This is a genomic window from Amycolatopsis halotolerans, from assembly GCF_042647905.1.
In the GTDB taxonomy this organism is placed as follows: Bacteria; Actinomycetota; Actinomycetes; order Mycobacteriales; family Pseudonocardiaceae; genus Amycolatopsis; species Amycolatopsis halotolerans.
The window spans coordinates 1-50,415 of the sequence record NZ_JBHRWI010000017.1 but is presented as its reverse complement, the minus strand read 5'-3'; the positions used below and the strand labels follow the sequence as shown (position 1 = coordinate 50,415).

The 50,415-nt window shown below is 68.7% G+C and carries 48 protein-coding genes; 17 read left to right on the top strand and 31 right to left on the bottom strand.

Annotated elements, in window-relative coordinates:
• Positions 1 to 68: 68 nt before the first annotated feature.
• The 3 genes from ACFORO_RS14010 to ACFORO_RS14000 all read right to left on the bottom strand — a co-directional run bounded on the left by ACFORO_RS14010 (position 69) and on the right by ACFORO_RS14000 (position 4,183).
• A complete protein-coding gene (locus tag ACFORO_RS14010) occupies positions 69 to 842 on the bottom strand; it encodes an ATP-binding cassette domain-containing protein (protein WP_354743452.1) in 774 nt (257 codons plus the stop codon).
• Between the two features lie 96 nt (positions 843 to 938).
• The gene (locus tag ACFORO_RS14005; protein WP_354743454.1) at positions 939 to 2,075 is read right to left on the bottom strand and encodes a sugar ABC transporter substrate-binding protein; all 1,137 of its coding nucleotides are present in this window, start codon (positions 2,073 to 2,075) and stop codon (positions 939 to 941) included.
• Between the two features lie 350 nt (positions 2,076 to 2,425).
• Positions 2,426 to 4,183: a DEAD/DEAH box helicase gene (locus ACFORO_RS14000; protein WP_377871357.1), complete on the bottom strand. Its 1,758-nt coding sequence runs from the start codon at positions 4,181 to 4,183 to the stop codon at positions 2,426 to 2,428.
• A 215-nt stretch (positions 4,184 to 4,398) separates the two neighbouring features.
• Here ACFORO_RS14000 and ACFORO_RS13995 point away from each other — a divergent pair, with 215 nt between their 5' ends.
• The gene (locus ACFORO_RS13995; RefSeq protein WP_377871356.1) at positions 4,399 to 5,610 is read left to right on the top strand and encodes a YihY/virulence factor BrkB family protein; all 1,212 of its coding nucleotides are present in this window, start codon (positions 4,399 to 4,401) and stop codon (positions 5,608 to 5,610) included.
• An 11-nt stretch (positions 5,611 to 5,621) separates the two neighbouring features.
• Here the strand turns inward: ACFORO_RS13995 and ACFORO_RS13990 are convergent, their stop codons facing one another.
• The gene (locus tag ACFORO_RS13990; RefSeq protein WP_377871355.1) at positions 5,622 to 6,470 is read right to left on the bottom strand and encodes a hypothetical protein; all 849 of its coding nucleotides are present in this window, start codon (positions 6,468 to 6,470) and stop codon (positions 5,622 to 5,624) included.
• A 126-nt stretch (positions 6,471 to 6,596) separates the two neighbouring features.
• Positions 6,597 to 6,839 (bottom strand): DUF3039 domain-containing protein, encoded by a 243-nt coding sequence (locus ACFORO_RS13985; protein ID WP_162834726.1) that lies wholly within the window; start codon positions 6,837 to 6,839, stop codon positions 6,597 to 6,599.
• An 84-nt stretch (positions 6,840 to 6,923) separates the two neighbouring features.
• On the opposite strand from ACFORO_RS13985, the gene ACFORO_RS13980 reads away from it, so the two are divergent.
• The 3 genes from ACFORO_RS13980 to ACFORO_RS13970 are packed head-to-tail and all read left to right on the top strand — an operon-like array spanning position 6,924 to position 9,370.
• Positions 6,924 to 7,580, top strand: coding sequence for an HD domain-containing protein (locus ACFORO_RS13980; RefSeq protein WP_377871354.1), 657 nt, complete (start codon positions 6,924 to 6,926; stop codon positions 7,578 to 7,580).
• A 9-nt stretch (positions 7,581 to 7,589) separates the two neighbouring features.
• Complete coding sequence (locus tag ACFORO_RS13975) at positions 7,590 to 8,504, top strand: pseudouridine-5'-phosphate glycosidase (protein WP_377871353.1); 915 nt, start codon at positions 7,590 to 7,592, stop codon at positions 8,502 to 8,504.
• A complete protein-coding gene (locus tag ACFORO_RS13970) occupies positions 8,501 to 9,370 on the top strand; it encodes a carbohydrate kinase family protein (RefSeq protein WP_377871352.1) in 870 nt (289 codons plus the stop codon). The genes ACFORO_RS13975 and ACFORO_RS13970 overlap by 4 nt, the downstream gene beginning before the upstream one ends.
• Before the next feature lie 314 nt (positions 9,371 to 9,684).
• Here ACFORO_RS13970 and ACFORO_RS13965 read toward each other — a convergent pair whose 3' ends face one another.
• Complete coding sequence (locus tag ACFORO_RS13965; protein ID WP_377871361.1) at positions 9,685 to 10,029, bottom strand: DUF3099 domain-containing protein; 345 nt, start codon at positions 10,027 to 10,029, stop codon at positions 9,685 to 9,687.
• A gap of 8 nt (positions 10,030 to 10,037) precedes the next feature.
• Positions 10,038 to 11,330 (bottom strand): amidohydrolase, encoded by a 1,293-nt coding sequence (locus ACFORO_RS13960; RefSeq protein WP_377871351.1) that lies wholly within the window; start codon positions 11,328 to 11,330, stop codon positions 10,038 to 10,040.
• Between the two features lie 19 nt (positions 11,331 to 11,349).
• Between ACFORO_RS13960 and ACFORO_RS13955 the strand changes: the two genes are divergently transcribed.
• The 4 genes from ACFORO_RS13955 (at position 11,350) to ACFORO_RS13940 (ending at position 17,474) form a co-directional block, all read left to right on the top strand.
• Positions 11,350 to 12,855 carry a DUF7782 domain-containing protein gene (locus ACFORO_RS13955; protein WP_377871349.1) on the top strand — a complete coding sequence of 502 codons (1,506 nt, stop codon included), beginning with the start codon at positions 11,350 to 11,352 and terminating at the stop codon, positions 12,853 to 12,855.
• The gene (gene dtd / locus ACFORO_RS13950; protein WP_354743468.1) at positions 12,852 to 13,277 is read left to right on the top strand and encodes a D-aminoacyl-tRNA deacylase; all 426 of its coding nucleotides are present in this window, start codon (positions 12,852 to 12,854) and stop codon (positions 13,275 to 13,277) included. The genes ACFORO_RS13955 and dtd overlap by 4 nt, the downstream gene beginning before the upstream one ends.
• 277 nt (positions 13,278 to 13,554) lie before the next feature.
• Entirely contained in the window at positions 13,555 to 14,586 is a 1,032-nt protein-coding gene (locus ACFORO_RS13945) for a sigma-70 family RNA polymerase sigma factor (protein ID WP_354743470.1), read from the top strand.
• Positions 14,587 to 15,812: 1,226 nt separating this feature from the next.
• A complete protein-coding gene (locus tag ACFORO_RS13940) occupies positions 15,813 to 17,474 on the top strand; it encodes a fumarate hydratase (protein ID WP_377871348.1) in 1,662 nt (553 codons plus the stop codon).
• An 18-nt stretch (positions 17,475 to 17,492) separates the two neighbouring features.
• On the opposite strand, the gene ACFORO_RS13935 is transcribed toward ACFORO_RS13940, so the two are convergent.
• The 11 genes from ACFORO_RS13935 to ACFORO_RS13885 form a co-directional block, all read right to left on the bottom strand.
• Positions 17,493 to 17,930: an SRPBCC family protein gene (locus tag ACFORO_RS13935; protein ID WP_354743474.1), complete on the bottom strand. Its 438-nt coding sequence runs from the start codon at positions 17,928 to 17,930 to the stop codon at positions 17,493 to 17,495.
• 558 nt (positions 17,931 to 18,488) lie between these two features.
• Positions 18,489 to 18,995: a hypothetical protein gene (locus ACFORO_RS13930; RefSeq protein ID WP_354750973.1), complete on the bottom strand. Its 507-nt coding sequence runs from the start codon at positions 18,993 to 18,995 to the stop codon at positions 18,489 to 18,491.
• Positions 18,996 to 19,039: 44 nt separating this feature from the next.
• A complete protein-coding gene (locus ACFORO_RS13925; RefSeq protein WP_377871347.1) occupies positions 19,040 to 19,537 on the bottom strand; it encodes a hypothetical protein in 498 nt (165 codons plus the stop codon).
• Between the two features lie 75 nt (positions 19,538 to 19,612).
• Positions 19,613 to 20,410, bottom strand: a complete 798-nt coding sequence (locus ACFORO_RS13920) for an ABC transporter permease (RefSeq protein ID WP_377871346.1) — start codon at positions 20,408 to 20,410, stop codon at positions 19,613 to 19,615.
• Complete coding sequence (locus ACFORO_RS13915; protein WP_377871345.1) at positions 20,388 to 21,251, bottom strand: 2-aminoethylphosphonate ABC transporter permease subunit; 864 nt, start codon at positions 21,249 to 21,251, stop codon at positions 20,388 to 20,390. The genes ACFORO_RS13920 and ACFORO_RS13915 overlap by 23 nt, the downstream gene beginning before the upstream one ends.
• Entirely contained in the window at positions 21,248 to 22,315 is a 1,068-nt protein-coding gene (locus tag ACFORO_RS13910; RefSeq protein WP_377871344.1) for an ABC transporter ATP-binding protein, read from the bottom strand. Before ACFORO_RS13910 ends, ACFORO_RS13915 begins: the two co-directional genes overlap by 4 nt.
• Positions 22,312 to 23,346 carry a 2-aminoethylphosphonate ABC transporter substrate-binding protein gene (locus ACFORO_RS13905; RefSeq protein ID WP_377871342.1) on the bottom strand — a complete coding sequence of 345 codons (1,035 nt, stop codon included), beginning with the start codon at positions 23,344 to 23,346 and terminating at the stop codon, positions 22,312 to 22,314. Before ACFORO_RS13905 ends, ACFORO_RS13910 begins: the two co-directional genes overlap by 4 nt.
• Positions 23,343 to 24,035: a phosphonatase-like hydrolase gene (locus ACFORO_RS13900; protein WP_377871360.1), complete on the bottom strand. Its 693-nt coding sequence runs from the start codon at positions 24,033 to 24,035 to the stop codon at positions 23,343 to 23,345. Before ACFORO_RS13900 ends, ACFORO_RS13905 begins: the two co-directional genes overlap by 4 nt.
• A complete protein-coding gene (locus ACFORO_RS13895) occupies positions 24,029 to 25,147 on the bottom strand; it encodes a TIGR03364 family FAD-dependent oxidoreductase (protein ID WP_377871341.1) in 1,119 nt (372 codons plus the stop codon). The genes ACFORO_RS13900 and ACFORO_RS13895 overlap by 7 nt, the downstream gene beginning before the upstream one ends.
• 105 nt (positions 25,148 to 25,252) lie before the next feature.
• Positions 25,253 to 25,633, bottom strand: coding sequence for a DoxX family protein (locus ACFORO_RS13890; RefSeq protein WP_377871339.1), 381 nt, complete (start codon positions 25,631 to 25,633; stop codon positions 25,253 to 25,255).
• Between the two features lie 55 nt (positions 25,634 to 25,688).
• Complete coding sequence (locus tag ACFORO_RS13885) at positions 25,689 to 26,465, bottom strand: GntR family transcriptional regulator (RefSeq protein WP_354750966.1); 777 nt, start codon at positions 26,463 to 26,465, stop codon at positions 25,689 to 25,691.
• Positions 26,466 to 26,541: 76 nt separating this feature from the next.
• Here ACFORO_RS13885 and ACFORO_RS13880 point away from each other — a divergent pair, with 76 nt between their 5' ends.
• Both ACFORO_RS13880 and ACFORO_RS13875 read left to right on the top strand, forming a co-directional pair.
• The gene (locus ACFORO_RS13880) at positions 26,542 to 27,759 is read left to right on the top strand and encodes an APC family permease (RefSeq protein ID WP_377871337.1); all 1,218 of its coding nucleotides are present in this window, start codon (positions 26,542 to 26,544) and stop codon (positions 27,757 to 27,759) included.
• Between the two features lie 294 nt (positions 27,760 to 28,053).
• On the top strand, positions 28,054 to 28,863 hold the full coding sequence (locus ACFORO_RS13875) for a S1 family peptidase (protein WP_377871336.1): 810 nt from the start codon (positions 28,054 to 28,056) through the stop codon (positions 28,861 to 28,863).
• Between the two features lie 323 nt (positions 28,864 to 29,186).
• On the opposite strand, the gene ACFORO_RS13870 is transcribed toward ACFORO_RS13875, so the two are convergent.
• Positions 29,187 to 29,648: a MarR family winged helix-turn-helix transcriptional regulator gene (locus tag ACFORO_RS13870; protein ID WP_377871335.1), complete on the bottom strand. Its 462-nt coding sequence runs from the start codon at positions 29,646 to 29,648 to the stop codon at positions 29,187 to 29,189.
• A 61-nt stretch (positions 29,649 to 29,709) separates the two neighbouring features.
• On the opposite strand from ACFORO_RS13870, the gene ACFORO_RS13865 reads away from it, so the two are divergent.
• Complete coding sequence (locus ACFORO_RS13865; protein ID WP_377871334.1) at positions 29,710 to 30,603, top strand: alpha/beta hydrolase; 894 nt, start codon at positions 29,710 to 29,712, stop codon at positions 30,601 to 30,603.
• 3 nt (positions 30,604 to 30,606) lie between these two features.
• Here the strand turns inward: ACFORO_RS13865 and ACFORO_RS13860 are convergent, their stop codons facing one another.
• Complete coding sequence (locus ACFORO_RS13860; protein ID WP_377896562.1) at positions 30,607 to 31,713, bottom strand: NAD(P)H-dependent flavin oxidoreductase; 1,107 nt, start codon at positions 31,711 to 31,713, stop codon at positions 30,607 to 30,609.
• Between the two features lie 8 nt (positions 31,714 to 31,721).
• Positions 31,722 to 33,317 (bottom strand): acyl-CoA synthetase, encoded by a 1,596-nt coding sequence (locus ACFORO_RS13855; RefSeq protein WP_377871331.1) that lies wholly within the window; start codon positions 33,315 to 33,317, stop codon positions 31,722 to 31,724.
• A 65-nt stretch (positions 33,318 to 33,382) separates the two neighbouring features.
• On the opposite strand from ACFORO_RS13855, the gene ACFORO_RS13850 reads away from it, so the two are divergent.
• On the top strand, positions 33,383 to 34,171 hold the full coding sequence (locus tag ACFORO_RS13850) for a crotonase/enoyl-CoA hydratase family protein (RefSeq protein WP_354750960.1): 789 nt from the start codon (positions 33,383 to 33,385) through the stop codon (positions 34,169 to 34,171).
• 230 nt (positions 34,172 to 34,401) lie between these two features.
• Here ACFORO_RS13850 and ACFORO_RS13845 read toward each other — a convergent pair whose 3' ends face one another.
• A complete protein-coding gene (locus ACFORO_RS13845) occupies positions 34,402 to 35,931 on the bottom strand; it encodes an acyl-CoA synthetase (protein ID WP_377871330.1) in 1,530 nt (509 codons plus the stop codon).
• Between the two features lie 79 nt (positions 35,932 to 36,010).
• On the opposite strand from ACFORO_RS13845, the gene ACFORO_RS13840 reads away from it, so the two are divergent.
• The 3 genes from ACFORO_RS13840 to ACFORO_RS13830 are packed head-to-tail and all read left to right on the top strand — an operon-like array spanning position 36,011 to position 39,210.
• Complete coding sequence (locus ACFORO_RS13840) at positions 36,011 to 36,994, top strand: Zn-ribbon domain-containing OB-fold protein (RefSeq protein ID WP_377871329.1); 984 nt, start codon at positions 36,011 to 36,013, stop codon at positions 36,992 to 36,994.
• A 6-nt stretch (positions 36,995 to 37,000) separates the two neighbouring features.
• Positions 37,001 to 38,053 (top strand): thiolase domain-containing protein, encoded by a 1,053-nt coding sequence (locus ACFORO_RS13835; protein WP_377871328.1) that lies wholly within the window; start codon positions 37,001 to 37,003, stop codon positions 38,051 to 38,053.
• A complete protein-coding gene (locus ACFORO_RS13830; RefSeq protein WP_354750931.1) occupies positions 38,050 to 39,210 on the top strand; it encodes a thiolase domain-containing protein in 1,161 nt (386 codons plus the stop codon). The genes ACFORO_RS13835 and ACFORO_RS13830 overlap by 4 nt, the downstream gene beginning before the upstream one ends.
• Here the strand turns inward: ACFORO_RS13830 and ACFORO_RS13825 are convergent.
• The 3 genes from ACFORO_RS13825 to ACFORO_RS13815 form a co-directional block, all read right to left on the bottom strand.
• Entirely contained in the window at positions 39,207 to 40,235 is a 1,029-nt protein-coding gene (locus ACFORO_RS13825; protein WP_354750932.1) for a YhjD/YihY/BrkB family envelope integrity protein, read from the bottom strand. The two genes, ACFORO_RS13830 and ACFORO_RS13825, sit on opposite strands and share 4 nt — an antisense overlap.
• Before the next feature lie 43 nt (positions 40,236 to 40,278).
• On the bottom strand, positions 40,279 to 41,064 hold the full coding sequence (locus ACFORO_RS13820; RefSeq protein ID WP_377871327.1) for a transglutaminase-like domain-containing protein: 786 nt from the start codon (positions 41,062 to 41,064) through the stop codon (positions 40,279 to 40,281).
• An 84-nt stretch (positions 41,065 to 41,148) separates the two neighbouring features.
• On the bottom strand, positions 41,149 to 42,375 hold the full coding sequence (locus ACFORO_RS13815) for a cytochrome P450 (RefSeq protein ID WP_377871326.1): 1,227 nt from the start codon (positions 42,373 to 42,375) through the stop codon (positions 41,149 to 41,151).
• 203 nt (positions 42,376 to 42,578) lie between these two features.
• On the opposite strand from ACFORO_RS13815, the gene ACFORO_RS13810 reads away from it, so the two are divergent.
• Positions 42,579 to 43,760, top strand: a complete 1,182-nt coding sequence (locus ACFORO_RS13810; protein WP_377871359.1) for a steroid 3-ketoacyl-CoA thiolase — start codon at positions 42,579 to 42,581, stop codon at positions 43,758 to 43,760.
• Between the two features lie 187 nt (positions 43,761 to 43,947).
• Here the strand turns inward: ACFORO_RS13810 and ACFORO_RS13805 are convergent, their stop codons facing one another.
• Positions 43,948 to 44,325, bottom strand: coding sequence for a VOC family protein (locus ACFORO_RS13805; RefSeq protein WP_377871324.1), 378 nt, complete (start codon positions 44,323 to 44,325; stop codon positions 43,948 to 43,950).
• Between the two features lie 311 nt (positions 44,326 to 44,636).
• Complete coding sequence (locus ACFORO_RS13800) at positions 44,637 to 45,119, bottom strand: pyridoxamine 5'-phosphate oxidase family protein (RefSeq protein ID WP_377871323.1); 483 nt, start codon at positions 45,117 to 45,119, stop codon at positions 44,637 to 44,639.
• Positions 45,120 to 45,201: 82 nt separating this feature from the next.
• Between ACFORO_RS13800 and ACFORO_RS13795 the strand changes: the two genes are divergently transcribed.
• Positions 45,202 to 46,017, top strand: coding sequence for an alpha/beta hydrolase (locus tag ACFORO_RS13795; RefSeq protein ID WP_377871322.1), 816 nt, complete (start codon positions 45,202 to 45,204; stop codon positions 46,015 to 46,017).
• A gap of 129 nt (positions 46,018 to 46,146) precedes the next feature.
• On the opposite strand, the gene ACFORO_RS13790 is transcribed toward ACFORO_RS13795, so the two are convergent.
• From ACFORO_RS13790 to ACFORO_RS13775, 4 genes are read right to left on the bottom strand one after another with little or no spacing between them, the layout of a single operon-like run.
• The gene (locus tag ACFORO_RS13790) at positions 46,147 to 47,307 is read right to left on the bottom strand and encodes a low temperature requirement protein A (RefSeq protein WP_377871358.1); all 1,161 of its coding nucleotides are present in this window, start codon (positions 47,305 to 47,307) and stop codon (positions 46,147 to 46,149) included.
• Positions 47,308 to 47,348: 41 nt separating this feature from the next.
• On the bottom strand, positions 47,349 to 48,551 hold the full coding sequence (locus tag ACFORO_RS13785; RefSeq protein WP_377871321.1) for a metal-dependent hydrolase family protein: 1,203 nt from the start codon (positions 48,549 to 48,551) through the stop codon (positions 47,349 to 47,351).
• On the bottom strand, positions 48,548 to 49,981 hold the full coding sequence (locus tag ACFORO_RS13780) for a sodium:solute symporter family protein (protein WP_377871320.1): 1,434 nt from the start codon (positions 49,979 to 49,981) through the stop codon (positions 48,548 to 48,550). Before ACFORO_RS13780 ends, ACFORO_RS13785 begins: the two co-directional genes overlap by 4 nt.
• A 2-nt stretch (positions 49,982 to 49,983) precedes the next feature.
• Positions 49,984 to 50,181: a hypothetical protein gene (locus ACFORO_RS13775; protein ID WP_377871319.1), complete on the bottom strand. Its 198-nt coding sequence runs from the start codon at positions 50,179 to 50,181 to the stop codon at positions 49,984 to 49,986.
• Positions 50,182 to 50,415 lie beyond the last annotated feature (234 nt).

Below are 50,415 nucleotides of genomic sequence, written 5' to 3'. Positions count from 1 at the left end.
ACCACGCTTCACCCCCGATCCCGGCGGCAGCATGACTTGACAAACCCCATTGGGAAGTTCTTTCTCGCTCACAGCGCGACAGCTTCGGGACGGGCCAGGCCGAGGTCGCCCGATCGGCCCGCGGTGATGAGTTCGACGACCTGGCTGTGCGTCACGTCCTTCGTCTGGACGTCCGCGACGAGCCTGCCGAGGTAGAGCACCGCGATCCGGTCCGCGACCTCGAACACGTCGGCCATGTTGTGGCTGATCAGCACCACGCCGAGGCCCTGTTCGGCCAGCCTGCGGACCAGGTCGAGCACCTGCTTGGTCTGCGCGACGCCGAGCGCGGCGGTCGGCTCGTCGAGGATGACCACTTTGCTGTTCCACAGCACGGATTTCGCGATCGCGACCGTCTGGCGCTGGCCTCCGGACAGCGAGGAAACCGAGGTGCGGACCGATTTCACCGTGCGCACGCCCAGCGACGCCAGCGTCTCGCGCGCGGCCTTCTCCATGCTGGCCTCGTCGAGCAGCCAGCTGCTGCCGCGCTCGCGGCCGAGGAACATGTTCTGCACGATGTCGAGGTTGTCGGCCAGCGCGAGGTCCTGGTACACGACCTCGATGCCGAGTCCGGCGGCGTCCTTCGGGCCGCGGATGTGCGCGTCCGCGCCGTTGAACCGCACCGATCCGGTGTCGTACGGGTGGATGCCCGCGATGCATTTGACCAAAGTGGACTTGCCGGCCCCGTTGTCGCCGACGAGCGCGGTCACTTCGCCCGCCCGCACGGCGAAGTCCACGTCGTGCAGGACGTGAACCGGGCCGAAGCTCTTGTTCAGGCCGGTGATGTCGAGAATGGGCTCGCTCATGGGATTCGCTTGTCTCTCGCGTGGATGCCGGGCCGGAACGCGTGTCGGGGGAACGCGTCCCGGCCCGGCTGCTCTTGGCGGGGAGTTACTGCGGCGTCAGGAGATGCCGTTTTCGGTGCACTTGGCGGCGAGGTCGCCGGTGCAGATGTCGGACGCCTTGACGTAGCCCTGCTGGACGACGGTCTTGATGTCCTTGATCGTGATCAGCTGCGGCTGCAGCAGCACCGACTTCAGGTCGCGGTTGTTCTTCGGGTCGTGCAGCTTGCCGGTGGCGATCGCGTCCGCCGCGGCCGTGTCGCCCTTGGCCAGCGCGGCCGCGAGCTTCGCGGTGTTCTCGGCCTCTTCCTTGATCGGCTTGAAGATCGTCAGCGTCTGGTCGCCGCGCAGGATCGCCTGCAGGCCGGCCGGGGTCGAGTCCTGGCCGGTGACCGGGACCTTCCCGTTGAGCCCGTTCTTCTTCAGCACGGTGATGATCGCGCCGGCCAGCTCGTCGTTCGCCGCGACGACGCCGTCGACCTTGCCGTTGACGCGGGTGAAGATCTGCTCGAAGGTCGTGCCGCCGACCTGGGCGTCCCAGTTGTCGATGGCCTGCTTCTGCACGAGGTTCAGCGCCTTGGAGTCGTACAGCGGCTTGAGGACCTTGTCGTGGCCGTTGCCGAACAGGGTCGCGTTGTTGTCCGTCGGCGCGCCCTCGATCTGGACGACGTTGGCTCCCGGCTTGCTCTTCAGCGCGTCGGCCAGGCCCTGCGCCTGGATCTCGCCGACCTTCTCGTTGTCGAACGAGACGTAGTAGCCGGCCGAACCGCCGAGGCTCGGGCGGTCGTAGTCGATGACCGGGATGCCCGCGTTCTTGGCCTTGGCCTCGATCGCCGCGCCGACCGAAGGGTCGGACGGGGCGATGATCAGCACCTTGACGCCCGAGCTGATGAAGCCGTCGGCGAGGGTGGAGAACTTCTGGTTGTCGCCCTGGGCGTTCTGGATGTCGGCGCTGAAGCCCTGCGCGGAGAGCGCGGCCTGCAGCATCGGCTTGTCGAAGGCTTCCCAGCGGGCCGAGGTGGCGGTCTCCGGCAGGATCACGCCGACCTTGCCGCTGGCGCCGCCGCCCGCCGGGGCGGAGGCGGAGCTCTTGCTGTCCCCCGAGTTGCCGGAGCCCGCGCTGTTCGCGCCGCACGCCGAAAGCGCCAGGCCGGCGCTCACCGTCGCGGCGATGAGGGTAAGGGTTCTGCTGCGCATCCTCGTTCCTTCTCCGATCATGCTCGCGGGGTGATCGGAGAGGGTCCCCGGTGCACCGTCGCAGATATGTTGTGGCCGACAACATATGCCGCCGAGCGGCTCTGGGGAAGATGCCGGGATCGAGTAACCGACACCAAATGGACACAGTTCGGCAACACGGCCCTCATCTGACGGCTCGTCTGACGGAGTGACCCCGGCCACGTACCGAGCGTAACGAGAACTTGTCCGGTGTTGTCCGGTCGAGAGGGCAGGAGTGCCCGATCGGGCGCCCGGGCCGAACCGGACACCCGGTTCTACCAGGTCAAGGAGCGTGCCCCAGGGACGGGAACACGCGCGGGACTCCCGCCGGACTACCAGGAGCGCAGCGTGACGATCCGCTCTTCGAGCTGCTCCACCGTCGCCATCGCGGTGGGCGGACCGCCGCACTGGCGGCGCAGCTCGTTGTGGATCGCGCCGTGCGGCTTCTTCGTGCGGTGGTGGTACACGCCGACGAGCGCGTTGAGTTCCTTGCGCAGCGCGCCGAGCCGTTCGCTCACCGACTGCGACCGGACCGGCGGCGCGGCCGGTTCCTCGGTCTTCGGCTTGCGCCGCTTCTCGTCGGAGACCTGCTCTTCCTGCCGCTTGCGCAGCAGCGCGCGGACCTGGTCCGGCTCCAGCAGGCCGGGAAGGCCGAGGTACTCCTGCTCCTCGTCGGAGCCGGAGAAGACTGCGGTGCCGAACGAGTTGCCGTCGTAGATGACCTGGTCGAGCTCGGCCGAGGCGTGCAGCGAGGTGAACGCCTTCTCCTCCTCGCCCGGTTCGTCCTCGGTGCGGTTGGCCTGGGCGAGCAGTTCGTCGTCCCAGCCTTCCTTCTCCCGGTGCGGCTTGCCGAGCACGTGGTCGCGCTGCGCTTCCAGCTCGCTGGCCAGCTCCAGCAGCACCGGGACGCTCGGCAGGAAGATGCTCGCCGTCTCGCCCTTTTTCCGGGCCCGCACGTAACGGCCGATGGCCTGCGCGAAGAACAGCGGGGTGGACGCGCTGGTCGCGTACACGCCGACGGCCAGCCGCGGGACGTCGACGCCCTCGGACACCATCCGGACCGCGACGATCCAGCGTTCCCTGGTTTCGGAGAACTCCTTGATCCGCCCGGACGCCTTCGGGTCGTCGGACAGCACCAGCGTCGGCGTCTCGCCGCAGATCCGTTCCAGGATCTTGGCGTAGGCGCGCGCGGTTTCCTGGTCGGTGGCGATCACCAGGCCGCCCGCGTCCGGGATGCCTTGGCGCACCTGGCTGAGCCGCGTGTCGGCGGCCTGCAGGACCGCCGGGATCCACTCGCCCGACGGGTCGAGCGCCGTGCGCCAAGCGCGCGCGTTCTGCTCCGCGGTGAGCGGCTCGCCCAGCCGCGCGGTGAACTCCTCGCCCGCGCTCGTGCGCCACGACGCCTCACCCGAGTAGGCGAGGAAGACGACCGGCCGGACCACGCCGTCGGCGAGCGCGTCGGAGTAGCCGTAGGAATGGTCGGCCTTGCTGCGCTGGAACCCGCCGCCGTCCGGTTCGTAGGCGACGAACGGGATCGGCGAGTCGTCGCTGCGGAACGGCGTCCCGGTGAGCGCGAGGCGGCGGACCGCGGGCGTGAACGCCTCGCTGGTCGCGTCGCCCCAGGACTTCGCGTCGCCCGCGTGGTGGATCTCGTCGAGGATCACCAGGGTCTTGCGGTTCTCGGTGCGCACCCGGTGCAGCGTGGGGTGCGCGGCGACCTGCGCGTAGGTGACCGCGACGCCGCGGTAGTCCGACGACGTGACGCCGGTGGTGTTGCGGAAGTTCGAGTCGATCGGGATGCCCGCCGCCGCGGCCGCGGACGCCCACTGGTGCTTCAGGTGCTCGGTGGGGGTGACGATCGTGACGGCCTCGACGGTGCGGTCCGAAAGCAGTTCGGCGGCGATCCGGAGGCCGAAGACGGTCTTGCCCGCGCCCGGCGTCGCGACCGCGAGGAAGTCCTTCGGCCGGCTCGACAGGTACTTCGTGAGCGCTCGGCGCTGCCAGGCGCGCAGCGGGCGCGCGGTGGAGTCCTTCTCTGCGGGCGGCGCCCCGAGGACCGGCTGGGTCGTCTCGGACAAAACTCGGTTCACCCCCTCCTCGGGCCGCTCGGCGCGGCCGTGACGTGCGAAAACCCCCACTGTGGCACCGGCTTCGCCGCCGGGCGCCGCGATGAGGGCACGTCGGCCAGCTTACCTTCCGCGCCCGCGGGCGCCGGGCACCGCCACGGGTGGTGTCCTCCGACACGCCCCCTCTCGGCGGGGGTGACGAGCCAAAACCGCGCGCATGGACCATGCTGGGACACACCATGGGCGAGGTGACACCGGACGCCGGCGAGGCAGAGCCGAAGAAGAGCGTGCCGGAGAAGACCGTGCGCAGGGGGCCGTGGCGGCTGCTCACCCGCACGCTCGCGAAAGCGTGGGAGGGCAACATCTTCTCCGAGGCCGCCGAGGCGGCCTTCTGGCAGACGCTGTCGCTTCCGCCGCTGCTGCTCGGGCTGCTCGGCAGCGTCGGGTTCATCGGCGAGTGGTTCGGCCAGAACGTGGTCACCGCGGTGCACGACCGGATCATCACCTTCAGCCACACCATCTTCAGCGCGAACGCGGTGCAGGAGATCATCGAACCGACGGTGAACAGCATCCTCACCGTCGGCAAGGGCGAGATCGTGTCCGTGGGCTTCGTCATCTCGCTGTGGGCGGGCTCGTCGGCGATGTCGTCGTTCGTGGACGCGATCACCGTCGCGCACGACCAGTACGGCGTCCGCAACGAGGTGTGGCAGCGGATTTTCGCGCTGCTGCTGTACCTGTGCGCGCTGATCGGGCTCGTGGTCGGGCTGCCGCTGCTGGCGATCGGGCCGGACCTGCTGCCGGAGTTCTTCCCGGTCGACTGGCGTCCGACGGTCTCCTCCTGGGTCGGCACGCTCTACTACCCGGTGCTGGGCGTGATGATCGCGCTCGCGCTGACGACGCTGTACAAGCTCGCGCTCCCTCGCCGGCTGCCCTGGCACCGAGGACTGCCGGGCGCGATGCTGGCCGGCGTGGTCTTCCTGGTGTCGAGCATCGGGCTGCGGATCTACCTGAACTGGATCACCAAAACCGGCTACACCTACGGCGCGCTGGCCGCGCCGATCGCGTTCCTGCTGCTGATGTTCTTCATCGGCCTCGCCGTGGTCGGCGGCGCGTACTTCAACAGCGCGATCCAGGAGCTGTGGCCCGCGAAGGCGACCCGGCGGCAGCGGCGCAAGTGGCGGCGGCTGGAGATGGAGCGCGCGACCGAGCGGATGCGGGCCGAGGAGGGCCGCAAGCTGTGGGACCGTACGACGATGCCGTTGCGGCGGCCGAAACGGCACCCTGAAGACGACACTGCCGACGCCGAGTCCGAGGCGCCGAACGGCACCGAGGTGAAGCACGCCGAATCGGAGACCGTGCAGCTCGCGAGGCCCGAGCGGGCCGACGAGCGAGCCGGTTCCGAGCCGTCTCCCGGCCCGGAACCGCGCCAGCACCGCCCGCAGCAGGGCTGAGCGCGGGGGCGTCAGCCCTGGCGGAACCGCCACGTCTTGCTGTCGAACGCGATGCAGACGCTCGGCGACATCACGACCACGCGCAGGGTGCCGTCGCGCTCGTCGTAGTCGATGCCCTCGACCTCGAAGTTGCCGCCGCAGCCGCTTTCCAGCGGAAGCTGGCCGAGCGAGGTGACGTGCCCGGTGACGTCGGCGCCGGAGACCGGACCGGAGAGATCGACCTGCAGCAAGGGTTTGGTGGTGCCGAAGAGGCTGCCGTCCGGGTCGTCGGAGGAGCACATCATCCGGGTCGCGGACACGAAGTCGCAGCCCTGGACGTCGCGCACCGGGTGGTCGAGCCGGACCGCCGAGGCGTACGGCAGGTTCTGGCCGGGATCGGTGGCCGCGACGCCGGGCATCGGGTAGACGAGCAGGCGGTCCATCGTGCCCCACTCGCCGGACACCAGCCAGCGCGCGTCGGGCGACACCGCGGCGAACGAATTGTTGTTGGCCTCCCACGATTCCAGCGCGTGCTGGTAATCGGCGCGGGAACCGTCCGGGGCCTCGACGCGGAAGAGCTTCGCGCCGCGGTCGTCACGCTGATAGGGCTCGACGTACCAGCCCTTCGCGGACCCCGGGTCGCCGATGTGGTTCCAGCCCTTCGCGGCCAGACCCGGGTCGACCGTGCCGATGCCGGTGTAGCGGATGCTCGTGCCCGAAGGGCGCTCGACAGTGGCGAGGCCCTGGCTTTCATCAAGCGGACGGGCGCGATCTGAGCCGACAGTGGTCCACCCGGTCACCGCATTCGCGGCACCCGCCGCGACGGCGCTGAAGGCGGACAGCAAGACGACGAGGGAAAGCACGATCCCGGTTGCGCGCATGCGGGGACACTCCTGCGGGGAGGCGACTGGCCGGACTGCAGGTCTACCAGTTCCTCCCCGGGTGCACAGCCACCGAGTGAAGGATTTTCACCTTTGTTCCCGCGCACCGGGACGCGCGGGAAACGATCAGTCGTCGCCGCCGGGACGGAGGCCCTCGTAGATCTTCTTGCACTTGGGGCAGACCGGGGACCCCGGCTTGGGCGACTTCGTGACCGGGAAGACCTCTCCGCAGAGCGCCACGACGTGCGTGCCCATGACCGCGCTCTCGGCGATCTTGTTCTTGCGCACGTAGTGGAACATCTTCGGGGTGTCGTCGTCGGTCGACTCGGTGCTGTCGGTCTCCGGCTTGGTCAGCGTTTCGGTGCTCACCCCACCATCATGCCTCAGCGCCGCGCCCGCGGTCATGCCCGGCTAGGCTCGTCTGACCTGCCAAGGGACCCCTCAGGAGCCCGGATGCCGCACGAGTCCGCACCCCGGTGGCACAGCGCGCTCGCCCGCCTCGGCGGCGACCACCACGTCGGCCACGACGCCTGGGCCGACCTCGAAACGCGCTACACCGAGTCCCACCGCCGCTACCACGACCTAGCCCACGCCACCGCCGTCGCGCACGACGCGGAGCAGCTAGCGGCCGACCTGCCCTTCCATGAACGCGCCGTCGTCGTCCTCGCCGCGTGGGCGCACGACGTGGTCTACGACGCCGTACCCGGTCAAGACGAACAGCGCAGCGCCGAATGGCTGCGTCACTGGCTTACTCGCGCAGGGGTTGCCGACACGCACATCGACCAGGCCGAAGCACTCGTACTCGCCACAGCCGCCCACGAAGCACCCGAAGGCGACTTCGCCGCAGCAGCCCTCCTCGACGCCGACCTAGCCATCCTCGGCGCACCGCCTACCGCGTACGCCGTGTACGTCGACAACGTGCGCCAGGAGTACGCGCGCTACCCCGACGACGCCTGGGCGACCGGCCGCGCCGCGGTCCTCGAAAGCCTCCTCGACCGGCCCGCGCTGTACCTCACCGAAGCCGCCCGCTCACGCTGGGAATCCGCCGCGCGGCGAAATCTGCGGGCAGAGCTGACCCGATGCCGCAGCGCACGCGGCGATCACAGATGATGTCCGGTCGTGACCACCCAGACCACTCCCCTGTTCGTCCACGAGGAAGTCGCCTCGGCGTTGCGCGACGGTCACCCCGTCGTCGCCCTTGAGAGCACGATCCTCTCGCACGGCCTCCCGTACGGACGGAACCTCGACGTCGGCCGCCGAATCGAGCAAACCGTGCGCGACGGAGGCGCCATTCCGGCCACCATCGCCGTGCTGGACGGACGGCCGGTCATCGGCCTCTCCGCTGCCGAACTGGAGCGCGTCTGCGCCCCGGACGCCGAACTGGACAAACTGTCCCTGCGCGACCTGGGCCCAGCGGTCGGCCTGGGCCGCTCCGGCGCGACGACGGTCGCCGGCACCTCCGCCCTCGCCGCAGCAGCCGGAATCGGCGTCTTCGCGACCGGCGGCCTAGGCGGCGTGCACCTGGGCGCGGCACAGAGCTGGGACGTCTCCGCAGACCTCGGCGTCCTCGCCAAGGTGCCCACCGTGGTCGTGTGCTCCGGCGTGAAGTCGGTCCTGGACATCCCCGCCACCCTTGAGGTCCTGGAAACGAACTCGGTCCCCGTCCTCGGCTACCGCACCGACGACTTCCCCGCCTTCTACCTCCGCTCCTCAGGCCACCCCGTCGGCTGGCGCGTAGAGGACGCGAAACAAGCCGCCGCGGTAATCTCCGCCCACCGCCGCTACGCGAATTCCGGCGTACTGCTGACAAACCCGATCCCCGCGGAGTCCGAAATGGACCGTGCCCTGCACGACCGCCTCTTGCGAGAGGGTTTGGCAAAACTGGCCGACGCCGACGTACACGGCGCAGACGTGACTCCCGTGCTGCTGGAGCACTTCCACACCGCCAGCGAAGGGGTCAGCATCGACGCGAACGAAGCGCTGGTGCTCTCCAACGCCAAACTGGCGACCGAAGTAGCGGTGGCCCTGTCGTGACCGGAATCGTAGTAGTAGGCGACGCAGGCCTGGACGTAGTAGCCCGACACGACCAGCCCCTCCCCCACGGCGGCGACGCAAGAGCGGCAATCCGCTTCACCGGCGGCGGAGCGGGAGCGAACACCGCCCTGTGGCTGCGTTCCCTGGGCGCGGAAACCACCCTGGTAGCCCGAATCGGCGACGATTCCGGCGGCCGCCTGATCAAGGCGGAGCTGGAAGCCGCCGGAGTCCGCTGCGCCTTCGCCACGGACCCCGAAGCCCCGACCTGCTGCGTAGTCGTGCTGGTCGACGGCGAAGGCCAACGCAGCATGCTCGCCGACCGAGGCGCGAACAAACGCTTCGCCCCCGAAGACGTCACGCCCGAGTCGCTGACCGGCTCCACCCACCTGCACCTGTCTGGCTACGTCCTGCTGGACCCGTCCTCCCGCCCCGCAGGCCTAGCCGCACTGGCCGCCGCGAAGAAAGCGGGCCTGACCACTTCCGTGGACCCCCAAGCAGCCGCCCACATCCACGACCCCGCAGCCTTCCTGGACGACGTACGCGGCACCGACCTCCTCATGCCGAACACCGAGGAACTAGTCGCCCTGACCGGCTCCGCAGACCCGTCCTCCGCCACCGAACTGCTAGCCGCGGTCGGCGCAGTAGTAGTCACCGCAGGCCTGGACGGCGCGAGCTGGATCGACGCAACCGGCGTCGCCTCAGTCCCCGCAGTAGAAACAACCTGCGTGGATTCGACCGGCGCGGGCGACGCCTTCGACGCAGGCGTCCTCACCACCTGGCTGGCCGGAAAGTCCACAGTGGACGTCCTGCGCGCAGGCACCCGACTAGGCGCACTGGCAGTAAGCCGAATCGGCCCCCAACCCTGACGCGCATTCCGTGAGGGGAACCCTCACGGACTCTGATTCCCTCAGGGTTCCCCTCACGACCCACCCCCCGCCACCGCAACGCCCCAATGTGGCGTTCGGTGCATCCCGCGCACCCAATGTGGCATTCGGTGCGTCACATGCACCCAACGCCACATTGGGGCGCTAGCCCCCGCCACCACCCAAACCGCAGCCGACGCACCCAACGAGCGAGGCACCCACACCGCCCCCGCACCCCGGTACGAAGCCGAAATGCACAATCAAACTTCGGGGTGCCCCACGCAACGATGGGCGCAATGTCGCCCCCAGGCGACGAGCTACCCGTCAATCACCCGATGCTTCCGCCCCTCGATCTGCCGAGCATCCCGCGCATACCGATTGACCTTCTCCGATTTCCGCGGCGGCCGATCATTGGCGATCAGCACGGCAATCCAAGGCAACGGAATAGAAATCACCAAAAACAAAATCGCCAGCCACCACGTGTGATAAGTCAACCCGGCCAGCACAAGACAAGGAATACGACACACCATCATAATGACGTACTTCCGCTTCCGCGCCGCCAGTTGATCATCCAGCGACGGCTCGGCCTCGGTGATCAGCACAGGCTCGGGGCGGGGATCCGGTCCGTGGGGTGCGTTCACAGCACCACCTCCGTGTTCCATCGTCTCACTCACCGCCCTTCCGCGACACCCGGGCGAGCGAACCGGGACAAAGCAGCGACGACCAGCGTCTCCACCCCGGTCCGCAACGTCGGATGCAACACCGGCGCGAACTTGGACGAGTGATTCGAGGGCACGTCAGTCTCAAACCGCCCTTCCGTCATCGCGGTGATCACCTGCTGCGCGTCAAACCCGCCGACCAGCCAAAACACCGACGGAACCCCAGCCGCCCGGCCGAACTCGCTGAAGTCCTCACTGCCGGTGACCAACGGCGCGGGCATCGTCGCCTCAGCACCGAAGTGCCCCTGAAACACCTCAGTCAGCTCGTCCGACGCGGCAGCGTCGTTCGCCGTGACCGGATAAGACGCAACGACCTCCACGGTCGGCGGCTGAGGCGCCCCCGCGGCCGCGGCCTCCCCGTTCACAATCCGCTCGATCGCCTTACGCAGCCGCAGCAACACAGCGTCGTCAAAGGCGCGAGTATTGACCTCCAGCACGGCATGGTCAGCAATCACATTCGCTGCAGTCCCGACATGCATCGAGCCAACGGTCACCACCGCAGGCTCAGTCGCCGCGATCTCCCGCGACACGATCGTCTGCAGCTTCAGCACCACAGACGCCGCCAGCACCGCCGGGTCAACCGTGGTTTCCGGCCGCGACCCATGCCCGCCGCGACCGTGCAGGGTGATTCGCAGGTTCTCCGTCGCAGCCATGATCACCCCGGGACGAGTCAGCACCCACCCGGCCGGACCAGGCACGATGTGCTGCCCGAAGACCACGTCAGGACGGCCGACCCGCTCGAAAAGACCATCCTGGACCATCCCGGCCGCACCGTCCCCAACCTCCTCACCAGGCTGGAACACCGCGAGCAACGTGCCGGACCACTCGTCCCGCGAAGCCGCGAGGACATGCGCGGCGCCCGAGAGCCACGTCGCGTGCATGTCGTGTCCGCAGGCATGCATCAGCGGCACGTCGCGGCCCTCGGAGTCGACGCCGCGCGCAGTGCTCGCGTACGACAGCCCCGTCTGCTCCTCGACCGGCAACGCGTCGATGTCCGCGCGAAGCAGCACAGTCGGTCCTTCGCCGTTGCGCAGGACGCCTACGACGCCAGTGCGACCGATGCCGGTGTGCACCTCGAAGCCGTCTTCAGTCAGCCGTCGGGCCAGCTCCGCCGCTGTCCGGGTTTCGGTGAACGCCAGCTCGGGATGACGGTGCAGATCGACGTACAGCGCTTCAAGCTCCGGCAGTGCCGCTTCAAGCGGAGCCAGGACACGCTCGGTGGTCTCGGTGGTCACGATGCTCATCGTGGCAGGCTTACCCACCGTGAGCACGAACACGCCTCTTCCTGACCTTTCCGACGACGTCTGCGCGCGGTTGCGCGAAGCGTTCCGACGCACCGGCTACGACGCTGACGGCGTCGTCGACGCGCTCGGCGGCGCGGCGCACACGGCGCTCGGCCGCGGCGAGCCCGAACCCGCCCGCCGCGCGAGCCTCGACGCTGGGGACCTCGGCGTCTTCATCCGGCTGTTCCTGCTCGGTCTCGCCGAGCCGGAGAAGACGGTCTCGTCGGCGTTCGCCCCGCTCAGCGCGGACGACGCGGTGGCCGCGGGCATCCTGCGGGCCGTCGAGGACGAGTTCCGCGCCGCGCTCGACATCCGCCCGCACGGCGACGACGACGGCTCGTGGTGGGTCGTCTCCGACCTCGACGCCGACATGCTCGGCCACGTCGTGCCCGAGGACCACGTGCTCGGCGTCGGGCACGCGTCGCTGAGCCTGATCCGCGCGACCAGCCGCCGCCCGGTCGGCACCCTGCTCGACCTGGGCACCGGCAACGGCGTCCAGGCGCTGCACGCGACCCGGCACGCGCAGCGGGTGACCGCGACCGACGTGTCGGCCCGCGCGCTCGCGCTCGCTGCGGGCACGTTCCGGCTGAACGAGCTGGACGTCGAACTGCTGCGCGGCGAGTGGTTCGCGCCGGTCGCGCGCCGCCGGTTCGACCAGGTGGTGTGCAATCCGCCATTCGTGGTCGGCCCGCCGCGCGTCGACTACACCTACCGCGACTCCGGTCTGGCCGGCGACGACGCGAGTGCGCTGGTCGTCCGTCAGCTGCCGAGCTTCCTCAACGACGGCGGCACCGGCCAGCTGCTCGCGTCGTGGCTGCACCGACGCGGCGAAGACTGGGGCGACCGCGTCGCGCGCTGGCTGCCGTCTGAGACCGACGCCTGGTTCGTACAGCGCGACGTCGCCGACCCAGGCCTGTACGTCGGCACCTGGCTGCGTGACGAAGGCATCGACCCGCGCTCGCCCGAAGGACGCGCGAAGGCTGCGGCGTGGCTCGACTGGTTTACCGAAAACGACGTACAGGGCATCGGTTTCGGCTTCGTGACGCTGCGGCGCGCGAACGGTCAGACGCCGACTGTTGTCTGCGAAGACCTGCGACAGGCTTACGACGACCCGCTGGGCCCCGAGGCAGCGAACTGGCTCGATCGCGTCGAGTGGCTGCGTACGCACGGCGACAATGTGTTGGACGTAGCGTTTCGGGTACCCGAAACAGTGCTGCTCGAACGCGTCGATTCACCCGGCGACGAAGGCTGGGAAACGACCGTGCGCCGGCTGCACCGCACTGACGGACCGGGTTGGCAGCACGAGGTCGACGAACTCACGACGCGGCTTCTCGCGGGTTGCCGCGGTGCGTTGCCGCTATCGGATCTGCTGGACCTGCTGTCCGCCGCGCAGGGCCTCGATTCGGCCGAACTGACCGCCTCGGCGTTGCCGATTGTCCGCGAGCTCGTGCGGCACGGGATGCTCGTGCCCGGTTCGCCGCAGTGAGGGCGGTGGCGGCGCGGGTCACCCGCGCGAGCGTGACCGTCGCGGGGGAGATCACTGGAGAGATCAAGGAACCGGGGCTGCTCGTGCTGCTGGGCGTGCACCGTGACGACGATCTCGGAAAAGCCGAAACGATGGCCCGCAAACTTCACGAACTCCGGTTGCTGCGCGACGAAGAATCCTGCGCGACGACCGGTGCGCCGCTGCTTGTGGTGTCGCAGTTCACGCTCTACGGCGACACCCGCAAGGGCCGTCGCCCGTCGTGGACCGCCGCCGCCCGGCCGGAAATCGCCGAACCCCTGGTGGACGCCGTGGTCGCGGAACTGCGCGGCCGCGGCGCGACCGTCTCGACCGGACGGTTCGGCGCGGAGATGGCGGTGGAAAGCGTGAACGACGGCCCGTTCACCGTTCTCGTTGAGGTCTAGACCACATTGGAACGGGGCGCGTAACATCGAAGGCACAGCGCGCGATTCGCACGCATTTCCCGGGGCGGTGCGGTTCTCAGCAAAACCTCAGTTTTGGTGGAGCAACCGCGAGGCGGGTACGCCCGTCCTCATTTCAGCGAGCCGGGAACGTTTCAGCTTCCCGGGGCGTTGAGACCAGTGTCCAGCCAAGCCGGCTGGGCCCGCGGACACGGGATTCCACAGGCCCCGTCCCGCAGGCGCCGGCGAGACACGTTCAGCCCGTGACCGGGGAGGCAGAATGTCAGTCCAGACTCTCGAACGCGAAGCGCGCGGGATTCGCGAGCGCCGGATTCCAGCACAGCAGACCGAGGAGCGTCCGAGCGTGGGGGCGCTCACCGACGCCGACCTCGACGCCCAGAGCCCCGCCGCCGACCTGGTGCGCGTGTACCTGAACGGCATCGGCAAGACCGCGCTGCTCACCGCGGCCGACGAGGTCGAGCTGGCGAAGCGGATCGAAGCCGGGGTCTTCGCCCAGCACATGCTCGACACCGTCGAGGACCTCACGGCCCAGCGCCGCAAGGAGCTGCGCGCGCTGATCCGCGACGGCCACACCGCGAAGAACCACCTGCTGGAGGCGAACCTCCGGCTCGTGGTGTCGCTCGCGAAGCGCTACACCGGCCGGGGCATGCCGCTGCTCGACCTGATCCAGGAGGGGAACCTGGGCCTGATCCGCGCGGTGGAGAAGTTCGACTACTCCAAGGGATTCAAGTTCTCCACGTACGCCACGTGGTGGATCCGCCAGGCCATCACCCGCGGCATGGCGGACCAGGGCCGCACGATCCGGCTGCCGGTCCACCTGGTCGAGCAGGTGAACAAGCTGGCCCGGATCCGCCGCGACCTGCACCAGCAGCTGGGCCGCGACGCGACGCACGAGGAACTGAGCTCCGAATCGGGCATTCCGGTGCACAAGATCTCCGACCTGCTCGACCAGTCGCGCGACCCGGTGAGCCTCGACATGCCGGTGGGCACCGAGGAAGACGCCCCGCTGGGCGACTTCATCGAGGACTCGGAGGCGACCGACGCCGAGAGCGCCGTGATCTCCGGTCTGCTGCAGGACGACCTTCGTCGTGTCCTGGCGACGCTGGACGACCGCGAACAGCACGTCATCCGGCTGCGCTACGGCCTCGACGACGGCCAGCCGCGCACCCTCGACCAGATCGGCAAGCACTTCGGCCTGTCCCGCGAGCGCGTGCGGCAGATCGAGCGCGAGGTCATGGCGAAGCTTCGCCAAGGCGAGCGCGCCGACCGGCTGCGGGCGTACGCCAGCTGAGTTTCTTCCCTCTCCGGGGCCAGGGTTCGGGGCCCGGGTCCCGGAGAGGGCGGAGAAGCCGGCCGGCGAGCTGATTCGGGCTGCCGCGGCGGGCTGACCGGGCGTGGGGTCCGGTGAGCGCGGTTCGCCGCGAGCACGCGGGCAGGCAGGCCGGGGTTTCCGTCGGGGACCGGGTGGGGCCTGGTCGGGCGGGGCGGAATCCTCTGGCCAGATCCATCTTTTCGGTGGGCAGCGGTGATGCCGCTGGCAGCGATGTCAATGCGCAGCGGGTGGGGCTGCTGGCTGCCGTCTCGGCGGGCAGCGGGCGATGCCGCTGGTTGCGATCTCGGCAGGCAGCGGGCAGCGCTGCCGGTAGCGATCTCAGTCGGCAGCGGATAGTGCCGCCATCACGGCGGGCAGCAGGTGGTGCCCGCCGGTCGCGATCTCAGTCAGCAGCGGGCGGACGGTGCCGCCGGTAGCGACCTCAGTCGGCAGCGGACGGTGCTGCTGGCCGCGATCTCGGTACGCAGCGGGCGGTGCCGCCGGTAGCAATTTCAGTCGGCAGCGGATGGTGCCGCTGGCCGCGATCTCAGTCAGCAGCGGGCGGACGGTGCCGCCGGCTGCAGAGAACCCTCGGTTCGATCTCCGGACCGGGGGTTTTGTCGTGTCCAGGCCCGGATTTCGCCCGCCTCGGCCGTCTCGGCGCCCGGTTGTCTCGGCACCCGCTTCATTAGCCGTCTGGCGATCGCCGAGCATTTGCCGACAAATCACCTCATCAACACCACCAGCCTCATCAGTCACTTGAGCCTCACCAGCCCCTTTAGCCCCACTAGAGCACACGATCCTCCTTCCGTGCCCCGATTTCTCCCGTTGATCCGGTTTCCGCTGATACCCACCGCAATCCCGTCACCACTCTGTGCACCCGATGGTGGAATTCGCGTCTCGTTCGCGTTTGGCGGTTCCGGGCGCTGGGTAGCAAGCGTTCGCGACCCCCGCTGTGCGGCGTCCGGTCAACGCGCCGGCGGGGGTCCCGTTAGTCACGCGGGGCGGGTGTGTGCGCATCCGGTCCGCTTTCCCCGGGAGGTCGGGTCCGTCGGGGTGGGCCCGGCCTCCCGACCATGCCTGCCCGAAACCCGCGGGGAGCGCCGCCGGCGTGCGCTATCCCACAGCGTCCCCGCGCCCGTGCGACCGGGCGGAACCCGCTGAGTACCGTGAGCCAATCCCGATCAGGGCAAAGGAGCCTCGCTGTGCCGCCCACCACGTTCCAGCACACCGAAGTCCTGCCGCTCGGCAAGGACACCACCACCGAATACCGGCTGGTCACCGCCGACGGCGTCGAGACCGTCGAAGCCGCCGGGCGGAAGTTTCTGAAGGTCGATCCGGAAGCGCTGACGACGCTCGCTCGCACGGCGATCACCGACATCCAGCACCTGTTGCGTACGTCACACCTGCAGCAGCTGCGCTCGATCGTCGACGACCCCGAAGCCAGCGGCAACGACCGGTTCGTCGCGATGGACCTGCTCCGCAACGCGGCCATTTCGGCAGGCGGCGTGCTGCCGATGTGCCAGGACACCGGCACCGCGATCGTCATCGGCAAGCGCACTGAGGGCGTGCTGTCCGGCGGCGACGACGAGCGCGCGCTCTCGCAGGGCATTTTCGACGCCTACCAGCAGCTCAACCTGCGGTACTCGCAGATGGCCCCGATCAACTTCTGGGAAGAGCGCAACACCGGCACGAACCTGCCCGCGCAGGTCGAGCTCTACCACAAGGACAGCGACGCGACGGACCCGTCGTACGAATTCCTGTTCATGGCCAAGGGCGGCGGCAGCGCCAACAAAACCTTCCTGTACCAGGAAACCAAGGCGGTCCTGAACCCGAAGCGCCTCGCCCGGTTCCTGGACGAGAAGCTGCGCAGCCTCGGCACCGCCGCGTGCCCGCCGTACCACCTGGCGATCGTCGTCGGCGGCATGTCGGCCGAGTTCAACCTCAAGGTCGCGAAGCTCGCCTCCGCGCGCTACCTGGACAACCTGCCTGCCGAGGGTTCCGAACTGGGCCACGCGTTCCGCGACCGCGATCTCGAGCAGCAGGTGCTGGAGATGACGCGCCAGTTCGGCATCGGCGCCCAGTTCGGCGGCAAGTACTTCTGCCACGACGTCCGGGTGATCCGCCTCCCCCGCCACGGCGCGAGCTGCCCGGTCGGCGTCGCGGTGTCCTGCTCGGCCGACCGCCAGGCGAAGGCGAAGATCACCGAAGAGGGCGTGTTCATCGAACAACTCGAACGCGACCCGGCCCGCTTCCTCCCGGACGTCACCGAGGACGACCTGTCCGACGAGGTCGTGTCGGTCGATCTGAACCAGCCGATGGACCAGATCCGCGCGCAGCTGGCGCAGCTGCCGGTGAAGACGCGCCTGTCCCTGACCGGCCCGCTGGTCGTGGCGCGCGACATCGCGCACGCCAAGATCGCCGAGCGCCTGGACGCCGGCGAGGAGATGCCGCAGTACCTCCGCGACCACCCGGTCTACTACGCGGGCCCGGCGAAGACCCCCGATGGCTACGCGTCCGGCTCGTTCGGTCCGACCACGGCCGGCCGGATGGACTCGTACGTCGCCCAGTTCCAGGCCGCGGGCGGCTCGCTGGTGATGCTGGCGAAGGGCAACCGCTCGAAGCAGGTCGCCGCCGCGTGCAAGGAACACGGCGGCTTCTACCTTGGCTCGATCGGCGGCCCGGCCGCACGGCTGGCGAAGGACTGCATCAAGAAGGTCGACGTCCTCGAGTACGCCGAACTCGGCATGGAAGCAGTCTGGAAAATCGAGGTCGAAGAGTTCCCCGCGTTCATCGTCATCGACGACAAGGGCAACGACTTCTTCTCCGAAACCAGCGAACCAGTACTGCAAATCAGCTTCCGCTGATCTCAAGGCACGCCGAGGTCACCCGGGAAACATCCCGCCCAACCGGGCGAGAGTCTTCTCGATGGCCTCGGCGTTGCGCTTGGGGAACCCCAGCAACCGAATCGCGAGCGGCGACCGGGCAGTAGACCAGTCGAAGGTCTCGGTGACCTCGGTGCGCCCGTCCCCCGTCGGCTCGAGCAGCCAGCGCCACCGATGCCCGGAGAAGTGCCGCCAGGCAATCAGCCGATTCTCCTCGAACTCGACCACGGTGTTCTGAATCCGATACGGCGCCCCCATCCGCATCTCCATGCCGAACTCGGCCCCCAACGACAACCGATCCGGCGCCGCCCCACGACTGGCGCGCACCGTGCCGGACCCGTCAATGAGCGGATGCTGAGCCGGATCAGCAAGCAACGCGAAAATCCGTTCCGGCGCGGCAGCGACCACCGCACTGCGCGAAACCTGGCGAGTTCCCATAGCCGCAAAGCCTAGAGCCGCACGCACGGCGGGGCCATCGACGCACCCCCGAACAGCCCCGGACAGCCCAACGAGTCCACTGTGGACTGCCAGAAAAGTACGTGAGGGGAACCCTGAGGGACTCTGAGTCCCTCAGGGTTCCCCTCACGGACCACCCACCGCCGCAACGCACCCAACGCCACATTCGGTGCATCCCACGCACCCAACGCGGCATTCGGTGCGTCACATGCACCCAACGCGGCATTCGGTGCGTCACATGCACCCAATGTGGCATTCGGTGCGTCACATGCACCCAACGCCACATTGGGGCGCAAGCCCCAACCCCCCGCGAACCGCAGCCGATGCACCCAACCGTCAAAGCACCCACCCCACCCCCAACCCCGATACGAAGCCGAAAACACGGCGCGGGGGTGCTTGTCAAGGCATCTTTCCCGCCTTGACAAGCACCCCCGCGCCGTAGTCACCATCAGCTTCGGGGTGGTGGCCCCATCCCGGGCGCAATGTCGCCGCCAGGCGACGAGCCGGATAACCCCCCGACGAAGTCATCCGGCAGCACGGTCACCGAGGAGCGGACTGCTTCAAAACCACAGTCCTCTCCCCCAACGGCGCTCCCAACGCCACCGAAATCACCGGATGCCGCAAGTCCATCGTGCACATCTGCCCGGTCTGCGCCTTGGTCTCGCTCAAATCCACCACCACCTTCTGGGCACTCTGCTCAACAGCCTCACCGAGCGCATGCCCGCACCCCCCTTCCTCGGCCCGCACCACCAAAACCGTCCCCCCGTTGTCCGAATAGACCTCCTTGGGGAACGTCTTGGGCAACGCCGCCCCGTCCACCCGGTTGTCCGGCACCCGCTGGGCCCCTTGCGGGGGGTCGAACTGGGGTTTGCCCGGCGGTGGCACCGAGGTCGAGGTGCCGGCGCTGCCGCTCGGCGGCGCGGTCTCGGTCCCGGACGCCGGTGCGTTCGCCATGCTCGTCGGACTGCCGCACGCGGCCGCCATCGTGAGCACCAGTGCCGCGCCCGCCAGTCGTGTCGTTCCGATCAGCTTCGTCGAGTACCTCATGATCCCTGGACGGATCGACCGCCCCGAGGGGTTGCACCCGATCTTCACGGACCCGGCTTCAACACCAATTCCCGCCCGCCCAGGGGCGCGGCAAGCCGGACCGGCAACGAAATCTCCCGCACATGCATCGGGCACATCTGTCCGTGCGGGGCCTTGGTAATCGTCACGAGCACGACAACCTGAGCAGCCGTCTGCTCCGCTGCCTTCGCACTGAGCTTGTCGCAGCCGCCCTCTTCAGCCTGGATCACCACCACCGAGCCGCCTTCAGCGAGCGTGACGTCGTGCGGGTACCCAGCAGGAAGAGCCGAAGCATTGATCTGCCCAGCAGCAGGTGCGGTATCCCCAGGCGGCACGCCCTGCGTAGGACGGCTCTTCGGCGGCCCCGACGCCGGCGGCGGCGCGACCGACGGCGAAGAAGAGGTCGGTGGCGGCGAGGAAACCGACACCGGACTGGACGCCGAACCGGAGGAGGAAACCGGCGCGGCGGTAGTCCCGTTGCTTCCGCACGCCGCGACAGTCAGCAGCAGCGCGCTCGCTCCCACGATTTTCCCTGTAGTCCGCATGTATCGCGGACGGAATCGAGGGCCCGGAGGTTGCACCGGCGCGCGAAAACTATTTCACCGGGCGGAAGCCTTCCCTCGCACCAGCCCCAGCAGCACCACCCCGGCCAGAGTCACCACCAGCAACAGCACCGTGCTCGCCGACGCGAGAAACACCTGTCCCCGATCGGTGAGGGAGAAAATGGTCGCGGGGAGCGTCCGCCAGTCCGGCGGGTACAGCATCATCGTCGCGCCCAATTCGCCCATCGACATCGCCAGCGCCAAACCGGCCGAAGCTGACATCGCGGGCAGCAGCACCGGCAACCGGACTCGCAGCAGCACCCGCAACGGACGTGCGCCGAGACTCGCCGCGGCCTGCGCGAGCAGCGGGTCAACGCGTTGCAGCGCGGCGGAAACCGTGCTGTACGCGAAGGGCAGCAGGATCATCAGGTGTCCGGCGAGGACGATCCAGCGCGTGCCGTTGAACGCCACCGGCGGACGGCTGAACGCCACGAGCAACGCCAGCCCCAGCACCACCGACGGCACCGCGATCGGCAGGTGGAACAGCGAATCCGCGATCCGGCGCAGCCGCGGCGGCGCGTGGTCGACGGCCAGCGCGGCCCAGGTCCCGATCAGCACCGAGACCAGCGACGTGATCACGCCGGTCTGCACGCTCACCGACAGGCTCGCGAACGTCTCGCCGGACAACGCCTCGGCGTAATGCGCCCCGGTGAGCCCGCTCGGCAGCACGCCCGTCCAGCTCCCGGCGAACGACGCCACCACGATCATCACCAGCGGCGCGGCCACCACACCGAGGAAAACCACACCGAACACCAGCCATACCAGCAACCGGCTACGCCGCGTCCACAGCAGCACGACGGCCTCCCCTTCCGACCACTCGCCGGTAAACCGTGTAGAGCACCAGCGACAGCACCACGTTCACCACCGCGACCACCGACGCGGCCGGGAAGTCGAACGTGACGATTCCCTTGCCGTACACCAGCATCGGCAACGTCGAGACGCCCTTGGCACCGAGGAACAGCACAATGCCGAACTCGTTCATCGTCAACAGCAGCACCAAACACGCACCGGACGCGAGCGACGGCAGCGCTTCCGGAAGCACGACTCGCCACAACACCCGGCCTGGTCGCGCGCCGAGACTCGCCGCCACATCCAGTTGCGCCGACGGAACTTGGCTGAACGCGGCGAGTGCGGGCCGCATCACGAACGGCGTGTAGAAGGTGATCTCGGCGAGCAGCACACCCCATGGCGAGTACAGAAACCCAGCGGTGCCAAAGACTCCCGCGCCGCCGTAAAGGAACGTGAAGGCCAGCGCGATCAGGAACGACGGGAACGCCAGCACCGTGTCGACCAGCCGGGCCAGCAGCGTCGCCCCGGGAAACGGGACGAACGCGACAACCAGCGCGAGAAACCCGCCGAGCAGCACACAGCCGACGGTGGAACCCAGGGCCAGCAACACTGTCTGCCACACCGCGCGGCCGAATTCCGGCGACGACAGCACTTGCGTCCATACCGAAAGCCCGAAACTGCCGTCCTGCGCGGTGAACGACTGCAGAATCACCAGCACGAGCGGGTAGCCGAAGAACCCGGCGACCACGATCGCGGGCGGGAGCAGCCAGCCGATCCGGTACCGGCGGGGCCGCGTGCCGCGACGGGTCGGGGCGAGCGCGGCGGTGCCGAGGGCGAGGCCGGTCATCCGCCTACCCCCACCAGCGGGCAACCGTCCGGAATGGACACTCCGACGCGGTCGCCGACCGCGGGCAGCACCGGACTGTCCGGGACCTCGGCGCGGATGTCGCAGACCTCATCGGTGAGCCGCAGGTCGAGCCGGTACCCGGAGCCGCGCCACTGCACGCCGCGGACGAGCGCCGGGAAAGTGTCCGGCCCGGGTTCGCCGACCGAAATCCGGTGCGGCCGCACGCCGAGCGCCACCGGCCGCTCCGGCTGGAGCGTGCCAGACGGTTCGGCGGACAGCTCACGCCCGGCCAGCCGGACCGTCGCGACCGAGCCGTCCGCGCGCACCAACTCGACTGGAATCAGGTTCGCCGCACCGAGGAAGCTCGCGGTGAACTCGGTGGCCGGACGGCGATAAAGCTGTTCGCACGGACCAAGTTCGACCAGCCGGGAATCGCGCAGCACGGCGATCCGGTCGGCGAGCGCGAGAGCTTCGCTCTGGTCGTGGGTGACGTAGATCAGCGTGGTATCCGGCAATTCGGCGCGCAGCCGCAGCAGCTCCGCGACCATGTCCTCGCGCAGTGCAGCGTCCAATGCGGACAGTGGCTCGTCAAGCAGCAGCACGTTCGGCCGGATCGCCAGCGCCCGCGCCAACGCGACCCGTTGCTGCTGCCCGCCAGACAGCTCCCGCGGATAGCGGCGCGCGTACTCGCTCATCCCCACTAGATCCAGCACCTCGCCGACGCGCTGCGTCACGTCCGCGCGGCGCATCTTGCGCGCCTTCAGTCCAAACGCGACATTGTCGGCAACGCGCTGGTGTGGGAAGAGCGCGTAACTCTGCACCACCACGCCGAGTCCGCGCCGGTGCGGCGGCAGATCGGTGACGTCCTGGCCGTCGAGCAGCACCCGTCCGGCGCTCGGCCGGAGGAACCCGGCGAGCGCCTTGAGCGCGGTCGACTTGCCGGAGCCGGACGGCCCCAGCAGCGCCAGCGTTTCGCCGCGCGCTACTGAGAGATCCAGCGGGGCAAGCGCTTGCGTCGCTCCGAAGTGGATGGATACGCCGCGGAACTCTACTGCCGGAGTCACTGTCCGGTGGCCTTCCGGTACGCGGCGAGGTCGGCGTCGAGACGGCCGAGGACGGAGTTCCAGTCCGGCGTCCAAATGTCCACTCCGGACATCGCGGCGGTGATCTTCTCCGCCTTCGGCCCCTGCGGTTTGACGTCGGAGCGGGCCGGGATGCCGTACGCGTCGCTGGCCTTCGCCTGGGTTTCCGGCGAGAACAGGAAGTCGAGCAGCTTGCGGGCGTTGTCCGAATGCGGCGCGTTGTTGACCAGACCGGCGAAGTACGGCAGCGCGAAGGTGGAACGCTTTCCCTGCGCGTCGGCCGGGAAGAACACCGAGAACCCGCCGCTCTTGTCGATCTCCGCGAGGTTCATCTGCAGGTCTCCGTTGGCGACGAGCACCTCGCCCTTCGCGACCTTCGGCTGCAGCTTGCCGGTGGACGACGACGGGCCGACGTTGTTGGCCTGCAGCTTGCCGAGGTATTCGAGCGCGCCTTGGTCGCCGAAGACGTGCTGAGCCTGCAGCAGCACCGCGGTGCCGTCGCCCGCCTGTCCGGGCGTGGAGTACTGGAGCTTGCCCTTGTACTTCGGGTCGAGCAGGTCGTTCCAGCTCTTCGGGGCCGGGTTCGCCTGCTGCGGGTTGTAGATGAAGCTGAGGTAGTTGTTCATCAGCGCGTAGTAGCGGCCCTGCGGGTCCTTCTGCGCGGCCGGAACCTGGTCGACGCCCTTCGGCGCGGACGTCGCGAGCAGGCCTTCCTTCGCCGCCTGCTGCACGAACGGCGGGAGCGTCACGAGGACGTCGGCCTGAGTGTTGGCCTTTTCCTTGCCCACGCGCGAAACGACCTCGGCGGAACCGGCGGTGACCGCCTGGACGGTGATTCCGGTCTGCTGCTTGAACTCGGCGAACCGGGCGTTGTACCAGTCTTCGAGGCCATCCGCGGTGTACACGGTGACGGTCTGGTCGCCGCCTGCGCCGCCCGCCGTGCCGCCGCAGGCGGACAGCAGGCCGGCGAGGGTCGCGACGAGAGCGACGACGGTCGCTTTCCGGATTCTCATGACTGGGTGGCTCCTTCAAGATCGAGCACGGCGGGGAGGGCGGAGACGGATTCGAGAACGTGGGTGGCGTGCGCGGCTTCCAGTTCGCCGCGGTTGCCGGCGCCGGTGAGCACTCCGGCGACGATTCCGGCACCGGCGGCGAGGCCGGTGCGGACATCAGTGGGGGTGTCGCCGACCACCGCGATGTTGCGGACGTCGGTGACCTGCAGCTTCAGCGCGACAGCGAGGATCAAGTCGGGATACGGACGGCCGCGCACGCCGTCGCCGGGCGCGAGCGCGAGGTCGGCGAGGTCGTGCCAGCCGAGCGCGTCCAGCAGCGCGCGCTGAGTCGTGGGCGCGAAACCGGTGGTCAGCGCGACGCGGACGCCCTTCTCCCGCAGGCTGCGGACGGTTTCCTCGGCGCCGGGAATCGGCTTGCACTCCCCCGCCGCGACCAGACGTCCGTACGAGCCTTCGAACTCGGCGTTCGCGCGCTGGGCGAGGTCTTCGTCGCCGAGCAGCGCGCGGAACACGGTGATCTTCGACTGGCCCATGGTTTCCCGGACGTAGTCGAGCATCCCGGCGTATCGTTCGTCCTCTTCGGACACTCCGGCGGCGGCGATCGCCGCGGTGAAAGCGCGTTCGACCAGTCCGTCGTCCGCGACGGTGGTTCCGGCCATGTCGAGCACGACGAGTTCGGTGGTCACCAGCTCAGCTCCTTTGCGGTGTCTTCGGCGATTGCGGGCGAGCAGGTCATGCCCCGGCCACCCGGGCCGGTGACGAGGAAAGCGTTGTCGGACAACCGTTCCCGGTGCACCACGGCGGCCTGGTCGGTTGCCTGCGCATAGACGCCAGCCCAGCGACGGCGGATCCGAGGCAGCGGGCGGCCGAGCAGCGCGCTCGCCACTTCGGCGAGGTGTTCGTACGGGTCTTCGGTGACGTCGAAGGAGAACGGCTGCGCGTACTCGTGCGTGTCGCCGATGGTGAGCGAGCCGTCGCGACGCTGGACCATCAGCAGCTGCATCGCGTTCTGGGCGGCGATTTCGCCCTGCGGCTGGCCTTCGTTCATCGCGTCGAGTGCCGCGCCGCGGTAGGCCGGGTAGTACCGGAAGCTGTCGCCGTCCGCGACGCTGGTGGGCAGCGGTTCGTCCAGCGGTTCGGTCTGCGCCATCTGCAACCGGACCCGCCGCACCGGGATCTCGCCCGCGATCTCGCGCACCAGCCCGCCGAGCCACGCGCCGGTGCAGAACACCACGGTGTCGCCTTCGTGGCGCTCGCCGTGGTCGTCGACGACGCCGTTTTCCGTCAGGTTCCGCACCTCGCGGCCGGGCAGCCACTGGTAACGACCGCTCGCCTTCAGCGCTTCGCGGAGAGCAGGCTGCGCCGTCCGCGGTTCGACCGCCGCGTCGCGCTCGCACCACAACGCACCGGCGAAGTTGCCGCGCAGAGCCGGGTTCAGCGCCCGGGTCTCGTTCGCGTCGAGGAGTTTGAAGCCGCGCTCAGCCGCCCCCGGCCCGGCGACGACCTCCTGCGCGACAGCCAGCTCGGCGTCCGTCCGCACGACCGTCAGCGAGCCGTTCGGCCGGAAACCCAGCGCGGGCACGCGTTCGCCGATCCGCTCCCACAGCTCCCGGGCGCGCACCGCCGTCTCCAGCTCCGGACCGGCGGCGCGACCGCCGACCCACACCAGCCCGAAGTTCCGGACGGACGCTCCACGCGCCTCCGGCTCGCGTTCGAGCTGGAGGACTTCGTGGCCGCGTTCCACGGCCTGCCAGGCGTGCTGGGTGCCGAGCACGCCGCCGCCAACGATGATGATTCGCACGGCCGCAACAGTCGCCGCCCGCGCTCAACGGAGCCTGTCGGCACGGGGAACGCCAGGTGAAGCAGCCTCGAATATTGGACCAGATGAGTTACCGTTCTGTTATCTTCACAGCCGACCGGCCGCGACGAACACGCACACCGCCAGGATCACGACATTCGCCGCGACGTTGCGGTACTCCGCCGGGCGGCGCTCGGTGACGGCCAGCCGCCAGTGCCCCGCCATCGCGCCGACCATCACCACCGCCAGGCCGACCGCCGCCCACCCGGTGAGCGCCGGGGCGATCCCGGTCAGCCTCGGCAGGATCAGACCGGCTACCGCGACTAGTTCGCAGATCGCGGCGAAGCGCACGACCGGCATCGGATACGCGGCCACCCCGGTTTGCCCGCTCTCGATCAGCCGTTGCCGCGACATCGTCGACTTCAGCACGCCGGACAGAGCGAAGAGCAGGGCGAGGGCCGCCTGAGCGATCCACAGTGCGATATCCATGGTTGTCCCTCCGTTCGATGCAGAGGGAACGAAGGGGCGATGCCGGATGTGACAGCTACTCGACGCGGTTCAGTCGCGTGACGAAACTCAGCCGGTCGCCGCGGTAAAGCGACCGGACCCGCTCGAACGGCTCACCGTCCGGACCCCACGACACGCGGTGCATCAGCAGCATCGGCAATGCCGGGTTCGTGCCGATGAGCAGCGCCTCGCGGGGTGTGGCGAGCACGGTCTCCACGCGTTCCTCCGCCCCGTCGAAGACCACGCCCAGTTCGTCGCGCAGGAACGCGTACAGCGACTGCTCCGGGTCGAAATCCTCGGGCAGCGTCGGGAACCTGTCGGCGCGGAGGAAGGTCGATTCGAGGCCGACGCGCTCGTCGTCGGCGAGCAGGACGCGTTCCAGGTGAATCACTTCGGCGGCCGGTTCGATCCGCAGATCGGCGGCCAATCCGGTGCCCGCGGCGCGGCGTTCGAGCGTGATCAGCGAGCGGCCGGGCCGGATGCCTTGGCGGCGCAGGCCTTCGGTGTAGCTGACGAGCGCGAGCGGCTGGACCAGCTTCGGCGCGGCGACGTACGTGCCGCTCCCCTGCCGTCGCGACAGCCTGCCTTCGAGCACCAGCTCGCCCACCGCCTGCCGAACCGTCGCCCGGGACACTTCGAACCGCTCGCACAGTTCGCGTTCCGTGGGAAGCGCGCTGCCTTCGCCCAATTCGGCGATGACGGCCAGCAGTTCGACCTTCACTGCGTAGTAGCGCGGCACGCGGCCGTGATCCGGGATGCCGTCGCGGACCGGTCCGTCGGCGGACAGGCGGGACAGCGGCGAAGACGTGGGCACGAGACCCGAGCCTATGCCAGACGCGCGGCGCATGGTTCGCTGTCTCGCGAACTGACCCCACGGGAGGACCCCCGCAATGCCTTTGGCCCGCCGGTTAGGCCTCGCCGACGCCGTTTTCATCGGGCTTGGTTCGATGATCGGCGCCGGTGTTTTCGCCGCGTTCGCGCCCGCTGCGCGTGCGGCGGGCGCGGGATTGCTGCCCGCGCTCGCGGTGGCCGCGTTGGTCGCCTACTGCAACGCGACTTCTTCCGCCCGGCTTGCCGCGCGGTATCCGGAATCCGGTGGCACGTATGTGTACGGGCGCGCTCGGCTGGGTGAATTTTGGGGATACATAGCGGGTTGGGGCTTCGTCGCCGGGAAAACGGCGAGCTGTGCGGCGATGACGCTGACCGTTGTCGCTTACGCCGCTCCCGGACTCGGGCAGCCGTGGCGGAGCTTGCTCGCGGTGGCCGTGATCGGCTTGGTCACCGGCGTGAATTACCTCGGTGTGCACCGGTCCGCTTTGGCTGCTCGGGTGATCGTTTGCATCACTCTCGTGGTGCTTACCCTGGTCGCGGTTTTCGGCTTTTCCGGCCCGCACGTTTCCCCGTGGACCCCGTTTCACGGCGGCGGGGTTCTCGAAGCGGCAGGATTGCTGTTCTTCGCGTTCGCCGGTTATGCCCGGCTGGCCACTCTCGGCGAGGAAGTCCGCGACCCGGCCCGCACGATTCCGCGGGCGATTCCGCTCGCTTTAGGACTGGCTCTCGTGGTGTACGCCGTGGTGGCGGTGGTGCTGCTGGTGACCTTGGGGCCAGACGGAATCGGGGCGAATCCCGATCCGCTCGCTGCCGCTGTGCCGTGGCTGTCGCCGGTGGCTCGCGTCGGCGCGGTGGTGGCCGCGTTGGGATCTTTGCTGGCGTTGGTGCTGGGCGTTTCGCGGACGACGCTCGCGATGGCGCGGGACGGGCATCTGCCTCGGTTTTTGACCGCGGTGCATCCTCGGTTTTCGGTGCCGCACCGGGCTGAGTTCACGGTTGGCGTGGTGGTCGCGGTGCTGGCCACGACAACGGATTTGCGTGGTGCGATCGGGTTTTCGTCCTTCGCAGTGCTCGCGTACTACGCGGTGGCGAACGCCTCCGCGCTGACGCTTCGCCGGGACGAAGGGGCTGCGCCGAAGGCCGTCGCGGCAGGCGGATTGGCGGGGTGCGCGGTGCTGGCGTTCAGCCTGCCGATCGCTTCGGTGCTCAGCGGCTGCCTGGTGCTGGGGCTGGGCGTGGTGGCGTACTTCGTGCGCCGCCGAGGGCTCGCGCGCTGAGTTTTTTGTTTTCTGGCACGGGTTCCGGCTTGTGCCGTCGCATCCGGTGCGCGAAAGTCCCCCTCGCTCCGCCTCCGCCCGGTTACTCCGATAATCACACTCCCCCAGGTCAAGGCTGCTTTTTATCGCCGTGTCGCATGCCGAAATCTGCCGGATCCGGTGAAGAATCCGAAAGATCCGAAGAAAGTTGGTTGTCCACTTACCGCCGCTCTGGTGTAGTCGATTCGTCACCACACGACACCTCCCCGCCCCGGGAGCGGAAGCTCCACAGTGGACACCGGAAGGACAATCCCCTTGGCCGACAAGAGAAACTTCAGCATGCTCACGCGAGTCCTGGCAGGCGCGGCAGCGCTCGCGGCCGCCGCCGGGTTCGCGACGCCCGCCGTGGCGTCGACGACGCCGTCGCCGGGCGCGGAGCCTCAGGTCGTCGGCGGAACTCGCGCCAGCCAGGGGGAATTCCCGTGGATGGTCCGGCTTTCGATGGGCTGCGGCGGCGCGATGTACACCGACCAGCTCGTGCTGACCGCCGCGCACTGCGTCGACCGCACCGGAGCGGACTCGTCGATCACCGCGACGCTCGGCGTGGTCGATCTGCAGAGTTCGAGCGCGAAAAAGGTGCGCTCGACCTACGTCTACCGCTCCCCGACGTACGACTCCACCGGCGGCGACTGGGCGCTGATCAAGCTGGCGAGCCCGGTGAGCGGCGTCCAGACGCTGCCGATCGCGAAAACCGCCGACAACAACTCCGGCACGTTCACCATCGCCGGCTGGGGCGCGGCCCAGGAAGGCGGCGCGCAGCAGCGCTACCTGCTGAAGGCCGAAGTCCCGTTCGTGGACGACTCGACGTGCCAGTCCCAGGGCGGTTCCTACGCCGACTTGAAGCCGGACGCGGAACTGTGCGCGGGCAAGCTCGACACCGGCGGAGTCGACACGTGCCAAGGGGACTCCGGCGGCCCGATGTTCCGCCGCGACGGAGCAGGCGAATGGATCCAGGTAGGCATCGTCAGCTGGGGCGACGGTTGCGCCAGGGCCCACGCACCCGGCGTGTACACCGAGGTGAGCTCGTTCGCCTCGGACATCGCCGCAGCAGCGGGGAAGATCTGACCGAGCACTGAGATCGAGCGCTGAGCCGGGCGCGGGACTCCCCTGGGGTTCCGCACCCGGCTTCGCGCGGCTTTTCCATGCGGCAGAAGCATTCGGACGGGGCTATCCCGCCGCGCGCGAGTACCCGCGCCTCGAGAGCCCGCCTCCCGCTCGCGGATCGCCTCACCCCGGGGCGAAGCCCGGCCGCTCAGGGGACTTCTCCACGCTCCGCCGAAGCGCCGAACAACGCAAGATTCCCGCCAGAACCGCGAGGCCGGGCAGCCTGACATTCCACTCCCGGCGGCATCGAAGCACAGGATCACCGCCGCCCCAACGGCCAAGCGCTAACCCGCCGGAAGGCCGACGTTCCGCTCCTCCAAAGCCCCCCGCAGCTCGGCCAGTACCGAAATGACCGCCTCGACCCGGTCCGGGGCCACCACGGAACCGATCAGCACCTCGAGCTGCGCCCGGAAAGTCTCCTCCGCCGCTCCGGCCAGCTCCCGGCCGCTCGGCGTCAGCTCCACCAGCGAAGAACGCCGGTCCTCCGGATTCGGCACCCGGCGCACCCAGCCCCGCGCTTCGAGCCGGTCGATGCCCTTGCTCGTCGCGCCGATCCCGATGGCGAAGTTCACCGCCAGGTCCGCGACCCGCGACTGCGGATGCTGCCCCAGATACCGCAGGAACTCGAACTGCGAAGCGACGATCCCGTGCTCGGCCTTGAGCCGCTCCCCCAGCGCGTTGTAGATCCGGGTCTCGCAGCGCACCAGATGGTCGAAGAGCCGCTCGTGTGCCGAAGTACCTGCCACGGCATATAGTCTAGCACTACATGCCTCGGAATATACTTCCGCAGAATCTTCAGGAGCACAGATGAGCAGGGAACAACGCCGCGCGATCGACGAGCAGCTGCGGCGGGCGCCGAAGGGGGCCGGACCGGTGCCGGTCGAGCGGATGCGGGCCGGGTTCGCCGCGTTGATAAGCGAGTTTCCCGTTCCCGTCGCGCCGCGGCAAAGCGGAACCACGCTCGCTGGGCGGCCAGCGATCCTTGTCGAGCCATCAGCAGACCCGCGGCCGGGCACGATCCTGTACTTCCACGGCGGATCGTTCTCGCTGGGGTCGCCGCGCACCGCGATGGCACTGACGGCGAACCTGGTCCTGCGCACTGGAATCCGCGCGCTCTCGCTGGACTACCGGCTCGCGCCCGAGCACCCGTTCCCGGCCGGCATCGAGGACTGTCTCGCCGCCTACCGGAGCCTCCTGGAGGACAACGATCCGTCCTCGATCCTCTTCGCGGGCGATTCCGCAGGCGGCGGCCTCGCCGTGACCACGACCCTGGCCGCCCGCGACGCCGGGCTGCCGATGCCCGCCGGGATCGTCGCGTTCTCGCCGGGGCTGGACCACACCCGCACCGGGGCGTCCATGGCGGCGAAGGAGGACGCCGACCCCTTCTTCACCAGGGAAGGCATGGCCCGCACCGGCGAGTTGTATCTGGCCGGCGCGGATCCCGCCCAGCCGCTCCTCGCCCCGGCGGTCCATGCCGACCTGACCGGTTTCCCGCCGATCCTGCTGCAGGTCGGCACGAACGAAATGCTGCTCGACGACTCGGTCCGGCTAGCGGAACGCGCGCGCGACGCGGACGTCGACGTGATCCTCGACATCACCGCCGACGTCCCGCATGTCTTCCACACCTTCACCGACACCCTCGACGAAGCAGGGCAAGCCCTCGACCGGGCTGCCCTCTTCATCAAGCAGCGCCTCGCCTGAACCTCAGCGGATCTTGTCCAACCGGGACACCGTCTCCTCGAATCCCCGCACCAGATCCGCCATCACCTCGGCCACCGGGCGGACCCGGTTCATCCTGCCGACGATCTGGCCCACCGGCATCGACACCACCGACGGGTCCGCGGCGGCGTGGATCCGGTTGTGCGCGTGGGAAACCAGCAGGTTCTGCAACGGCATCGGCAGCGGTTCCGGCGCGCCCGGCGCCGCCCACGCCTCCGTCCAGCGGGTCTTCAGCAGGCGAGCGGGCTTGCCGGTGTAGATCCGGGTCCGGACGGTGTCCGCGGAAGTCGCCTCTACCAGGGCGTTCTGCATCGCCTCCGATTCGGGCATCGTTTGGAGGTATTCCCGCGTCGCGAGCCAGTACGAGCCCATCCACGCGCCCGAAGCGCCCAGGGCCAGTGCGGCGGCGACCTGGCGGCCGGAGCCGATGCCGCCGGCCGCCAGCACCGGGGCGCGGTCGCCGACGGCGTCGACGATTTCCGGGACCAGCACCATGGTCGCGATTTCGCCGGTGTGCCCGCCTGCCTCATGTCCTTGCGCGACAACGAGATCCACGCCGTTGTCGACGTGACGAGCAGCGTGCGAGCCCTTTCCGGCGAGGGCCGCGACCGGGATGCCCGCGTCGTGCGCGCGGGTGATGACGTCGGTCGGGGGCGAGCCCAGTGCGTTGGCGATCAGGCTGATCCGGTGGTTCAGCGCGACGTCCACATGGGACCGGGCAACGGAGTGCAGCCAGCCGAGAACACCGGCTCGTTCGTCGGTGTCGTCGGGCAGCGGCGGGACCGCGAGGTCCTTCAGCACTTTATCGACAAACGCCCGGTGGCCCGGCGGGATCAGCTCGTTCAGGTCGGTCTGGGTGCCTTCGGACGGGATCTTCGCCGGCATCACGATGTCGACGCCGTAAGGCTTTCCGTCGGTGTTCTCGTCCATCCAGGACAGCACCGCGTCGAGTTCGGCGGCGTCGTTGAACCGGACGCAGCCCAGCACGCCCATGCCGCCCGCGCGGCTGATCGCGGCCGCGACGTGTTCCGACGGGGTGAATCCGAAGATCGGCACCTCGATGCCGAACCGGTCGCACAACGATGTGCGCATGCGCCCTCCTAGGCGGGTTCGTGTTCGGCGGCGTACCGCTGGGCCCACGGGTAATCCGGCTTCCCGCTGGGCGAACGGCCGATCTCCTCGGCCAGCCACACCGTGCGCGGCACCTTGTATCCGGCGACCTCGGTCCGCACGTGCGCTTCCAGCGCGGCCAGATCCGGCTGAACGCCAGGACGCGGCTGGACGACAGCGGCGACGCGCTGGCCGAGCCGGTCGTCCGGGATGCCGATGACGAGTGCGTCGAAAACGTCCGGGTGCGACTTCAGCGCGCCCTCGACTTCTTCCGGATACACCTTTTCGCCGCCGGTGTTCACGCACTGCGATCCGCGGCCCAGCAACGTAACCGTGCCGTCTTCCTCGTAGCGCGCGTAGTCGCCGGGCACGACGTAACGGACGCCGTCCACCTCGGTGAAGATGGTGCGCGTTTTCTCTGGGTCACCGTAATAGCCGAGCGGGACGTGGCCGCGGCGGCCGATCAGCCCGATGGCGCCGGGCTTCGGTTCGACCACCTGGCCGTCGTCGTCCAGCAGGATGGCGTCCTTGCCGAAGTTCACGCGCGGGCCCGCGGAGTGGTCGGAATCCTTGCCCACCATGCCGATTCCGGTGAAGCCGCTCTCCGACGAGCCGATCGCGTCGGTGATCACGACGTTCGGCAGCATCTCGAGGAATTCCTGCTTCACCGAATGCGAGAACAGCGCCGCGTGGCTCGACACCGCGACGAGCGACGACGCGTCGTACTCGCCGGAGCGGTAGGCGTCCACGAGGGGCCGCGCCATCGCGTCGCCGACGATCGTCAGCACCTGCACCTTGTGTTCCTGCACCGCGCGCCACACGTCGTGCGCGTCGAACTGCGGGACGAACACCACCGGACTGCCGGTGAACAGCGCGCCGAACGCGGCCCACTGAGCCGCTCCGTGGATCAGCGGCGCGGCAGGCAGGCGCACGAGCGAACCGGATTTGCCTTGTTCGCTGAGCGTCCACTCGTCGGGCACGTACTCGCCGGTGACGAAGTTGATGCCGCCGCCCAGCGCGCGCCAGATGTCCTCGTGCCGCCACAGCACACCCTTGGGATAACCGGTGGTGCCGCCGGTGTAGAGGATGTACAGATCGTCGGCGCTGCGCTCGCCGAAGTCGCGTTCGTCCGACTCGCCTTCGAGCGCCGCCTCGTACTCGACGCCCGTCTCGTACGGCGTGCCCGAACCGTCCTCGACGACTACAACGTGTTTCAGTTTCGGCGTTTCCGGAAGCACCGCCGCCACCCGGTCGGAGTAGCGCCGCTCGTGCACCAGCGCCACCAGGTCGGCGTTGGTGAACAGATAGCGGAGTTCTCCGTGGACGTAGCGGTAGTTCACGTTCACCGCGATCGCGCGCAGCTTGTACGCGGCGAACATGACTTCCAGTGCCTCGATGGAGTTCCGGGAATAGACACCGATGTGGGAGCCGGGTCCCACGCCGTGCGCGGCCAGGTGGTGCGCCAGCCGGTTCGCGCGCTTCTCCAGTTGCGCGAAGGTGACCTGGCGTCCGCCGCACACGACCGCGACGCGTTCCGGCACGGCGTCGACGGCGTGCTCGAGTAGATCCGCGATGTTGAGTGCCACGCACCCAAAGTAGAACATGTTATCGTTCTGGGCAATGACCCCGGCCCGTTATTAAGGAGGCCCCGGTGGCCGAACCCCACGCACTCGTCAGCCTCGAAGGCCACACGCTCGTGGTGACGATGAACCGCCCGGAAGCCCGCAACGCCCTCACCGGCGAGATGCTTTCGATCATGGTCGAGGCCTGGGACCGAGTGGATTCGGACGACCAGGTGCGCAGCTGCGTCCTGACCGGTGCAGGCGGAGCGTTCTGCGCGGGCGCGGACCTGAAGTCCATGTCCCGCAACGCCCCCGACAAATCGTTCTCGAACGGCTCCTTCGACCCGAGCCGCATCGAGGGCCTGCTGAAGGGCCGCCGTCTCACGAAGCCGCTTATCGCCGCCGTCGAAGGCCCGGCCATCGCGGGCGGCACGGAAATCCTGCAGGGCACCGACATCCGGGTGGCCGCGGAAAGCGCGAAGTTCGGCGTCTCCGAACCCCGCTGGGGCCTGTTCCCGATGGGCGGTTCGGCCGTGCGACTGCCCAGGCAAATCCCGTACACCGTCGCCGCCGACCTCCTCCTCACCGGCCGGCACATCACCGCCGCGGAGGCACGCGACATCGGCCTGGTCGGCCACGTCGTCCCCGACGGTCAAGCGCTGGCTCGCGCGCTGGAACTCGCTCACCTGATCAACGACAACGGCCCCCTGGCGATACGCGCGATCCTCAAGACCATCCGCGACACCGAGGGCATGCACGAGGAAGAAGCCTTCAAACTCGACGCCAAGTACGGCATCGAAGTCTTCGCCTCCGCAGATGCGAAGGAAGGCCCGAAGGCCTTCACCGAAAAACGCAAACCCCACTTCCAGGGCCGCTGACAACGACCGTTCGTGAGGGGAACCCTGAGGGACTCTGAGTCCCTCAGGGTTCCCCTCACGAACGTTCAGCGCTCCCACCCCAAGCCGCGCACGGGGGCACCCAGACCCCCACAACCCCGATACGAAGCCAAAAACACGGGCGGCGGGTGCTTGTCAAGGCATCTTTCCCGCCTTGACAAGCACCCGCCGCCCGTAGTCACCATCAGGCTGAGGGGTGGTGGGCCCCCACCTCACGACACGTACTGCTCCCGCAACTTCCGCTTGTAAAGCTTCCCGTTCGGATCGCGGGGCAGCTCGGGCAAGTAATCCACCGACCGAGGCAATTTGAACCGTGCAAGACGCGTTTCCGCGTAGGCGAGCAGTTCGGCGGTGAGCTCCGGAGAAGCCTCAACCCCGTCCGCAGGCTGCACCACCGCCTTGATCTCCTCGCCCCAGTCCTCATGAGGGATGCCGAACACCGCGACGTCCGCGATCTTCGGGTGCATCACCAGCTCGCCCTCAATCTCCGCGGGATAGATATTCACCCCGCCGGAAATGATCATGTCCGCCTTGCGGTCATGCAGGAACAGATACCCGTCCTCGTCAAGATGCCCAACGTCGCCGAGCGTGAACAAGTCCCCGACCCGAGCCTTCTCGGTCTTGGCCTTGTCCCGGTGATACTCGAACTTGGAGTCGCCCATCTTCATATAGACCGCACCGGTCTCGCCCGTCGGCACCTCGTCCCCGGCGTCGTCAAGAATCCGGATCGTCGACCCAGGCCACGGCAACCCGACCGACCCCGGCTTGCGCAACCAGTCCTCGCCGTTGATCACCGTTCCGCCGCCTTCAGTGGCCGCGTAGTACTCCGTGACGACCGGCCCCCACCACTCGAGCATCTGCCGCTTGACCTCAAGCGGACAGGGCGCCGCTCCGTGAATCATCACGCGGAGCGAGCTGTGGTCGTATTTCGCGCGCACCTCGTCCGGCAAGCCCAGCAACCGCCGGAACTGCGTCGGCACCATGTGGCTGTGCGTGACCCGATGCCGCTCGATCAACCGAAGCATCTCCTCGGCGTCCCACCGGTCCATCAACACCGCGGTATGCCCCAGCTGCAGCGAAATAGCCACAAAATTCAGCACCGCCGTGTGATACAGCGGCGACCCGCAAAGATGCACGTGATCGTCGAACGGTTGCAGCCCGAACACCCCGAAGAACCACGTCGACGCGGCGGGCACCTGATCCGGATCAGCCCCGGTCAACGGCCGCTTGACGCCCTTGGGCCGTCCAGTCGTGCCCGAGGTGTAAAGCATCGGCGAGCCAGCGGTCCGGTTGTCCGGCCGCCCGTCCCCGAGCCCCGCGCCCAATTCCTCGGCCCGACGGAAGCCAGGCACAGCACCAACCGCGAACCGCGCCGAAGCAGCCAACCCAGCCTCATCCGCCGCAGCCACCGCGACATCCGCGAACCGCTCATGCGCCAGAAACGCCTTGGCCCCGCTGTCGGAGAGGATGTACGCGACTTCCGGCCCGACGAGGTGCCAGTTCACCACCACCACGTACAGCCCGGTCTGAATCGCCGCGAAGTACGCCGCGACCAGGTCGTCGCCGTTCGGCAGCAGCAGCACCACCGAATCGCCGACGCCCAGGCCCAGCTCTCGCAAGCCCGAGGCGTACCGGTTGGCTTTCGCCGTCAGTTCGCCGTAGGAGATTTCCCGCCCGTCCGGATCCACCAGCGCCACCCGGGCGGGCTCGGCCGCGGCGATGGTCCACAGTCCCAGGTCCATCTTTCAAATCTAGAACGCGTTCCACCTAGACACAACAGGTTCCTTGCCTCGGATTCGAGAACGTGTTTCACTCGAAGCCGTGACGGTTTCGGATGCCCCTCTGTCGGCGCCGCTCAACGTCGGCTTCGACTACACCCGCTCCACCGGCCCGGTGCTCGGCCGCTTCGTCAACGCACTGCGCGAACGCCGGATCGAGGGCGTGCGCGGCAGCGACGGACGCGTGCACGTGCCGCCGGTCGAGTACGACCCGGCCACCGCGGACCCGTTGACGGGGTTCGTCCCGGTGAGCGCGGAAGGCGTTGTCGTTTCCTGGTCCTGGTGCGCGGATCCGCTCGACGGCCAGCCGCTGTCGCGTCCGTTCGCCTGGGTGCTGGTGAAACTCGACGGCGCGGACACCAGTCTGCTGCACGCGCTCGACGCCGGTTCCCCGGACAATGTCCACATCGGACAGCGCGTGCGCGTGCGATGGGCGGACGAGACCGTCGGCCACATCCGCGACATCGCGTACTTCCTGCCCTCCGGCGCGCCGGACACCACGCCCACCGAGGCTCCCCCGCCGGTGGCGAAACGCGAGGAGGGCGCGCCGGTCAGCGTGATCATCACGCCGGTGCACCTGAAATACCAGCATTCCGCGTCGCCGGAGGAAAGCCGGTACCTGCGCGGACTCGCCGAAGGACGGATGCTCGGCCAGCGCTGCCCGGAGTGCGGCAAGGTCTACATCCCGCCGCGCGGCGCGTGCCCGGTGGACGGGGTGCCGACCACCGACGAGGTGGAACTGCCCGACACCGGCATCGTCACGACGTTCTGCATCGTCAACGTGCCGTTCCTCGGCCAGCGCCTCAAACCGCCGTACGTCGCGGCGTACATCCTGCTCGACGGGGCCGACATCGCCTTCCTGCACCTGGTGCTCGGCTGTGCCGCCGAGGAGGTCCGGATGGGCATGCGCGTGCGCGCCAACTGGCGGCCGCGCGAGGAATGGTGGACGTCGCTGGAGAACATCAGCCACTTCGAACCCACCGGCGAGCCGGACGCCGCGTACGAGACTTTCGCCCACCACCTGTGAGGAACCATGCCTGAAGTAGCCGTAGCCGGTTTCGCGCAGGCGCCCAACGTCCGCAAGACCGAGGGCACCACCAACGGCGTGGAAATGCTCGTGCCGATCCTCGCCGAGGCGTTCGCCGCCACCGGACTGTCCAAACAAGACATCGGGTTCTGGTGCTCCGGTTCGTCGGATTACCTTGCCGGGCGCGCGTTTTCGTTCATCGCCGCGGTCGACGCGCTGGGTGCGTTCCCGCCGATCAACGAGTCCCATGTGGAAATGGACGCCGCGTGGGCGCTGTACGAGGCGTGGCTGAAGATCCGCACCGGCGAGGTCGACACCGCGCTCGTGTACGGCTTCGGCAAAGCCAGCGCCGGACAGCTCCGCCGCGTCATGGCGATGCAGCTCGACCCGTACCTCGTCACTCCACTGTGGCCTGATTCGCTGGCAATCGCTGGCCTGCAAGCCCGGCTGGGCCTCGAAGGAGGGCTGTGGTCCGAAGAGGACCTCGCCGAGGTCGCCGCCCGGTCTCGCGCGGATGCGGCGAACAATCCGGCCGCTCAGCTGTCCGGAACCGTGGACGTCGCTGATCTGCTCGACACCCCGTATGTCGCCGACCCCCTTCGTGCGCATGACATCGCTCCGGTGACGGACGGCGCGTCGGTGATCATCCTGGCGTCGGAGGAACGAGCCCGCGACCTCGTCGAGCGGCCCGCGATCATCTCCGGGCTGGAGCACCGCATCGACTCCCCCGTCCTGGGCGCGCGCGACCTCACGCGCTCCCCGTCGACCGCCATTGCCGCGGCCCGGCTGGATCTCGACGGAGTCGAACTGGCCGAACTGCACGCGCCGTTCACGCATCAGGAACTCATCCTGCGCCGCGAACTCGGTTTCGACGACAACGTGCGGATCAATCCGTCCGGCGGCGCGCTCACCGGGAATCCGATGTTCTCCGCCGGTCTCGCGCGGATCGGCGAGGCCGCCACGCGGATCCATCGCGGCGAAGCGGCCAAGACGCTCGCCCACGCGACCAGCGGACCCGCCCTGCAGCAGAACCTCCTCGCCGTGCTGGAGGCACGATGACCAAGCAGCTCGCCGCGGTGCTCGGGACCGGGCAGACGCACCACCGCGCGAAGCGCACCGACGTGTCGATGGCCGGTCTGCTCCGCGAAGCGATCGACCGCGCGATGGCGGACGCCCAGGTCGGCTGGGACGACATCGAAGCCGTCGTGATCGGCAAGGCGCCGGACCTGTTCGAGGGCGTCATGATGCCCGAGCTGTTCCTCTCGGACGCGTTGGGCGCGAACGGAAAGCCGTTGATTCGCGTGCACACCGCGGGTTCGGTGGGCGGGTCGACCGCGCTGGTCGCCGCTTCGCTGGTCCAGTCCGGCGTGCACCGGCGCGTGCTGACGGTGGCGTTCGAGAAGCAGTCCGAGTCGAACGCGATGTGGGGCTTGTCGATCCTGCCGCCGTTTCAGATGCCGGTCGGCGCTGGAGCCGGTGGCTACTTCGCGCCGCACGTGCGGTCGTACATCCGCCGTTCCGGTGCGCCCGAACACATCGGCGCGATCGTGGCGGCGAAGGATCGGCGCAATGGCGCGCTGAATCCGTTCGCGCACTTGCAGCAGTCTGACATCACGGTCGAGTCGGTGCAGGCGTCGCAGATGTTGTGGGACCCGATCCGGTATGACGAAACGTGTCCGTCCTCCGACGGCGCTTGCGCGATGGTGCTCGGCGACGAAGCCGCCGGGGACGCAGTACCGGGCGGTGCGGCCTGGATCCACTCGACGGCGATGCGGACCGAGCCCACGACGTTCGCTGGACGCGACCAGGTCAGCCCGCAGGCCGGTCGTGACGCCGCTGCCGCATTGTGGCGCGACGCGGGCATCACCGATCCGCTGTCCGAAGTGGACGTCGCGGAGATCTACGTGCCGTTCTCCTGGTTCGAACCGATGTGGCTGGAGAATCTCGGCTTCGCCGCCGAAGGCGAAGGCTGGAAGATCACCGAAGCCGGAGACACCGCGATCGGTGGACGGCTGCCGGTGAACCCGTCAGGCGGCGTTCTGTCGTCGAATCCCATTGGTGCGTCCGGGATGCTGCGGTTCTCGGAAGCCGCGAAACAGGTGATGGGCCGCGCGGGCGACTACCAAGTGGACGGTGCCCGAGTCGCGTTAGGACACGCCTACGGCGGCGGCTCGCAGTACTACAGCATGTGGGTCGTCGGGTCGGAGAAGCCCTAGTCTTTCCGCCGCCCGCGCAAGGCGAACAACGTTCCCAACGCACCGATCATCGCGCCCAGCACCGCAGCCTTCGCGCTGTGCTGCTTGGGCGCGATGATCGGCCGCAGCTGCGTCGCGGCCGGGGGCTGGATCGGTTTGCGCGGCGCGTCACGGGCGGTGGCGGTCCAGGCGGTGATGTACACGAGCATCCGCGCGATCAGCGAGATGAAGAACAGCAGACCGATCACCGAACCGAACGCGACTCCGGACGGCGATTTGCTGATCAAGTTCAAGTAGAACCCGCCGGCCTGCTTCAACAGTTCGAACCCCACCGCCGCCGCGACCGCGCCGCGCATCGCGCTGCGCCAGCCGACGCGTTCCCGCGGCAGCCGGGTGAGCACCCACAGGAAGACCATCCAGTCGGCGAGCAGCGCCAGCGGCACCGAGACGAACGACAGCAGGTTGTGTCCCCAGCTCGTGTCCTCGACGCCGACCAGCCCCAGCAGCGAACGGCCGACCGCGGTGCCGGACACCGAGATCCCGAACGACACCAGCAGCGCCGCGGCCAGGCCGAGCAACGCCAGCACGTCCATCAGGATCGTGCGCAGCAGCGGCCCCTCGGACCGGTTCTGGCCGTACATCGCGGTGAGCGCGTCCCGCAGCGCGTTCATCCAGTTCCAGCCGGAGTAGAGGCCCACGACCAGACCGGCGACCCCGACTCCGGTGCGCTGCTCCACGAACCCGGTCAGGATCGACGACACCTGGGTGCCGATCGGACCCGGCAGCGAACCGGAGATGCCGCGCACCAGCGCGTCGAGCAGATGCGGCTGCGTCGCCAGGATGAACCCGGCCGCCGACGACGCCAGCATCAGGATCGGCACCAGCGACAGCAGGCTGAAGTAGGTAATCGACGCGACGTAGTGGTAGCCGCCGTAGTCGATGTACCGGTTGGTGGCGCGAGCGATGTGGTCCAGCCATCGATACCGGGCACGCGCGCGGGCCCATCTGCTCGGCCCAGGGGTCTTGCGGGAACGCTTCACTGTCACTGTCTACCCAGCGGACGCGCTGTTTGTCGCAAAAGACACGCATTCAGGCCAGTACGACCGGGACGTGCCCGTCGTCACGCGGCAGCGGCTCGTCGGTCGTGGCGAAGACGGTCGCGCCGAGGAAGTCGAGCTCGCAGCCCAGCGTCGCGAGGAACGGGGTGTCGGCGGCGTCGCGTCCGGTCGCGATGCGGAGCATGGTCTGGCGCGGGGCCAGCCGGGTGGCGTCGAAGACGTACCAGCGGCCGTCGATGCCTGCTTCGAAGACCGCGTGGAAGTCCATCGGCTGCAGACCCGGCGCGTACACCGAGGTGTAGCGCGCGGGGACGTCCACGAGTCGGCACAGCGCGACGCATACGTGCGCGAAGTCGCGACACACACCTTCGCCGGCGAGAAGCGTGTCGATGGCGTCGTGGGTCGGGCCGCTGGAGCCGACGACGTACGCGAGCCTGCGGTTCACGTGCTCGACGATCGCCTGCACGCGCTCCCGCGAAGTGGCCAGATCACCGATGCCCAGCGGCAGCAACCCGCCCATCCGGTCGGACGGGCAGTACCGGCTGGGCCGCGTGTAGCGCGCGACGTCGGCGAGCGTGACGGGTTCGGCGTTTCCGCGGTGCAGCACGCGTTCGCCGTGATAGGCGACGCGATGCTCGCCCTCGGCGAGGTCGTATACCTCCGCGCGGGTGCCGTGTTCGAACTCGGCGGTGCGCGCGGAACCGGCGTCGGACACGGTGAGTTCACCGGCGTCCGCGCGCACGGCGGCGACCGAGACCGCGGCGAGGCCGGGTTTCGTCACCCGGACGCCGAATTCCACGTCTACCGTCGTGCGCACGGGGCCATCATGCCGGTGCGTCGTGCTCCTTGCCGGTCAGGTGCGTCACCCGGGCGTTTCGCCCGCTCAGTGCGCTCAGCCCGGTCAGGCGTAGCGGACCTGGTAGTGCTTGATCCCGTTGAGCCAGCTGGAACGCAGCCGTTCGGGCGCGGCGGCCTCGGCGATGTTCGGCATCACGTCGGCGATCGCGTTGAAGATCAGGTCGATCTCCAGGCGGGCCAGGTTCGCGCCGATGCAGTAGTGCGAACCGGTGCCGCCGAAGCCGACGTGCTGGTTGTCCTCGCGCATGATGTCGAACTTGCCGGGCTCGTCGAAGACCTCGGGGTCGAAGTTGGCCGAGCTGTAGAACATCCCGACGCGGTCGCCCTTGCGGATCCGCGCGCCGCCCAGTTCGGTGTCGCGGGTCGCGGTGCGCTGGAACGCGACGACCGGCGTCGCCCAGCGGACGATCTCGTCCGGCGCGGTCTTCGGGCGCTTCTCCTTGAAGAGGTCCCACTGCCCCGGGTGGTCGAGGAACGCCTTCATGCCGTGCGTGATGGCGTTGCGGGTGGTTTCGTTGCCCGCGACGGCCAGCAGGATCACAAAGAAGGCGAACTCGTCGGAGCCGAGCGATTCGCCGTCGACGTCGGCCTGGACGAGCTTCGTGACGATGTCGTCCATCGGGCAGCGGCGGCGGTCCTCGGCCATGTTCCAGGCGTAGCCGACGATCTCGGCGGAGGCGGCGAGCGGCTCGACGTCGTACTCGGGATCGTCGTAGGCGATCATCTGGTTGGACCAGTCGAAGATCTTGAGCCGGTCCTCCTGCGGCACGCCGATCAGCTCGGCGATCGCCTGCAGCGGCAGCTCGCACGCGACGTCGATGACGAAGTCGCCCGAGCCCTTTTTCTTGGCCTCGTGGACGATTCGCTCGGCGCGGTCGCGCAAGGTGTCTTCGAGCTTCGAGATCGAGCGCGGGGTGAACCCCTTCGACACGATGCGGCGGAGCTTGGTGTGCTGTGGCGCGTCCATGTTCAGCAGGACCAGCCGGTTGGCGTCGAGGCCTTCCTGGGTCATCTGGTCGTCGAACCGGATGATCGCGGTCTTCTCGCCTGACGAATAGAGCTCGCTGTCGCGCGAGACCGCCTTGACGTCGGCGTGTCGCGTGACGACCCAGTAGCCGTCGTCGCCGAATCCGGCGGTGTTGTGCGGCTGCGGGTTCCACCAGACGGGCGCCGTGCGGCGGAGTTCGGCGAACTCCTCCAGGGGCAGCCGGCTGGCGTAGAGGTCCGGATCGGTGAAGTCGAAACCGGCGGGCAAAAGCGGGGCTGCCACGGCTTGGCCTCCTGCGCGGGATCGGCGGTGATACCCAACTGCAACGCGTTCTATGACCCCAGTAGAGCATACGGTGTTAACCAACGGAACCCGCTTGAGTGAAACCTGTTTACTTTACCGTTCCAGATCCGATTGGCGCAGGTGAGCGCTCGCTCATCCTTCCGTGATCGACTTCTGCTTTTTCATGGGCCTGCTTGTGTTGAATAGGAACGTGTTCTAGTTTTGCGGGGTACGGAGCTCGGAAAGGGGACACTCGTGGCGAACCGGTGATCGTGGCCGCGGCACGCACGCCGATCGGCAAGCGCGGCGGCTGGCTGTCCGGCCTGCACGCGGCCGAACTGCTGGGCGCGGCCGTGCGCGGCGTGGTCGACCGGGCCGGCATCGACCCGGCCCAGGTGGAGCAGGTGATCGGCGGAGCCGTCACGCAGGCGGGCGAGCAGTGCGGCAACCTGACCCGCACCGCGTGGCTGCACGCGGGCCTGCCGGAATCGACCGGGGCCACGACGATCGACGCACAATGCGGTTCGGCACAGCAGGCCGCGCACCTGGTCGCCGGCCTGATCGCGGCGGACGCGATCAGCGTGGGCGTGGCGTGCGGGGCCGAAGCGATGAGCCGCGTGCCGCTCGGCGCGAACCGCGGCGAGGGCGTCGGCTCCCCCAAGCCGGACGCGTGGTCGATCGACATGCCGGACCAATACGGTGCGGCAGAACGAATCGCGGCCCGTCGCGGCATCACGCGCGAAGACGTCGACGCTTTCGGCGTGCGGTCGCAGCGCAATGCCGCTGCCGCCTGGGCCGCCGGACATTTCTCCCGGGAGATCGTGCCGGTCGCCACGGAAGCCGGTGTGGTGGAACGGGATCAGGGACTGCGAGAGACCACAATGGAGGGTCTGGCCCGACTGAAGCCGGTGGTACCGGACGGAATCCACACGGCCGGTTCGTCGTCCCAGATCTCCGACGGCGCCGCTGCCGTGCTGATCATGGACGCTTCCTTGGCCCGCTCACTGGGCCTGCGCCCGCGCGCCCGAATCCGGCGGCAGGCCTTGGTGGGAGCTGAGCCGTACTACCACCTGGACGGTCCTGTCCAGGCCACGACGCGGGTTTTGGACGCGGCCGGGATGAAGATCGGCGACGTGGACCTGTTCGAGGTGAACGAGGCGTTCGCGTCGGTCGTGCTTTCGTGGCAGCGCATGCACAATCCGGACGAGTCGCGGGTGAATGTCAACGGCGGCGCGATCGCTTTGGGGCATCCCGTGGGGAGCACCGGGGCGCGGTTGCTGACTACGGCGTTGCATGAGCTGGAGCGTCAGGACAAGACTACGGCGCTGGTGTCGATGTGCGCTGGCGGCGCGATGGCTACGGCGACGATTCTGGAACGGATGTGAGCTGCCTGGCCCGGGTCTCCGGGCCAGTTTTCTGCTGAGCTGGCGTCCGGTCCGCTGTGGCAAGAAAACTCTCGCGGGCAGAACCGACGGGATCGAGGCCGTCGCTAGTTGCGCGCGCGGGAAAGTCCGCCGCGCCCAGCGTGTCCGCCCGGAACTCCTCGAGCCGCCGCTGCCCCGGCCGGGTTCGTCAGGGCCGGTCGTCAGTCCAGAAACAGAACGGATGCCCGGCTGGGTCCAGCAACACCCGCACGTCCCGCTGCGGCTGAAACCCCGCCACCTGCGCACCCGCGGCGAGCGCCTTCACGACCGCGGCCGCCAACGCCGCACGACCGTCGACCTCGAAGTCGAGGTGCAGCTGCATCTGCTGCTCTCCCGGGCCAGCTGGCCAGACCGGCGGCACGTACCGCGCCTCCAGCTGAAACGACAGCCCCGGCCCGCCTTCCGGCGGACGCAAGGTGACCCACTCCGGCTCGTCGGCGCCGATCGGCCACCCGAGCAGCTCCCGGTAGAACTCGGCCAGCGCCCGGGGTTCGGGCGCGTCCAGCACGGTGGACGTGAGTTTCATCAGCCCAGGTTAGAGCTTCGACCGGTTCGTTCGGGCCGTTCACGCTCACCACCTCGACCGGCGCGCACCGCCACGACGCCCAGCCAGCTCGCTCAACAAGCCAGCCCTGCTACGCGACCCGCTCATCTCGCCTCAAGCGCCGCACCAACCCCACGGCAGCCCGACTCACCTCAATCCGCTTGCCTCGCCACGCCATCCAGCCAACTCACCTCGAGCACCGCACCAACCACACGCCAGCCCGACTCACCTCAATCCGCTCGCCCCGCCACGCCATCCAGCCACCCTCCTCAAGCCACCGCCGCCCCTCCCCTTCACCCCAACTCCAGCTCCGTCCGCACCGCGGGGCCGTTGTCCGGCCTTGCGAAGCGCACCCAACTCCCCGGGTGCCACGACTCAACCCACAGCGTGTTGTCCTCCACCCACGTCACCACGGCCTCCCGCAGGTCCAGCCGGAACAGGTGGCTCTCCTGTCCCTCCTGAATCCGCGCCGCCTCCGCCTGGTCGGTGATCTCCACCGCGTGGCCCGCGATTTTCGCGTCGCCGCCTTCCTCGATGCCGGGGTAGGCGTGGAGGGCGAAGCGGTCGTCGCGTTGGAGGTCGCGGGCCTTGAGGGCGTCGAGCATCGATCCGATGTATGCCTCGCCGTCGCGGAAGTCGATTTCCGAGCCGCTCACCCTGGGCGATCCGTCGCTTCGGAGGGTGGCCAGGACGTGCGAATCCGCGGCAGCGAAGCGGGCTCGTACGCGCGAGGCCAGCATCGGGGCGGCGGCACTGAACTCATCCCAACTCGTCATTCCCGGAGTCTCGCACCCGCCACCGACAAAAACCGGCGTCCCGGAAGCGATCGGGTGACCCGGGTTGTGCTTGACTCTCGGCATGATCGCGGAAGATGCGGAGACTGCCGAGCATCGCTGTCCGGTCGAGGGCGGCGAGCTGGCCGTCCGCACGACCGGCGAGGGACCGCTGCTGTTGCTGGTCCCCGGCGGGACCGGTGCGGCGGACTCGTTCCGGGCGCTGGTCAAGCTTTTGCGCACGGACTTCACCGTGATCACCTACGACCGTCGCGGGCATTTCGCCAGCACCGACACGACGACCGGGCCCGTCCCGGTGTCCCGGCAGGCGGACGACGCGCTCGCCGTCCTCGACCACGTCGGCGGGAGCGGGCCGGTTGCGATGTTCGGGACCAGTGCCGGTGCGCTGATCGGGCTCGATCTCGTCGCGCGGTATCCGGATCGGGTGACCGCGTTCGTCGCGCACGAACCGCCCGCGATCCAGCTTATGCCGGACGCCGCCGGGATTCTGGAAGCCGCGGCGGCGCAGGTCCGGTTGGCCCGTTCGGGTGATCTGATGGGTGCGGTCACGCGGTTCGCGGACGGGATCGCCGGGGCCGCCTTGCCGGATCTGCCGAATCTGCGGCTGCCGAACGAAAGCGACTGGCTCCGGCTGTTCGACCGCGAGTTGACCGAGTTCTTCGACTATCTGCCGGACTTGCGTGCGCTGCGCCGCACGAACACCGAGATCGTGCCCGTCGCCGGGGAGGCGAGCCGCGGTTGGTATCACTACCAGCCCGCCAAGATCCTCGCGCTCGAACTGGGGTTGCCGTTCACCGAGACGCCCGGTGCACACCTGGCACCGCAACGGAATCCGACCAAATTCGCTGCCGCGCTGAAGGATCTTCTCGCCAACGTCTGAGCGCCGTGACGGACTTCGGAAGCAGGCAAGTCCGTGAGGGGAACCTTCACGGACTCTGAGTCCCTCAGGGTTCCCCTCACGACCAGCGATGGGTCCCGGAGGGGACGTCGGATTCCGTCAAGGGGTCCTTCACGAAGCGGAAGCCGCAACACGCTTCCGCCGCGGAAACTCCCGGATCAACCCCGGGACAATCGCCAACAGCAGCAGCCACAGGAACCGCGCCGGAGTCAGGCCCCCGCCGACTGTACCGAGGACAGCCGGAATCCCCACCCCGGCAAGCACCGCGACGAAATCCCACCGCTTCCACGTCCGGGAAGCCACCCTCGCGACGGCGCCCACCACCGTGAACGCCGCGACGCACCCGCACAGCATCCACCGCGTCCCCGCGGCGACGTGCCCGTGCGCGACGGACTCCACCGCGTCCCCGAAACCCGCCGCCAGCGCGGCCAGCAATCCCGCCACCAGACAATGCACCGGCAGCAAAACGCGTGGCCCCCAAGCGGTCTGGGACAGATAGGGAATCCCGCCGAACCCCTGGAACAGCGCCGCGCCCCACAAAGCCGCGAGCAGCGCCAGAACCCCGAGAACGGTCGAGAGCAACGGCCATTCCCAGTCCGAGACCTCGGTCATCGCGTCGGTGACCGTCAGAACCCCCTCGCCCAGCACGATGATCGTGAAAAGCCCCAGCCGCTCGCCGAAATGCGCGAGGTCCAGATGCGCGAAAGCCAGCCCGGGCGCGGGCCGCTTGGACTGGGAGGCCCGCCGTTCCGCCACCTTGGCCGCGACCTGCTCGCCCGGCATGGTCAGCCCGGCCACCAGGTCGATCCCCAGCCCCAGCGCCCACAGCGCGTACTTCCAAGGCCCGTCGACCCAGAACGAAACCACCCACGGCACGACGCCCATCCCGGCGTGCACGACCGGCCATTCGACGATGATCCGCGTGTTTTCCCGGCCTTCCCAGACCCGGCTCGCGAGCGCGCGCACCGCCACGTAAGAGAAGGCGAAGCCCTGCGCGTGCTCGCCGAGGTCGTGCACCGAACCGGCCATGAAGACCAGCCCGGCCATCGCTAACAGTACCGGCATGGTGCGGGCCGCGGCGCCGGTGACGTTGCCGTACACGGTGAAGCACATCCACGCGGTCCAGAACGCGAGGAAGCACACGACGTAGAGGCCGGCGTCGCTCCAGGAGGTCGTTCCGCGCACGAGGTGCGAAAGCTGGGCGACGCCGGCGACCGCGACCAGGTCGAAGAAGAGTTCGAGCCAGGACGCGTGGCGTTCCTCGGTTTTCATGATCACGGCGGACAGTATGCCGTGACCGTGAAACCGCCGTCCTAAACCGCGCGCGCTCCGTCCTGCCACACTTCCCGAACGTTCCCCGCCAACGCCGGGAAATCGTAAATATCGCCCGAAACGACCACGAGGTCCGCGCGGTACCCCGGGGCCAGCCGGCCGAGTTCGGCGTCCTTGCCCAGCAACTGGGCGGCCGACGACGTGGCGGCGACCAGCACGTCCGCGGGGCTCATCCCGGCGGAGCGCATCAACTCCAGCTCTTCGAGGTTGGTCCCGTGCGGGCCGACGCCGCTGTCGGTGCCCATCGCGATCCGGACCCCGGCCGCGACTGCCCGGCGCACCGAATCCAGGTGCACCTCCGCGACCTCTTTCGCCTTCTGCACCACCGCGTCCGGCAACCCCGCGCCCGCCGCGGCCGCGCGGATGACGTTCACCGGCGCCACCAGCGTCGGTACGAGCCAGGTGCCGCGCGCGAGCATCAGTTCGATCGCCTCGTCGTCGAGGTAGATGCCGTGTTCGATCGACCGGATCCCGGCGCGGACGGCGTTCTTGATCCCCTCCGAGCCCTGCGCGTGGGCCATCACCGCACGCCCCTGCATGGTCGCCTCGGCGACCAGGACGTCCAATTCCTCAGGCGTGAACTGCGAATGCCGCGGATCGTCCCGCGGCGACAGCACGCCGCCGGTGGTGCAGACCTTCAGCACGTCGGCCCCGGCCCGCAACAGGGTCCGCGCGACCCGGCGCATCTCGTCGGGGCCGTCCGCCAGCGCGCTCGGACGGCCGGGGTGCGGGAGCGACAGCGGGGCGCAGTGCCCGGACGGCATCCATCCGTCGCCGTGCCCGCCGGTCGTGCTGATCAGGCCGATCGCGATTTCCAGGCGGGGCCCGGGAATCAGGCCGTCCGCGACCGCCTGTTTGATGCCGAGATCGGCACCGGCGGCGTCGCGCACCGTGGTGATGCCGAGTTTCAGCGTGGTCCACAGATTCCGGGCCGCCTCGTAGAACTGGTACGAGAACGGCTTCTGCACCCGCTGCAGCAACCCGAGATCCGACACCGTCACGTGCACGTGGCAGTCGAACATCCCCGGCAGCAGCATCGCGCCGGTGCAGTCCACCGCGCGGTCGCCGTCGAGCCCGGTGCCGACCTCGACGATCCGGCCGTCCTCGACCACGACGTCCGCCGCCGCGGGCGGGCTGCCCGTTCCGTCGAACACCGTGCCGCCGGTGAAAAGGGTCCGCGTCATACCGGTTCTCCTGTCTGCACAACGTCTCCGGACCGGGTCACGGCCCGTTCGATGGCTGCCGCGATCGCGAGCACGACCACGTTGACCGCCAGCCCGACCAGCCCGACGTTCACCGTGCCGACGAGCTTGGTGTCCACAAAGGTCAGCCAGATCACCACGACCTCCCCCGCCAGCAGGCCCGCGAACACCGGGGCCTTGCCGACCGGAACCTTCTTCAGGAAGCCCAGCAGATTCGCCGGGGCCAGCTGCACCGACCCGGAATAAGTGAGCAGCAGCAGGTTCGCCAGCAGATCCGGCCGGAAGATGCCGAGCACCAGAGCGAGCGCACTGGCCAGCACGACCGTCCCGTGATTGATCCAGAACTGCTTGCGCTCACTGCGCACCCTCGCGATGTTGCGCGCCACCAACGAGGAGATACCGATCAGAATCCCGGCCGCGGGCACCATCGCGGTCGCCGTCGCCGCGACAACCACGAGCCCGGTGACCCACCCCGGCAACGCGTCCTTGCTCAACGTCAGCAACACGCCGTTCGGGTCGCTTCCCTTGGGCACCACCAGAATCGCCGCGAAGCCGATGATCATCGGCAGCAGCAGGCAAAGCTCGTACACCGGCATCCAGGTGTAATTACGCCGCAGCACCTTCGGATCCCGCGCCGACATCAACGCGGGCCAAGTATGCGGCAACGTCATCAACCCCACGCCGATCGCACTCACCAGCATGCTGGTGACGAACCACGTGTGATCGTTGGCCCCAGCGTGCACGAACAACTTCTCCGGATGCAACTGATCGATCTTGTGGAACACCCCGGAAACGCCGCCGGCGAAATGCGCGGGCACCGCGATAATCAACACCACGAGCACGACAAGCATGATCGCGTCCTTGAAGTACGACGTCGCCGCCACCCCACGCAGCCCAGCCCACAACACAAACGCGACTACCAGCACGCTGCCCGCGATCATGCTCAGCGTCCCGGACGCGTGATCACCAGTCACGAGCCGGACAATCAACCCGAGCCCAGTAATCTGCAGTTGCAGATACGGCAACACGAACACCACCCCAAGGATGGCCGAAACCGTGCCCAGCGCACGGCTGGAAAACCGGTCCTCGAGAAAATCGCCCTGGGTCAGATACCCGCGCTCCTTGCCCATCCGCCAAATCCGCTTGGCAAGAAAGAACAGGACCACGTAAGCAATCGGCACGTACGGCAGCGCATACATCGCAGCCACGCCACCGGAAAACGCCAATCCGGCCATGCCCAGGAAGGTAAAAGTAGTAAAGACCTCCCCAGCCTGCAAAAACCACATAGTGAGCGCACCGAACTTGCGCCCGCCAACAGTCCACTCCGCAAGATCCGCAGCAGGCCGACGCCGCCCGACGAACCCGAGCACGCCGATCAACACGATCCCAACGAGCGTAAAAGCGAGGATCATCGTCAATCCTCCTGCCCGCTGCGGGCCATGAGCCGCTCAGACAACAACAAAGCAGGAGTGAACATCAGACACCAAAACGCACCCCAGACCATCATCTTCGGCAACCCGAGCCACAGCCCGGAGGAGTTGACGAAGGGAAGGAACGGCATGAGCACGAGAGCCACGACGGGGACGACCGGAGGGAGATAGTAGCTACGCATGCGCACACGCTGCCAGAAGCCGCCCCCGTCGGCAGCCCAGTTCGATACTCACCCACTCACGCCCCCGCTCCACCAGCCCCAGCCCGCTTCTCCCACTTGACCCGAACGCCCCAGCCCCCTCCACCCAACCCAGCCACCCCCGAGCCCGCTCCACCCAACCCAGCCACCCCCGAGCCCGCTCCACCCAACCCAGCCACCCCCGAGCCCGCTCCACCCAACCCAGCCACAACGCGG

Bases quoted from the DNA above. Each gene is read 5' to 3' on its own strand.
- ACFORO_RS14010 (WP_354743452.1), bottom strand. From the start codon at position 842: ATGAGCGAGCCCATTCTCGACATCACCGGCCTGAACAAGAGCTTCGGC.
- ACFORO_RS14005 (WP_354743454.1), bottom strand. From the start codon at position 2,075: ATGCGCAGCAGAACCCTTACCCTCATCGCCGCGACGGTGAGCGCCGGC.
- ACFORO_RS13995 (WP_377871356.1), top strand. From the start codon at position 4,399: ATGGGCGAGGTGACACCGGACGCCGGCGAGGCAGAGCCGAAGAAGAGC.
- ACFORO_RS13990 (WP_377871355.1), bottom strand. From the start codon at position 6,470: ATGCGCGCAACCGGGATCGTGCTTTCCCTCGTCGTCTTGCTGTCCGCC.
- ACFORO_RS13980 (WP_377871354.1), top strand. From the start codon at position 6,924: ATGCCGCACGAGTCCGCACCCCGGTGGCACAGCGCGCTCGCCCGCCTC.
- ACFORO_RS13965 (WP_377871361.1), bottom strand. From the start codon at position 10,029: ATGGAACACGGAGGTGGTGCTGTGAACGCACCCCACGGACCGGATCCC.
- ACFORO_RS13960 (WP_377871351.1), bottom strand. From the start codon at position 11,330: ATGAGCATCGTGACCACCGAGACCACCGAGCGTGTCCTGGCTCCGCTT.
- ACFORO_RS13945 (WP_354743470.1), top strand. From the start codon at position 13,555: ATGTCAGTCCAGACTCTCGAACGCGAAGCGCGCGGGATTCGCGAGCGC.
- ACFORO_RS13935 (WP_354743474.1), bottom strand. From the start codon at position 17,930: ATGGGAACTCGCCAGGTTTCGCGCAGTGCGGTGGTCGCTGCCGCGCCG.
- ACFORO_RS13930 (WP_354750973.1), bottom strand. From the start codon at position 18,995: ATGAGGTACTCGACGAAGCTGATCGGAACGACACGACTGGCGGGCGCG.
- ACFORO_RS13915 (WP_377871345.1), bottom strand. From the start codon at position 21,251: ATGACCGGCCTCGCCCTCGGCACCGCCGCGCTCGCCCCGACCCGTCGC.
- ACFORO_RS13905 (WP_377871342.1), bottom strand. From the start codon at position 23,346: ATGAGAATCCGGAAAGCGACCGTCGTCGCTCTCGTCGCGACCCTCGCC.
- ACFORO_RS13890 (WP_377871339.1), bottom strand. From the start codon at position 25,633: ATGGATATCGCACTGTGGATCGCTCAGGCGGCCCTCGCCCTGCTCTTC.
- ACFORO_RS13880 (WP_377871337.1), top strand. From the start codon at position 26,542: ATGCCTTTGGCCCGCCGGTTAGGCCTCGCCGACGCCGTTTTCATCGGG.
- ACFORO_RS13865 (WP_377871334.1), top strand. From the start codon at position 29,710: ATGAGCAGGGAACAACGCCGCGCGATCGACGAGCAGCTGCGGCGGGCG.
- ACFORO_RS13860 (WP_377896562.1), bottom strand. From the start codon at position 31,713: ATGCGCACATCGTTGTGCGACCGGTTCGGCATCGAGGTGCCGATCTTC.
- ACFORO_RS13845 (WP_377871330.1), bottom strand. From the start codon at position 35,931: ATGGACCTGGGACTGTGGACCATCGCCGCGGCCGAGCCCGCCCGGGTG.
- ACFORO_RS13835 (WP_377871328.1), top strand. From the start codon at position 37,001: ATGCCTGAAGTAGCCGTAGCCGGTTTCGCGCAGGCGCCCAACGTCCGC.
- ACFORO_RS13830 (WP_354750931.1), top strand. From the start codon at position 38,050: ATGACCAAGCAGCTCGCCGCGGTGCTCGGGACCGGGCAGACGCACCAC.
- ACFORO_RS13805 (WP_377871324.1), bottom strand. From the start codon at position 44,325: ATGAAACTCACGTCCACCGTGCTGGACGCGCCCGAACCCCGGGCGCTG.
- ACFORO_RS13800 (WP_377871323.1), bottom strand. From the start codon at position 45,119: ATGACGAGTTGGGATGAGTTCAGTGCCGCCGCCCCGATGCTGGCCTCG.
- ACFORO_RS13795 (WP_377871322.1), top strand. From the start codon at position 45,202: ATGATCGCGGAAGATGCGGAGACTGCCGAGCATCGCTGTCCGGTCGAG.
- ACFORO_RS13790 (WP_377871358.1), bottom strand. From the start codon at position 47,307: ATGAAAACCGAGGAACGCCACGCGTCCTGGCTCGAACTCTTCTTCGAC.
- ACFORO_RS13785 (WP_377871321.1), bottom strand. From the start codon at position 48,551: ATGACGCGGACCCTTTTCACCGGCGGCACGGTGTTCGACGGAACGGGC.
- ACFORO_RS13780 (WP_377871320.1), bottom strand. From the start codon at position 49,981: ATGATCCTCGCTTTTACGCTCGTTGGGATCGTGTTGATCGGCGTGCTC.
- ACFORO_RS13775 (WP_377871319.1), bottom strand. From the start codon at position 50,181: ATGCGTAGCTACTATCTCCCTCCGGTCGTCCCCGTCGTGGCTCTCGTG.